The 57,671-nt window shown below is 52.2% G+C and carries 61 protein-coding genes (1 of these 61 running past the window's edge); 59 read left to right on the top strand and 2 right to left on the bottom strand.

Annotation, left to right across the window (positions count from 1 at the left end; translation table 11 throughout):
- The 16 genes from VFK44_01220 to VFK44_01295 form a co-directional block, all read left to right on the top strand.
- Window positions 1-798: methylmalonyl-CoA mutase family protein (locus VFK44_01220; protein HET7626982.1), on the top strand; the 798-nt coding region annotated here is incomplete at its 5' end.
- Window positions 799-922: 124 nt separating this feature from the next.
- Complete coding sequence (rpoE, locus tag VFK44_01225; protein HET7626983.1) at window positions 923-1,393, top strand: DNA-directed RNA polymerase subunit delta; 471 nt, start codon at window positions 923-925, stop codon at window positions 1,391-1,393.
- Between the two features lie 206 nt (window positions 1,394-1,599).
- Window positions 1,600-3,207 (top strand): CTP synthase, encoded by a 1,608-nt coding sequence (locus tag VFK44_01230; protein ID HET7626984.1) that lies wholly within the window; start codon window positions 1,600-1,602, stop codon window positions 3,205-3,207.
- A gap of 215 nt (window positions 3,208-3,422) precedes the next feature.
- Window positions 3,423-3,800: a response regulator gene (locus tag VFK44_01235; protein ID HET7626985.1), complete on the top strand. Its 378-nt coding sequence runs from the start codon at window positions 3,423-3,425 to the stop codon at window positions 3,798-3,800.
- A 197-nt stretch (window positions 3,801-3,997) separates the two neighbouring features.
- Window positions 3,998-4,855, top strand: a complete 858-nt coding sequence (gene fba, locus VFK44_01240; protein HET7626986.1) for a class II fructose-1,6-bisphosphate aldolase — start codon at window positions 3,998-4,000, stop codon at window positions 4,853-4,855.
- Between the two features lie 47 nt (window positions 4,856-4,902).
- Window positions 4,903-5,550, top strand: a complete 648-nt coding sequence (fsa, locus tag VFK44_01245; GenBank protein ID HET7626987.1) for a fructose-6-phosphate aldolase — start codon at window positions 4,903-4,905, stop codon at window positions 5,548-5,550.
- 119 nt (window positions 5,551-5,669) lie between these two features.
- Window positions 5,670-6,956: a UDP-N-acetylglucosamine 1-carboxyvinyltransferase gene (locus tag VFK44_01250; GenBank protein HET7626988.1), complete on the top strand. Its 1,287-nt coding sequence runs from the start codon at window positions 5,670-5,672 to the stop codon at window positions 6,954-6,956.
- A 103-nt stretch (window positions 6,957-7,059) separates the two neighbouring features.
- The gene (glpX, locus tag VFK44_01255) at window positions 7,060-8,031 is read left to right on the top strand and encodes a class II fructose-bisphosphatase (GenBank protein ID HET7626989.1); all 972 of its coding nucleotides are present in this window, start codon (window positions 7,060-7,062) and stop codon (window positions 8,029-8,031) included.
- Window positions 8,032-8,169: 138 nt separating this feature from the next.
- Window positions 8,170-9,456 carry a transcription termination factor Rho gene (gene rho / locus VFK44_01260; protein ID HET7626990.1) on the top strand — a complete coding sequence of 429 codons (1,287 nt, stop codon included), beginning with the start codon at window positions 8,170-8,172 and terminating at the stop codon, window positions 9,454-9,456.
- Between the two features lie 107 nt (window positions 9,457-9,563).
- Window positions 9,564-9,764, top strand: a complete 201-nt coding sequence (gene rpmE / locus VFK44_01265) for a 50S ribosomal protein L31 (protein HET7626991.1) — start codon at window positions 9,564-9,566, stop codon at window positions 9,762-9,764.
- A gap of 137 nt (window positions 9,765-9,901) precedes the next feature.
- Window positions 9,902-10,528 (top strand): thymidine kinase, encoded by a 627-nt coding sequence (locus VFK44_01270; GenBank protein ID HET7626992.1) that lies wholly within the window; start codon window positions 9,902-9,904, stop codon window positions 10,526-10,528.
- A 75-nt stretch (window positions 10,529-10,603) separates the two neighbouring features.
- Window positions 10,604-11,683, top strand: coding sequence for a peptide chain release factor 1 (gene prfA / locus VFK44_01275; protein HET7626993.1), 1,080 nt, complete (start codon window positions 10,604-10,606; stop codon window positions 11,681-11,683).
- Window positions 11,670-12,530 (top strand): peptide chain release factor N(5)-glutamine methyltransferase, encoded by an 861-nt coding sequence (gene prmC / locus VFK44_01280; protein HET7626994.1) that lies wholly within the window; start codon window positions 11,670-11,672, stop codon window positions 12,528-12,530. The genes prfA and prmC overlap by 14 nt, the downstream gene beginning before the upstream one ends.
- 80 nt (window positions 12,531-12,610) lie before the next feature.
- Window positions 12,611-13,252 (top strand): stage II sporulation protein R, encoded by a 642-nt coding sequence (gene spoIIR / locus VFK44_01285; protein HET7626995.1) that lies wholly within the window; start codon window positions 12,611-12,613, stop codon window positions 13,250-13,252.
- Between the two features lie 147 nt (window positions 13,253-13,399).
- On the top strand, window positions 13,400-13,825 hold the full coding sequence (locus VFK44_01290; protein ID HET7626996.1) for a hypothetical protein: 426 nt from the start codon (window positions 13,400-13,402) through the stop codon (window positions 13,823-13,825).
- A 92-nt stretch (window positions 13,826-13,917) separates the two neighbouring features.
- Complete coding sequence (locus VFK44_01295; protein ID HET7626997.1) at window positions 13,918-14,961, top strand: L-threonylcarbamoyladenylate synthase; 1,044 nt, start codon at window positions 13,918-13,920, stop codon at window positions 14,959-14,961.
- A gap of 4 nt (window positions 14,962-14,965) precedes the next feature.
- Here the strand turns inward: VFK44_01295 and VFK44_01300 are convergent, their stop codons facing one another.
- Window positions 14,966-15,097, bottom strand: a complete 132-nt coding sequence (locus tag VFK44_01300; protein ID HET7626998.1) for a hypothetical protein — start codon at window positions 15,095-15,097, stop codon at window positions 14,966-14,968.
- A gap of 121 nt (window positions 15,098-15,218) precedes the next feature.
- On the opposite strand from VFK44_01300, the gene VFK44_01305 reads away from it, so the two are divergent.
- From VFK44_01305 to VFK44_01375, 15 genes are all read left to right on the top strand, one after another.
- A complete protein-coding gene (locus VFK44_01305; GenBank protein ID HET7626999.1) occupies window positions 15,219-15,773 on the top strand; it encodes a manganese efflux pump in 555 nt (184 codons plus the stop codon).
- A 148-nt stretch (window positions 15,774-15,921) separates the two neighbouring features.
- The gene (locus VFK44_01310) at window positions 15,922-16,497 is read left to right on the top strand and encodes a low molecular weight protein arginine phosphatase (GenBank protein HET7627000.1); all 576 of its coding nucleotides are present in this window, start codon (window positions 15,922-15,924) and stop codon (window positions 16,495-16,497) included.
- A 71-nt stretch (window positions 16,498-16,568) separates the two neighbouring features.
- Entirely contained in the window at window positions 16,569-17,141 is a 573-nt protein-coding gene (locus VFK44_01315; GenBank protein HET7627001.1) for a TIGR01440 family protein, read from the top strand.
- Window positions 17,142-17,164: 23 nt separating this feature from the next.
- Complete coding sequence (gene glyA / locus VFK44_01320; protein HET7627002.1) at window positions 17,165-18,406, top strand: serine hydroxymethyltransferase; 1,242 nt, start codon at window positions 17,165-17,167, stop codon at window positions 18,404-18,406.
- 198 nt (window positions 18,407-18,604) lie between these two features.
- Complete coding sequence (gene upp / locus VFK44_01325) at window positions 18,605-19,234, top strand: uracil phosphoribosyltransferase (protein ID HET7627003.1); 630 nt, start codon at window positions 18,605-18,607, stop codon at window positions 19,232-19,234.
- Window positions 19,235-20,113: 879 nt separating this feature from the next.
- Window positions 20,114-20,329 carry an AtpZ/AtpI family protein gene (locus VFK44_01330; GenBank protein ID HET7627004.1) on the top strand — a complete coding sequence of 72 codons (216 nt, stop codon included), beginning with the start codon at window positions 20,114-20,116 and terminating at the stop codon, window positions 20,327-20,329.
- 4 nt (window positions 20,330-20,333) lie between these two features.
- Complete coding sequence (locus VFK44_01335) at window positions 20,334-20,726, top strand: ATP synthase subunit I (protein ID HET7627005.1); 393 nt, start codon at window positions 20,334-20,336, stop codon at window positions 20,724-20,726.
- Between the two features lie 22 nt (window positions 20,727-20,748).
- Window positions 20,749-21,513 (top strand): F0F1 ATP synthase subunit A, encoded by a 765-nt coding sequence (atpB, locus tag VFK44_01340; GenBank protein HET7627006.1) that lies wholly within the window; start codon window positions 20,749-20,751, stop codon window positions 21,511-21,513.
- 42 nt (window positions 21,514-21,555) lie between these two features.
- Window positions 21,556-21,774, top strand: coding sequence for a F0F1 ATP synthase subunit C (gene atpE, locus VFK44_01345; protein HET7627007.1), 219 nt, complete (start codon window positions 21,556-21,558; stop codon window positions 21,772-21,774).
- Window positions 21,775-21,868: 94 nt separating this feature from the next.
- Entirely contained in the window at window positions 21,869-22,372 is a 504-nt protein-coding gene (gene atpF, locus VFK44_01350; protein ID HET7627008.1) for a F0F1 ATP synthase subunit B, read from the top strand.
- Entirely contained in the window at window positions 22,369-22,902 is a 534-nt protein-coding gene (locus VFK44_01355; GenBank protein ID HET7627009.1) for a F0F1 ATP synthase subunit delta, read from the top strand. Before atpF ends, VFK44_01355 begins: the two co-directional genes overlap by 4 nt.
- 15 nt (window positions 22,903-22,917) lie before the next feature.
- The gene (gene atpA, locus VFK44_01360; GenBank protein ID HET7627010.1) at window positions 22,918-24,429 is read left to right on the top strand and encodes a F0F1 ATP synthase subunit alpha; all 1,512 of its coding nucleotides are present in this window, start codon (window positions 22,918-22,920) and stop codon (window positions 24,427-24,429) included.
- Between the two features lie 77 nt (window positions 24,430-24,506).
- Entirely contained in the window at window positions 24,507-25,370 is an 864-nt protein-coding gene (gene atpG, locus VFK44_01365; GenBank protein HET7627011.1) for an ATP synthase F1 subunit gamma, read from the top strand.
- A 28-nt stretch (window positions 25,371-25,398) separates the two neighbouring features.
- Entirely contained in the window at window positions 25,399-26,826 is a 1,428-nt protein-coding gene (gene atpD / locus VFK44_01370) for a F0F1 ATP synthase subunit beta (protein HET7627012.1), read from the top strand.
- Window positions 26,827-26,844: 18 nt separating this feature from the next.
- On the top strand, window positions 26,845-27,246 hold the full coding sequence (locus VFK44_01375; protein ID HET7627013.1) for a F0F1 ATP synthase subunit epsilon: 402 nt from the start codon (window positions 26,845-26,847) through the stop codon (window positions 27,244-27,246).
- 33 nt (window positions 27,247-27,279) lie between these two features.
- Here the strand turns inward: VFK44_01375 and VFK44_01380 are convergent, their stop codons facing one another.
- On the bottom strand, window positions 27,280-28,806 hold the full coding sequence (locus tag VFK44_01380) for a response regulator transcription factor (protein ID HET7627014.1): 1,527 nt from the start codon (window positions 28,804-28,806) through the stop codon (window positions 27,280-27,282).
- A gap of 249 nt (window positions 28,807-29,055) precedes the next feature.
- Here VFK44_01380 and VFK44_01385 point away from each other — a divergent pair, with 249 nt between their 5' ends.
- From VFK44_01385 to VFK44_01520, 28 genes are all read left to right on the top strand, one after another.
- On the top strand, window positions 29,056-29,661 hold the full coding sequence (locus VFK44_01385) for a DUF6230 family protein (GenBank protein HET7627015.1): 606 nt from the start codon (window positions 29,056-29,058) through the stop codon (window positions 29,659-29,661).
- A gap of 39 nt (window positions 29,662-29,700) precedes the next feature.
- Window positions 29,701-30,171 carry a DUF6114 domain-containing protein gene (locus VFK44_01390; GenBank protein HET7627016.1) on the top strand — a complete coding sequence of 157 codons (471 nt, stop codon included), beginning with the start codon at window positions 29,701-29,703 and terminating at the stop codon, window positions 30,169-30,171.
- A 2-nt stretch (window positions 30,172-30,173) separates the two neighbouring features.
- Window positions 30,174-31,637 carry a hypothetical protein gene (locus VFK44_01395; GenBank protein HET7627017.1) on the top strand — a complete coding sequence of 488 codons (1,464 nt, stop codon included), beginning with the start codon at window positions 30,174-30,176 and terminating at the stop codon, window positions 31,635-31,637.
- Between the two features lie 966 nt (window positions 31,638-32,603).
- Window positions 32,604-32,969: an NADH-quinone oxidoreductase subunit A gene (locus tag VFK44_01400; protein HET7627018.1), complete on the top strand. Its 366-nt coding sequence runs from the start codon at window positions 32,604-32,606 to the stop codon at window positions 32,967-32,969.
- Window positions 32,960-33,487: an NADH-quinone oxidoreductase subunit B family protein gene (locus tag VFK44_01405; protein ID HET7627019.1), complete on the top strand. Its 528-nt coding sequence runs from the start codon at window positions 32,960-32,962 to the stop codon at window positions 33,485-33,487. The genes VFK44_01400 and VFK44_01405 overlap by 10 nt, the downstream gene beginning before the upstream one ends.
- Window positions 33,474-34,754 carry an NADH-quinone oxidoreductase subunit C gene (locus tag VFK44_01410; GenBank protein ID HET7627020.1) on the top strand — a complete coding sequence of 427 codons (1,281 nt, stop codon included), beginning with the start codon at window positions 33,474-33,476 and terminating at the stop codon, window positions 34,752-34,754. Before VFK44_01405 ends, VFK44_01410 begins: the two co-directional genes overlap by 14 nt.
- A gap of 3 nt (window positions 34,755-34,757) precedes the next feature.
- Window positions 34,758-35,852: an NADH-quinone oxidoreductase subunit D gene (locus VFK44_01415; GenBank protein HET7627021.1), complete on the top strand. Its 1,095-nt coding sequence runs from the start codon at window positions 34,758-34,760 to the stop codon at window positions 35,850-35,852.
- Window positions 35,849-36,847, top strand: a complete 999-nt coding sequence (nuoH, locus tag VFK44_01420) for an NADH-quinone oxidoreductase subunit NuoH (protein ID HET7627022.1) — start codon at window positions 35,849-35,851, stop codon at window positions 36,845-36,847. The genes VFK44_01415 and nuoH overlap by 4 nt, the downstream gene beginning before the upstream one ends.
- 23 nt (window positions 36,848-36,870) lie before the next feature.
- Window positions 36,871-37,296, top strand: a complete 426-nt coding sequence (gene nuoI / locus VFK44_01425; GenBank protein HET7627023.1) for an NADH-quinone oxidoreductase subunit NuoI — start codon at window positions 36,871-36,873, stop codon at window positions 37,294-37,296.
- Complete coding sequence (locus tag VFK44_01430; GenBank protein HET7627024.1) at window positions 37,293-37,802, top strand: NADH-quinone oxidoreductase subunit J; 510 nt, start codon at window positions 37,293-37,295, stop codon at window positions 37,800-37,802. Before nuoI ends, VFK44_01430 begins: the two co-directional genes overlap by 4 nt.
- Window positions 37,795-38,109 (top strand): NADH-quinone oxidoreductase subunit NuoK, encoded by a 315-nt coding sequence (nuoK, locus tag VFK44_01435; protein HET7627025.1) that lies wholly within the window; start codon window positions 37,795-37,797, stop codon window positions 38,107-38,109. The genes VFK44_01430 and nuoK overlap by 8 nt, the downstream gene beginning before the upstream one ends.
- A gap of 12 nt (window positions 38,110-38,121) precedes the next feature.
- Entirely contained in the window at window positions 38,122-39,960 is a 1,839-nt protein-coding gene (gene nuoL, locus VFK44_01440) for an NADH-quinone oxidoreductase subunit L (protein HET7627026.1), read from the top strand.
- Window positions 39,957-41,471, top strand: a complete 1,515-nt coding sequence (locus VFK44_01445) for an NADH-quinone oxidoreductase subunit M (protein HET7627027.1) — start codon at window positions 39,957-39,959, stop codon at window positions 41,469-41,471. The genes nuoL and VFK44_01445 overlap by 4 nt, the downstream gene beginning before the upstream one ends.
- Window positions 41,471-43,003: an NADH-quinone oxidoreductase subunit NuoN gene (gene nuoN, locus VFK44_01450; GenBank protein HET7627028.1), complete on the top strand. Its 1,533-nt coding sequence runs from the start codon at window positions 41,471-41,473 to the stop codon at window positions 43,001-43,003. Before VFK44_01445 ends, nuoN begins: the two co-directional genes overlap by 1 nt.
- Window positions 43,004-43,406: 403 nt before the next feature.
- Window positions 43,407-43,655, top strand: coding sequence for a DUF1146 family protein (locus VFK44_01455; GenBank protein ID HET7627029.1), 249 nt, complete (start codon window positions 43,407-43,409; stop codon window positions 43,653-43,655).
- 110 nt (window positions 43,656-43,765) lie between these two features.
- Window positions 43,766-44,500, top strand: a complete 735-nt coding sequence (locus VFK44_01460; protein HET7627030.1) for a YwmB family TATA-box binding protein — start codon at window positions 43,766-43,768, stop codon at window positions 44,498-44,500.
- A gap of 31 nt (window positions 44,501-44,531) precedes the next feature.
- Window positions 44,532-45,869, top strand: coding sequence for a UDP-N-acetylglucosamine 1-carboxyvinyltransferase (gene murA, locus VFK44_01465; protein ID HET7627031.1), 1,338 nt, complete (start codon window positions 44,532-44,534; stop codon window positions 45,867-45,869).
- 145 nt (window positions 45,870-46,014) lie between these two features.
- Complete coding sequence (gene spoIID, locus VFK44_01470) at window positions 46,015-47,025, top strand: stage II sporulation protein D (GenBank protein ID HET7627032.1); 1,011 nt, start codon at window positions 46,015-46,017, stop codon at window positions 47,023-47,025.
- Between the two features lie 106 nt (window positions 47,026-47,131).
- Complete coding sequence (locus VFK44_01475; GenBank protein HET7627033.1) at window positions 47,132-47,980, top strand: M23 family metallopeptidase; 849 nt, start codon at window positions 47,132-47,134, stop codon at window positions 47,978-47,980.
- Between the two features lie 158 nt (window positions 47,981-48,138).
- Complete coding sequence (locus tag VFK44_01480) at window positions 48,139-49,029, top strand: DUF1028 domain-containing protein (GenBank protein HET7627034.1); 891 nt, start codon at window positions 48,139-48,141, stop codon at window positions 49,027-49,029.
- 202 nt (window positions 49,030-49,231) lie between these two features.
- A complete protein-coding gene (locus VFK44_01485) occupies window positions 49,232-49,681 on the top strand; it encodes an Lrp/AsnC family transcriptional regulator (protein ID HET7627035.1) in 450 nt (149 codons plus the stop codon).
- A gap of 305 nt (window positions 49,682-49,986) precedes the next feature.
- Window positions 49,987-51,528, top strand: a complete 1,542-nt coding sequence (locus tag VFK44_01490) for a gamma-glutamyltransferase family protein (GenBank protein HET7627036.1) — start codon at window positions 49,987-49,989, stop codon at window positions 51,526-51,528.
- 335 nt (window positions 51,529-51,863) lie between these two features.
- On the top strand, window positions 51,864-53,447 hold the full coding sequence (locus VFK44_01495; protein ID HET7627037.1) for an ABC transporter substrate-binding protein: 1,584 nt from the start codon (window positions 51,864-51,866) through the stop codon (window positions 53,445-53,447).
- A 68-nt stretch (window positions 53,448-53,515) separates the two neighbouring features.
- On the top strand, window positions 53,516-54,472 hold the full coding sequence (nikB, locus tag VFK44_01500) for a nickel ABC transporter permease (GenBank protein HET7627038.1): 957 nt from the start codon (window positions 53,516-53,518) through the stop codon (window positions 54,470-54,472).
- Window positions 54,472-55,368 carry an ABC transporter permease gene (locus VFK44_01505; protein ID HET7627039.1) on the top strand — a complete coding sequence of 299 codons (897 nt, stop codon included), beginning with the start codon at window positions 54,472-54,474 and terminating at the stop codon, window positions 55,366-55,368. Before nikB ends, VFK44_01505 begins: the two co-directional genes overlap by 1 nt.
- 13 nt (window positions 55,369-55,381) lie before the next feature.
- On the top strand, window positions 55,382-56,074 hold the full coding sequence (locus VFK44_01510; GenBank protein ID HET7627040.1) for a DUF1028 domain-containing protein: 693 nt from the start codon (window positions 55,382-55,384) through the stop codon (window positions 56,072-56,074).
- Window positions 56,071-57,099 (top strand): ABC transporter ATP-binding protein, encoded by a 1,029-nt coding sequence (locus VFK44_01515; GenBank protein ID HET7627041.1) that lies wholly within the window; start codon window positions 56,071-56,073, stop codon window positions 57,097-57,099. Before VFK44_01510 ends, VFK44_01515 begins: the two co-directional genes overlap by 4 nt.
- Window positions 57,059-57,671 carry the 5' portion of a dipeptide ABC transporter ATP-binding protein gene (locus VFK44_01520; protein ID HET7627042.1) on the top strand. 374 nt of this gene lie beyond the right edge of the window, so the window shows 613 of its 987 coding nt (coding positions 1-613); its start codon is at window positions 57,059-57,061; the stop codon falls past the right edge of the window. Before VFK44_01515 ends, VFK44_01520 begins: the two co-directional genes overlap by 41 nt.

A 57,671-nucleotide genomic window follows, 5' to 3' on the forward strand; every position in this document is an offset into this window, starting at 1 on the left:
GATCCGGAATACACGGTCATCGGCCGGGTCGCGAGAAGAATTTGGGCGGTTGCGATGAAAGAGCGTTACGGCGCTAACGAAAGAAGTCAGAAGCTGAAATATCACATTCAAACGTCCGGGCGTTCGCTGCATGCGCAGGAAATGGACTTCAACGACATTCGGACGACACTGCAGGCGCTGCTTGCGATTTATGACAACTGTAACTCGCTCCATACGAACGCCTACGACGAAGCGATCACAACGCCGACGGAAGAGTCGGTGCGGCGCGCAAGCGCGATCCAGCTTATCATCACGAAAGAGCTCGGTTTGGCGAAAAACGAAAATCCGCATCAAGGATCGTTCATCGTCGAAGAATTGACCGACCTCGTAGAAGAAGCGGTGCTGGCGGAATTTGAACGGATCAATCAGCGCGGCGGTGTGCTTGGTGCGATGGAAGTGCAATACCAACGCGGTAAAATTCAAGAGGAATCGTTGTTCTACGAAATGAAGAAGCATAACGGCGATTTGCCGATCATCGGCGTGAATTCGTTCATCAATCCGAACCCGCCGGAAGAGGAAGAAGAAGTGCAGCTCACGCGGGCGACGAAAGAGGAGAAAGACGGCCAAATCCGGAATTTGCGAAAGTTCCAGGACGCTCGCAAAGACCGCACGCAAGAGGTGCTCGACCGTTTGAAGCGGACAGCTCTTGAAAACGGCAATATTTTCGCGGAATTGATGGAAACCGTCAAATACGCGAGTCTCGGGCAAATCACAAATGCGCTTTATGAAGTCGGGGGGAAATACCGCCGGAATATGTAACTTGCAAACGGCGAACGTTCAGTATATTTTATGTGGAGAGGTTGAATGCGGCCTCTCCCTTATTTTTTTCATAAAATCGTTTATAATGGTGGATGGGTATGAAAACGAAAGGAAGGTGCTTCGCGTGGGGCTTAACGTTTCGAAGGAAATGAAGAAAGAATTGTCGATGGTCGACCTCGCTTTCGAAATTTTGAAGGCGGAGAAACAACCGCTGCCGTTTCAGGAGCTTGCCGATCAAATCAAAAAAGCGAAAGCTTTCTCTAAAGAGGACGCCGCTGAACACATCGCTCGCTTTTATACAAATATGAACGTGGACGGCCGTTTCAAATTCATCGGCGAGAATCATTGGGGATTGAAACAATGGTATCCGTTCGATCAAAACAAAGATGACATCGAAATTCCGAAACCGAAACGGAAAAGAAAGAAAAAGAAAGAGCCGAAAGTTCTCGAGGACGAAGACTACGATGACGATAATGACGTTGGCGCGGACGACGATTATGAGGACGAGATCGAAGATTATGAGGATTTTGATGAGGATCTTTACGACGATGAGGAAGACGAGACTTATCAGGATGACGAAGAAGAAAATGATTGATCCCGCTTGACTTTTTGTCCCTTGCTCGGTACAATCATTTTTGGGCTTAACAGGAATTCAATGAACGCCAATATAAGCGAAAGCGGCCCCGTGCGTGCGCGGAGTCGCTTTTGTTTTTTTTATATTTTTACCGTATCGAAAGCGGATTACTGTCGCAACTGCAGCACTTTTTTCTAATCATAGTTATTTGGGAAGGGGCGGTTTTCATGTCAACGAAATACATCTTCGTGACCGGCGGTGTTGTATCCTCGCTCGGCAAGGGCATTACGGCGGCATCACTCGGCCGGTTGTTGAAAAACCGGGGATTGAAGGTGACCATTCAAAAATTCGATCCTTACATTAACGTGGATCCGGGTACGATGAGTCCGTACCAGCACGGGGAAGTTTTCGTAACGGACGACGGCGCGGAAACCGACCTTGATCTCGGTCATTACGAACGGTTTATCGACATCAACTTGAGCCAGTACAGCAACGTTACGACAGGTAAAATTTACTCGGCAGTGATTCGCAAAGAACGGCGCGGCGATTACTTAGGCGGTACGGTTCAAGTCATTCCGCACGTGACGAATGAAATCAAAGAACGCGTGTTCAGGGCCGGGAAAGAGACGAATTCGGACGTCGTCATCACCGAGATCGGCGGAACCGTCGGCGACATTGAAAGCTTGCCGTTTTTGGAAGCGATTCGCCAGATCAAGAGCGACATCGGCGTGGACAATGTGATGTACATTCATTGTACGCTCGTGCCTTACTTAAAGGCGGCCGGGGAAATGAAAACGAAACCGACCCAACACAGTGTGAAGGAACTCCGCAGCATCGGGATTCAACCGAATGTCATTGTCGCCCGCACGGAAATGCCGATTTCCGAAGACATGAAAAACAAAATCGCTTTGTTTTGCGACATCGATCCGGCTGCGGTTATTGAAGCGCGCGATGCTGACACGTTGTATGAAGTTCCCTTGCACTTGCAAGCGCAACATTTGGATGACATCGTTTGCCGCCATTTGAAGTTGAATAACGGGGAAGCCGACATGGCGGAATGGAAAGCGCTCGTCAACAAAGTGATGAATTTGTCCGGCCGCAAGACGATTGCCATTGTCGGGAAATATGTGGCGCTTCAGGACGCTTACATTTCCATTGTGGAAGCGTTGCGTCATGCCGGATATGCTTTCGATACGGAAATCGACATCAAATGGATCGCTTCAGAAGACATTCACAGCGACAATGCCGGCGAATGGCTCGGGGACGTTGACGGCATTCTCGTTCCTTACGGTTTCGGGGATCGCGGAACGGACGGAAAAATCGAAGCGATCCATTACGCGCGTGTCAACAACATTCCGTTTTTCGGCATCTGCCTCGGCATGCAGCTGGCTTCGGTCGAGTTTGCGCGGAACGTTTTAAATTGGAAAGAGGCGCATTCGGCAGAAATCTGCCCGGAAACGCCTTTTCCGATCATCGATTTGCTCCCGGAGCAGAAGGAAATCGAAGATCTCGGCGGGACGCTTCGGCTCGGCCTTTATCCTTGCAAGCTGAAAGAAGGCTCAAAAGCATGGCAGGCCTATAACGAACCGGTGATTTACGAACGCCACCGCCACCGGTACGAATTCAATAATGAATTTCGCGATCGAATGGAAAACGCCGGATTCGTTATTTCCGGAACGAGTCCGGACGGACGGCTGGTCGAAATTGTCGAGTTGGAAAACCATCCGTGGTTTGTCGCTTCTCAGTTCCATCCCGAATTTGTTTCACGGCCGACGCGCCCGCACCCATTGTTCCGCGACTTCATCCAAGCGGCGATCGGCGGCGGCAACGTATAGACCAGACGATTCAAGCACGCGGAGGAACCCCTCAGTTCTTCCGCGTGTTTTTTTGCGGCGAATTTTTCAAAATCCACTTATTTTCGAGGCGAATCCGCTTCTATTCTCTCCTCTCCTTTTACAGAAATACGAAAAATTAGAGGAAAAAGGGCAGTTTTCACGAATTTAATAAAAAGGGGTCATGTGTAGAATGTGAAAGGAGACGGACTTCTACTATGGGTAATGAGAGCTGGAAGAACAGAAAAATTCTCATTGTGGACGATCAATACGGCATTCGTGTCTTGCTCAAGGAAATTTTACAGACGGAGGGGTTCCGAACCTTCCAGGCTTCAAACGGCATTCAAGCATTGTCGATGGTCGAGCGGCACCATCCGGATCTTATTTTGCTGGACATGAAGATTCCGAACATGGACGGGTTGGAGATTTTGAAACGCGTCAACGAACAAGATTTCCAAACGAAGGTCATCATCATGACTGCTTACGGGGAGCTGGACATGATTGAAGAAGCGATGAGGCGCGGAGCACTCACGTATTTCTCGAAACCGTTCGACATTGAAGAAGTGCTCAATCTGATCAAGAAAGAACTCGCTTGATTCGCTGTCGATGACGGAATGAAAACAGATTCTCTTCCCGAACGGACCGTGCAGGCTTGAGAGATGAAGAAGATTAAGATAGAATGGATGCGATAGACTTACATACAACTTATCGGCAAGAGATGATATAGAACGAGCAGGAAACGAACTGTTTGGGATGGGTCCACTGACCCGAGAGAAATGAAGGAGGAAGAGAGATGCCGTTGGTTTCAATGAAAAAAATGTTGGAGGACGCGAAAGCCGGGGGGTATGCGGTCGGTCAGTTTAATTTGAACAACTTGGAATTCACGCAAGCCATCCTGCAAGCAGCGGAAGCCGAGCAGTCACCAGTGATTTGCGGAGTTTCCGAAGGAGCCGCGCGTTACATGGGCGGTTTCAAGACGGTCGTGGATATGGTGAAAGCGTTGATGGAAGAATACGGAATTACGGTTCCGGCGGCGATTCACCTTGATCACGGATCGAGTTTCGAAAAATGCATACAAGCGATCAAAGCTGGATTTACTTCCGTAATGATCGACGGGTCCGCTTATCCGCTTGACGAAAATATTGCAGTGACGAAACAAGTCGTTGCCGCGGCTCATGCGGTCGGGGTATCCGTAGAAGCGGAACTCGGGCGCGTCGGCGGACAGGAAGACGATGTCATCGTTCCTGAAGAAGTGTATGCCGTGCCTGAAGAGTGCCGGCAGCTCGTCGAGGCCACCGGCGTCGATTGCTTGGCTCCCGCGCTCGGATCGGTACACGGACCGTACAAAGGCGAGCCGAATCTCGGGTTCAAAGAAATGGAGGAAGTGCAGAACATTACGAAACTCCCTCTCGTTTTGCACGGCGGCACGGGAATACCGACCGCCGATATCCAGCGGGCCATTTCCCTCGGAACGGCAAAGATCAACGTCAATACGGAAAGCCAAATCTCGTCGGCGAAACGGGTACGGGAAGTATTGGCCGAAAACCCCGATCTGTACGATCCGCGTAAATATATGGGACCCGCGCGCGAAGCCATCAAAGAAACGGTTATCAACAAGATGCGTGAGTTTGGATCTTCGGGAAAAGCTTAAATGATTGCCCGTCCTTATAAGAAAATGAGCTCAAGAGGTGAACAGCATTGAATTTTTTTATTGATACGGCGAACTTAGATGAAATTCGCGAGGCGAACGCGCTCGGCATTCTCGCCGGGGTAACGACAAACCCGAGCCTGGTGGCCAAAGAAGGCGCTGATTTTCATGAACGGCTGCGCGAGATTACGAGCATCGTTTCCGGCTCCGTCAGCGCGGAAGTCGTTTCTGAGAAAGCGGAGGACATGGTCGAAGAAGGAAAAGAACTGGCGGCAATTGCCCCAAACATTACTGTGAAAGTGCCGATGACGCTGGAAGGCTTGAAAGCGGTGAAGGCTTTTTCCGATCTCGACATCGATACGAACGTCACATTGATTTTTTCCGCCAATCAAGCGTTGCTGGCTGCGCGTGCCGGCGCCACATATGTGTCCCCGTTTTTGGGAAGACTGGATGATATCGGACATGACGGCTTAGCGCTGATCTCGCAAATCGCCGAAATTTTTGATTTGCACGAAATTCCGACGAATATCATCGCTGCGTCGATCCGGCATCCGGTTCATGTGACGGAAGCAGCCGCACGCGGCGCGCATATTGCAACTACTCCGTTTAAAGTGATTCAACAGCTCGTCAAACATCCTCTAACCGATCAAGGAATCGACAAATTTCTTGCAGACTGGGAGAAACATCAAGGAAAGTAAACGAACTTTCCGGGTTGGTCGACGCTTGCCGCAGGGTTTCCGGAAACCGCGGGAATCCCGCTTGTTCTCCAGCCGCGGGCAAGGGTACCAGCTTTCTTTCGAAGGGAGTCCGATTGATCATGGAGAAGTTACTGATCGAAGGCGGCCATCCGTTGAACGGGACCGTTCAGATCAGCGGAGCAAAAAACAGTGCCGTAGCTTTGATTCCGGCGGCGATATTGGCCCATTCACCCGTAACGATCGATTATTTGCCCGATATATCCGATGTACGCATTTTGTCGCAATTGCTTGAGGAAATCGGCGGCGAGGTCCGTTACGAAGACCAGACGCTGACCGTCAATCCGGAGCAAATGATATCGATGCCGCTGCCAAACGGCCGCGTAAAGAAGCTTCGGGCGTCTTACTATTTGATGGGGGCGATGCTCGGCCGCTTCAAGAAAGCCGTGATCGGATTGCCGGGCGGCTGTAATATCGGTCCGCGTCCCATCGATCAACATATTAAAGGGTTCGAAGCGCTCGGAGCGAAGGTGACGAACGAACAAGGAGCGATCTATTTGCGCGCCGAGGAACTGACGGGCGCTAGAATCTATCTTGACGTTGTCAGCGTTGGCGCGACGATCAATATTATGCTTGCCGCCGTCAAGGCAAAAGGACGAACCGTCATTGAAAATGCCGCAAAAGAGCCGGAAATCATTGATGTCGCCACCCTGCTTTCAAGCATGGGAGCAAGAATCAAGGGCGCTGGAACGGACGTCATCCGTATCGACGGTGTCGAAGAGCTGCACGGCTGCCGCCATTCGATCATTCCCGACCGAATAGAAGCTGGAACGTTCATGATTGCCGCGGCTGCGATGGGCGACGAAGTGTTGATTGACAACGTCATCCCTCAACACGTCGAGTCCTTAACCGCAAAGCTGCGTGAAATGGGTGTGAACATCGAATTCGGCGATGATCAAATCATGATCCGCCGAAACGACGATTTGAAACATATCGACATCAAGACGCTTGTGTATCCGGGATTTCCAACGGATTTGCAGCAGCCGCTGACATCGTTGTTAACGCGAGCAAAGGGAACAAGTCTCGTAACCGAGACGATTTATACGTCCCGTTTCAAGCATATCGACGAGTTGCGGCGGATGGGCGCCGATTTGAAAGTGGAAGGCAATTCGGCGATCATCAACGGTCCGTTGCGTTTGCAAGGAGCGAAAGTGAAGGCTACGGACTTGCGCGCCGGCGCTTCACTCGTCGTTGCCGGGTTGATGGCCGAAGGGGTGACCGAGATCTCCGGCCTCGAATATATCGACCGCGGCTACAGCGGACTTGTAGAAAAGCTGTCCGGTCTCGGGGCGAACATTTGGCGTGAAGATAAAGAATCTGAAGAGGAAGAACAGCTGTCGACTACATAGGCGGCCGGAAAACGGGCAGTCGTTTCGAATGGTACAATGGATGGCTGCCGTCATGTGGATCCATTGTGCCTGATCGTTATTAAACTGTTGAAGGGGAATGAACATGGAACGAAGCTTGTCAATGGAACTGGTCAGGGTTACGGAAGCTGCAGCCTTGGCATCGGCAAGGTGGATGGGTCTCGGTCAAAAGGAAGCGGCTGACGATGCGGCGACAACGGCGATGCGCAACGTGTTCGATACGATTCCGATGAAAGGTACGGTTGTCATCGGCGAAGGAGAACGCGATGAAGCGCCGATGCTCTATATCGGCGAAAAGCTCGGAACCGGTTACGGTCCGCGCGTAGATGTCGCGGTAGATCCCGTCGAAGGTACGGACATCGTAGCGGACGGAACGTGGAACGCGTTAACGGTGATCGCCATTGCCGATCACGGCTGTTTGCTGCATGCACCGGACATGTATATGCAAAAAATCGCCGTCGGACCCGAAGCGATCGGAAAAATTGACATTGATGCACCAATTCTCGATAATTTGAAGGCGGTTGCAAAAGCAAAAGGCAAAGACATCGAGGATCTCGTCGTAACTGTATTGAATCGTCCGCGTCATCAAGAGATCATTCGCGAAATTCGCGAAGCCGGAGCTCGAATCAAGCTCATTCCCGCCGGCGACGTTGCGGCTGCCATGAATACGGCATTCGAGAACACAGGCGTCGATCTGCTTCTTGGAACCGGCGGTGCTCCCGAAGGGGTGCTGGCTGCCGTTGCCTTGAAATGCCTCGGCGGAGAAATTCAAGGGAAATTGGCGCCGCGAAACGAACAAGAAATGGAACGCGCGCGTACAATGGGTTTGGAAGATGTGACGCAAGTATTGCGAATGGATGATCTCGTCAAAGGCGACGATGCTATTTTCGCCGCAAGCGGCGTCACGGACGGCGAATTGTTGCAAGGCGTTCGTTTCAAAGGGTCGACGGGAACAACGCAATCGCTCGTCATGCGCGCGAAATCGGGAACGGTCCGTTTTATTAACGGGAAACATAGTTTACAGAAGAAACCGGATTTGGTGATTAAACCGAATTGATGTGTAAATGAACGTCTTTTCGGGTAATCATGATAAAACCAACGCATTTTAATCGTCCTCCCATATGATTTCAACCCCATCCTAATACTTTCGGTTATTCAATTTGCACGATTATATTAATAAAAGTGTGGTGTCTATATGACAGTCAGTTTATCGGCGCTCGAAAATATGAAACTTCGGGATTTATACGAGCTTGCCCGCGAATACAAAGTGTCTTATTACAGCAAACTCACGAAACGTGAGTTGATGTTTTCGATCTTGAAGGCGCAAGCGGAAAAAGACGGTTTTTCTTTCATGGAAGGGGTTCTTGAAATCATACAGTCGGAGGGGTTCGGTTTTTTGCGGCCGATTAATTACTCTCCCAGTTCAGAAGACATTTACATTTCTGCTTCGCAAATTCGGAGATTCGATTTGCGAAACGGGGATAAAGTTTCCGGTAAGGTCCGTCCGCCGAAAGAAAACGAACGGTATTACGGGTTATTGCACGTGGAAGCGGTGAACGGGGAAGACCCGGACACGGCGAAAGAAAGAGTTCATTTCCCGGCGCTCACTCCGTTGTATCCGGAAAAGAAAATGAAAATGGAAGTCGACGGCAGACGGTTGTCGACGCGAATCATCGATTTGATTTCTCCCGTCGGATTTGGTCAACGCGGTTTGATTGTTTCCCCTCCAAAAGCAGGAAAGACGATGCTGCTTAAGGATGTCGCCAACAGTGTCTCCAACAACCATCCCGAAGCTGAATTGATCGTACTTTTGATCGACGAACGTCCTGAGGAAGTAACCGACATCGAACGTTCGGTGAAAGGCGAAGTCGTTAGTTCAACGTTTGACGAAGTCCCGGAAAATCATATAAAAGTGGCCGAACTCGTGCTTGAGCGGGCGATGCGCCTTGTTGAGCACAAGAAAGACGTCGTCATTCTCATGGACAGCATCACGCGGTTAGCGCGGGCTTACAATCTTGTTGTTCCGCCGAGCGGACGGACGTTGTCGGGGGGCATCGATCCGGCCTCTTTCCATCGCCCGAAACGTTTCTTCGGAGCGGCGAGAAACATCGAAGAAGGCGGCAGCTTGACGATTTTGGCAACGGCGCTTGTGGATACCGGCTCACGTATGGACGATGTGATTTATGAGGAGTTTAAAGGCACGGGGAACATGGAACTTCACCTTGACCGCAGCCTGGCGGAACGCCGGATTTTCCCTGCCATCGACATTCGCCGTTCCGGCACGAGAAAAGAAGAAATGCTTATGGATAAAGAACATCTCGATACGTTATGGGCGATTCGAAAAACGATGGACGACTCGCCGGAATTTGTGTCGCATTTCTTAAAGAGGCTTAAGACCACGAAATCCAACGAAGAGTTTTTCCAAATGTTCTCGAAAGACAAAGCCGGGAAAACGCGAACCGGAAGGTCGAAGATTGGCTGACAAATGTCTAACCGGCTTGAAATCCCGTAACCTCCCTGCTATAATGTACGTTGGCATGCAAAAATACTCTGGTTTGAAATACAATCAGGGCAAAGGAGTTGAACGTGATGAAAGTCGGTATTCATCCGGAATATCATAAAGCGAAAGTGAAATGTGCTTGCGGAAACGAATTCGAAACGGGTTCGGTGAAACAAGACTTGCGCGTGGAAATTTGTTCCGAGTGTCATCCTTTTTACACGGGTAAACAACGGTTCGCAGATTCTGGCGGACGCGTCGATCGCTTTAAGAAAAAATACAATCTTAAATAAAAGAAATGCGGGACGGGCAGAGGTCACCCTCTGCCTGTTTTTCGTTGCTTGATCTGAAAGGATGCAGCGTCGTGCAGCCGGCACAGCCGGTTTCATGCAGACGTTTTCTTTACATAAACCAATCGGGGGTATGGCGGATGCACGAACACGATCATGGCGGTCGGCTTGAGGTCATCTGCGGCAGCATGTTTTCCGGGAAATCGGAAGAATTGATCCGGAGGGTGCGGCGCGCGCAATACGGCAAGTTGAAGACGCAAGTGTTCAAGCCGGTGATCGACAACCGATACAGCGAAGCCGAGGTGGTTTCACATAACGGGATTGCCGTTGAGGCGATCCCGGTGAAACGGGCGAAAGACGTACTGACAAGCTTATCGACGGGTGTGAAGGTCGTTGCGGTCGATGAAATTCAGTTTTTCGATTCCACGATCGTGCCGGTCGTTCAGACGCTGGCGAACGACGGCATTCGCGTCATTGCCGCTGGACTGGACCAAGATTTTCGCGGTCAACCGTTCGGGGAAATGCCGGTGCTCCTGTCATTGGCTGAAAGCGTCACCAAATTGCAGGCGGTGTGCGTGAAATGCGGTGCATCTGCAAGCCGAACGCAAAGGCTGATTGATGGAAAACCGGCCGCTTACGACGATCCGACGATTTTGGTTGGCGCATCGGAGGCGTACGAAGCCCGTTGCCGCGGATGCCATCAAGTGCCGGGAGCTCCTTCCGGACGGTCGGAAGCGGCGGTATCGGTCGAACCGGCCCAGTTGTAAGGTCTTTGCCTTTGGGTGTGTACCGCATTGCCAACGCTATGCGTTTTCTCTATACTGAGGATGAGGTGACACAAAGTGATTGAACGATTAGATTCGATCGAACAGCGATATCGGCAATTGAACGATTGGCTGACGGATCCTGAAGTGATCAACGATCCGGAGAAACTTCGAAAATATTCGAAGGAACAAAGCGATTTAAGCGAAACGGTCCAACAGTACCGCGAGTATAAAGAAGTGAAACAGCAGCTGGGCGAGGCAAAAGCGATGCTCGAGGACGACGCCCTGGATGAAGAGATGGAAGAAATGGTGCGGGCGGAAATCGACGAATTGAGTGAACGCCTTGAGGGGCTTGAGGAAGAATTGAAGCGGCTGCTCATTCCGAAAGATCCGAACGACGACAAAAACGTCATCGTCGAAATTCGCGGAGCGGCCGGGGGAGACGAAGCGGCGTTGTTTGCTGCGGATTTATTCAAGATGTACAGCCGTTATGCGGAAGCCAATGGGTGGAAAACGGAAGTCATCGAGGCAAATGCGACGGAACTCGGCGGCTACAAGGAAATCGTCTTCATGGTCAACGGGAAAGGTGCGTTTTCGCGACTGAAATTCGAAAACGGTGCGCATCGCGTACAGCGCGTGCCTTCGACTGAGTCCGGCGGGCGGATTCATACGTCGACGTCGACGGTCGCGGTGTTGCCGGAGGCTGAAGAAGTCGAAGTGGATATCCAGGAGAAGGACATTCGCGTCGATACATTTGCGTCGAGCGGTCCCGGCGGGCAGAGCGTGAACACGACGATGTCGGCCGTCCGCCTGACACACGAGCCGACGGGAATCGTCGTATCATGCCAAGACGAGAAATCGCAGATCAAGAACAAAGAAAAGGCGATGAAAGTGCTGCGCGCGCGGATTTACGACAAATACCAGAAGGAAGCGGAAGCTGAATATGCGCAGACCCGTAAGTCGGCGGTCGGAACCGGGGACCGTTCCGAGCGGATCCGGACGTACAATTTTCCGCAAAGCCGTGTGACCGATCATCGCATTGGGTTGACGCTGCAAAAGCTCGACCAAATTTTGATGGGCAAACTCGATGAAATTATTGATCCGCTCATCTTGCAGTATCAAACGGAGCAAATGGAGAACAACCATGAAAGTGCATGAGGCCCTGCGAAGGGCTTCTTCCTTTTTGGCGGAAAGCGGCCGTGAAGCACGGGCGGCGGAGATTTTGTTAGGTCACGCTCTCGGCGCGAGCCGCACGCAACTGTTCATGCAAATGCAAGAGGAGATGCCGGAGGCGGCGGCAGCCGTATTTGGCGACTTGATCCGGGCGCACGCGGGAGGCATTCCCGTGCAGCATTTGACCGGGACGGAGCCGTTTTTCGGGCGTACGTTTCACGTGAGCCGTGACGTTTTGATCCCGCGGCCGGAGACGGAAGAACTTGTAGCGCACGTACTGGAGACCATTCCAGGCTTGTTCGGCGGACGGCAGCTGGCCGCCGTCGATGTCGGAACCGGGTCCGGGGTGATCGCGGCGACGTTGGCCATGGAATGTGAACAGATGCACGTGAGTGCGGTGGATGTGTCGCCGGAAGCGTTGGCTGTTGCCGTTCGAAATGCTGAGCGGCTTGGCGCACGTGTCGATTTTTACGAAGGTGATTTATTGGCTCCATTCATGAATGAAGGCAAGAAATTTGATCTCATCGTCTCCAATCTTCCGTACATTCCTGAGGAAGAAGCAGAGGCCTTGGATCCGCTCGTGAAAGATCACGAACCGTCGCTCGCATTGTATGGAGGCAAAGACGGACTCAGCCTATATCGGCAATTGATCGGCCAAATTCCGAAAGTCGAAACCGGCGGCCCATGCTTGATCGCTTTTGAAATTGGAATCGGACAGAGCGAAGCCGTTTCGGGTTTGATCCGCCGCCAATTCGGTGATCGTGCCCAAGTGTCGGTTTTGCGCGATATTAACGGTAAAGAAAGGATTGTATCGGCCGTCATCGGCAAGTAATGTCGAGGAACGGCGAACGATTTCCTGTATGATTTTCATCTTCCCCGTCCAAACTGTCGGATGAAAGGGCGGGGATGAAATTGAAACGGAAAGCTATGATTTTGTCATTTTCTTTATTTGCATTGCTTGTGTTTAACATGGATGTTCAGCCGCTGAAGGTGTTCGCGGCAGGGGAAGACGTGAAAATTCCGGAACAATCGATTCGTTTAAGGATTCTAGCCAACAGCAATTCTGCTCAAGACCAAGAGACGAAAAGAACGGTTCGCGACGCCGTTAACAAGCAGATCGCCGGATGGGTTGGAGACCTTGAAACGATCCAGCAGGCAAGAAAGGCGATTCGTTCGCATTTGCCGGAGATTCGAACGACGGTTGAAGAAGTGTTGAAGCAACGAAAGGAAAAGTACGGATTTTCGATAAAATTCGGGGATGTGCAGTTTCCGACGAAGCTATACGGAAACTATGTTTATCCGGCCGGAATTTATGAAGCGCTGCTGATCACGCTCGGCAGCGGCAAAGGCGCCAACTGGTGGTGCGTCCTGTTTCCTCCGCTTTGCTTTTTGGACTTTGAAAACGGCGACGCCGTGAAAAAGCAACCGGAGGCTGAACCGCAGAAGCCGACGGCGAAATCAACGGCTGGCGAACGACAAAACGAGATTCAGGTGAAATTTTTCGTCGTTGAATGGTTTTCGTCGTTGATTCACGCGATTGCTCAATGGTTTTAACTGGAGTCATAATCCTCTGTTTCTATCATAAAATGGTAGAGATGGCGAAGGCCCATACTTGTGTGGGCCTTTTTCATACGGAAAGTGGGAAGCTGTTCCGGCTGGCCGGTACAGCTCCAACCATTTCATTTCAGGGGGAATGATACAATGAGCAGCGCGATTCGCAGGGCGAAAGCGGAAGACCGCGAACCATTGGCCGATTTTGCTTCGGCCTCGGGCGTTCCGGCAGACGAAATTCGCGAGCAGTACGAAAAATTTTATATAATGGAAACGGAACAAGGACAATGGATGGCCACGGTGGCGATCGAGCAGCGGGGCGACAATGCGATGCTGCGCATGCTCGTGATCAATCCGACGAAATGCGGGATGGAGGAAATGGTTCGTTTTCTTCATGAAATCCTTGCGGTCGTACAGCAACGAAATTTTCGCAAGTTGTACTTGGTGACGCCTTCTCCGGAAATCTTTCGACCGTTCGGGTTTTCGCCTGTGCAAGATCAGCAAATTCCGGAACCGTTGCAGTCGGGAATTTCGGAATCGGGCGAGGATACCGTTCCGATGGCCCGTTCCTTTTAATTTGTCCACAAAAATGTCCACAGTGTGGAACATCTTATCCACAAACTGAGGACATTTTTGTGAAATCGTTGATGAAACGGCGGGGAGCACGTATGAATTGTAAACAAACGAAAGTATGGACTGTGGATAACCAAGTGAATCGGCGCATGCTCGATGAAGCGGCGGAGTTGTTGAAACGGAACGAAGTGGTCGCTTTTCCGACGGAAACAGTTTACGGGCTGGGAGGGAATGCGCGTTCAGACGAGGCGGTCAGGAAGATCTTTGCTGCCAAAGGCCGCCCTTCCGACAATCCGTTGATTGTGCACATTTCGGCTTTGCCGCAGTTGAACGACGTGGCGGGAACGGTTTCCGAACCGGCGAAACGGTTGATGGAGGCGTTTTGGCCGGGGCCGTTGACCCTTGTATTGCCGAAAGGGAGAGGCGTTTCTGAATTGGTGACTGCTGGATTATCGACGGTAGCTGTGCGAATGCCCAATCATCCGGCAGCGCTCGCACTCATTGAGAGCGCTCGGTTGCCGATTGCCGCGCCGAGTGCGAATCGTTCGGGACGGCCGAGTCCGACGAATGCGGCGCATGTGAAATTAGATCTCGACGGAAAAATTGCCGGCATTGTCGACGGAGGCGAAACCGGCATCGGACTCGAATCGACGGTCGTCGATTGCAGCGGCGATGACGTTGTCATTTTGCGCCCGGGAGGCGTGACAAGAAGGGAAATTGCAGCCGCGCTTGGCGCAAGGGCGCGGGTCGTTTCGGCGGTTGCAGCCAAGGATGGCGAAGCGCCGAAGTCGCCGGGGATGAAGTACCGGCATTACGCGCCGCATGCGGAGTTGACGTTGGTCGACGGGCCGCTTGCTGCATTGCAGGAACAAGTCGATCGCGCGCGCCGCACGGGAAAGAAGGTCGGTGTCATGACGACCTATGAACATGAACGATTTTTCGATGCCGACGTCGTGCTTCCTTGCGGGACAAGCAGTGATTTATCCACAGTTGCCCGCGGCTTGTATCGAACGCTGCGCGAATTTGACATGCATGATGTGGACGTCATTTATTCGGAAGTTTTTCCCGAAACGGGTGTCGGCGAAGCCATCATGAACCGCTTAAACAAATCGGCTGCCGGCCGAATCCGGAAACGGTAAAGGTTTAATCCTGCCTTCCTTTGGAAAGGCGGGATTTCTTTTTTTTCAAACCGAGTGTGTGCTGATATTTTTTCAAAATCGCTGCTTTCAATATCGCAACCACCAACACAGCGGCTAACGCGTACACCAATGCCACGCCTACATTCCTCCTTTTATTCTCATTGTACGTCGGCGGCGAAGAATCATGACGAGATGTCCTAATTGATTTTGGACACGCATAGGGTAGGGATAGAGGATGTGAGGGAGGAGAAAACGGCATGGATCCAGCGGTTTGGTTAAAAGAAGGCATCACGTTGTTCATCATGGCATTCGCGCTTGGAATGGATGCTTTTTCCGTCGGGCTCGGGATGGGCATGTTCCAGCTGCGGTTAAAACGCATTTTTAAAATCGGGATCGTGATCGGTCTCTTTCACGTTTTTATGCCGTTATGCGGGCTTTTAATCGGAGGTTACTTGTCGGAACACTTCGGAAAACTGGCGGCGATGGTCGGCGGGGTGTTGCTGCTCTTGTTAGGTATGCAAATGATTTTTTCGACGGTTGTTAATAATCGCGAAGTGCTCGTGGCTCCAATTGGATTCGGCCTTTTTCTGTTTGCCTTGAGCGTCAGTCTCGACAGTTTTTCCGTCGGCTTGAGCCTCGGCATCTACGGGGTTAAGATTTGGGTTACGCTCTTGCTGTTCGGAGTGGTCAGTACAGTGCTCACTTGGATCGGCTTGGTCATGGGCAGGAAATTTCAGCAATGGCTCGGCTTGTACAGCGAAATTCTCGGCGGCTGCATCTTATTTGTTTTCGGCTTGAGGTTATTGTTGTAAAATCAACTTGTGAAAACGGGGGGTTTTTTACTACAATAAGGGCAACGTAGTCCTATACGCGTATCCCCGATAAGGCTGGCAGCGAGCCATTGTGCAGGGCCCAGCTGATCATGAAAAAAGCCTGTGGATCGGGAAAAGGAAGAGATGAATGAAAAAAATCTTGTTCGTTTGTACCGGGAATACATGCAGAAGTCCGATGGCGGAAGCCTTATTGCGCGCGAAGGCTGGCGACCGTTTTGAAGCGGGTTCCGCCGGCGTGTTCGCCTCTGAGGGGATGCCTGCCGCGAAAGCGGCGCAAGAGGTGCTTGCTCGGCGCGGGATTGAGATGAACCATCAATCGCGCCCATTGGATGATCGGACGATGGAATGGGCAGATGTCGTGTTAACGATGACGCAGAGCCATAAAGGCGCAGTATTGCAGCGGTTTCCGGACAGCGTCGGGAAAGTGTATACGCTGAAAGAATTCGCGCAAGGAGACGAGGAAATTCGCAGGAAATGGGAAGCGATCGACGCGCTGGCGGTCGAGTTGGAAACCGAAAGGGCGCTGAACAACGTCGAGCGGGTGAACGAGTTGCAGGAGAAGATCGAAGCATTGGAAAGAGCGCTGCCTTCGCTTGATATTTCCGATCCGTTCGGCGGGACGAGTGACGATTACGAGGCGATCTTTCGGGAAATTGAAGAAGCGATCGAGCAATTCCTGCACAAGGAACGGAATGAAGATTGAAACCTTGGACCATTCATCTTACAATGAGGATACATTCGAACTTTTCAACATGATGAGAAAGAAGGGTAAAGATGAGCGAAGCTTTGGCGACGATTCGCGACCAAGTCCAACAAGTGCTTGCCGATTTGAACGAGGTGATGCCGCTTACGTCGGAACATTTGCTGGTCATCGGAACGAGCACGAGCGAAGTCATCGGCAAGAGCATCGGAACTTCAGGAACGACGGAGGTAGCGACGTCCATTTACGAGGCGCTTCGTGATTTCAGCAGAGAGACGGGGGTACATCTCGCGTTTCAATGCTGCGAACATTTGAATCGCGCCGTTGTCGTTGAAAGACAGACGGCGGCGAAATACGGCTACGAAATCGTATCCGCCGTTCCCATTCGTTCCGCAGGAGGGGCGATGGCGACATACGCCTATCACAAAATGAAAGATCCGGTGCTTGTGGAATCCGTTCGCGGCGACGCCGGCATCGACATTGGAGATACGTTCATCGGGATGCATTTGAAATCGGTCGTCGTACCTGTGAGAAGCAAGATTGATACGATTGGGAAAGCCCACGTCACGCTTGCGAAAACACGGCCGAAGTTGATCGGCGGGGCCCGCGCCGTCTACAAGGAAGAAGAGAAGATCGAACGATTTTAAGAAGAGGAGAGGGATCGGGGAGAATGAGCATTCTTGAGAAGCAAGATCCAAAACTGTTCGCGGCCGTTCAACAAGAATTGAATCGGCAAAGGGACAAAATTGAATTGATCGCATCGGAGAATTTCGTCAGCGAGGCGGTCATGGAAGCGCAAGGCTCGGTATTGACGAACAAATATGCGGAAGGCTATCCCGGCCGCCGTTATTACGGCGGATGCGAACATGTCGACGTCGCCGAGGACTTGGCGCGCGAGCGTGCCAAGCAATTATTTGGGGCGGAACATGTGAACGTGCAGCCGCATTCGGGGGCGCAAGCGAACATGGCCGTGTACACCGCGCTGCTCGAACACGGAGATACGGTGCTCGGCATGAATTTGTCGCACGGCGGCCATTTGACGCACGGCAGTCCAGTCAATTTCAGCGGCAAGTGGTACAACATCGTCGAGTACGGCGTGGATCGTGAAACGCACCGCATTGATTACGAAGATGTGCGGGCGAAAGCGGTTGAGCATCAACCGAAGATGATTATCGCCGGGGCGAGTGCCTATCCGCGCGAGATTGACTTTAAAAAGTTCCGCGAGATCGCGGATGAAGTGGGCGCTTACTTGATGGTTGATATGGCTCATATCGCAGGTCTCGTTGCTGCGGGCTTGCATCAAAATCCGGTACCGTACGCGCACGTCGTTACGACGACGACGCACAAAACGCTTCGCGGCCCGCGCGGCGGCATGATTTTGTGCAAAGAGGAGTTCAAGAAGGCGATTGACAAGACGATCTTCCCCGGTTTGCAGGGCGGTCCGCTCATGCACGTCATCGCCGCGAAAGCCGTTGCTTTCGGTGAAGCGCTGAAGGATGATTTCAAAGCCTATGCCCAACAAATTATCGATAACGCGAAACGGTTAGGCGAAAAGCTGGAAGCGGAAGGCATCGATTTGGTTTCCGGCGGAACGGACAACCATTTGTTGTGCCTCGATGTCAGAAGCTTGTACATGACAGGAAAAGTTGCCGAGGAAGCGCTCGACGCCATCGGCATTACGACGAACAAGAACACAATTCCGTTCGATCCGGAAAAGCCGTTCGTCACGAGCGGTCTCCGCATCGGAACGGCAGCGGTTACGTCACGCGGTTTCGGGCTTGAAGAAATGGACGAGATCGCCGCGGTGATGGCGCTCACGTTGAAACACATCGACGATGAAGAAAAACAAACGGAAGCTGCAAAACGCGTGCAGGCGCTTACAGGGAAGTTTGCGTTGTACGCTGACCGTTAAGGAATTTTTCTACAAAGAATTTTGCACGGCAGACCTCTAGTGCGGAGGTCTGTTTTTTTCTTCTTATATGTGCCAATGCTAATATGTATCTCTTGAATAGGTGCCAGCGCGCAGCGTTCAAATTTTTCAATCACTTGAAGTCTCAGCGGTTTTTCTGTAAACTTTTCCGAGGACAAGCCATCGAAAGGAAGGATTCGAATGGGGAAAGTTTACGTGTTTGACCATCCGCTTATCCAGCATAAATTAACGTACATACGGAAAAAGGATACCGGAACGAAAGAATTTCGCGAACTTGTTGACGAAGTTTCCAAATTAATGGCGTTTGAGATTACGAGGGAGCTGCGTTTGCAAGAAGTCACGATCGACACGCCCGTGGCGACAGCCAAATCGCACGTGCTGGCCGGTAAGAACATCGGCATCATTCCCATTTTGCGCGCCGGGCTTGGTATGGTAGACGGCATCTTGAGTCTTGTGCCGACGGCAAAAGTCGGCCATGTCGGGTTGTACCGCGATCCAGACACGCTTCAGCCGGTGGAATATTACGTGAAATTGCCCTCCGACGTGGGAGAACGGGAATTGATCGTCGTCGATCCGATGCTGGCGACCGGAGGGTCGGCTGTCGCCGCGATCACGTCCTTGAAAAACCGCGGTGCGAGAACCATTAAGCTGATGAATTTGATCGCGGCGCCGGAAGGGGTAGAGAAGGTGCAGCAAGTACATCCCGACGTTGACATTTATACGGCGGCGCTTGACGACCAACTAAACGAAAAAGGGTACATCATTCCTGGTCTCGGTGACGCCGGCGACCGATTGTTCGGCACGAAGTAAGGCGAACGCCGAAAGCGATCTGAGAACCTCCTGTTTCTTCGCCCGCGAAAATCGATCCGATTTTCGCGGAATTATTCCAATCCAACAAACGCGCTAGCGTTTTTCCGGCGAGAGGCAAGCCAAGTGTTCTTTCGCATATTTTGAACGAAAGCTTGATTTGAAAACGATGCGTCATCTTTACGTCGGCGGCGCCGAAAAAGAATTTGTACCGAACGGAAAACAGCACTTTGGCGCATTTGTTTCGAACGAATGTACCACTGAAACCATAAGGGGGTCCCAAAAGCTTGAGTTTTTGGGAACGTTTTCCTTTCCGGCAGCTGCCGATTCGATCAAGATTGCCATTATCGCTCACTCATGTTCTTATTTCCTTCGAAATTCGTATTTTCAGATGAAATCGCTCATCAGAAACGCTATTTTCCGAATTTAGGCCAATAGGGGCTGTATTTTAACCATAAAAGGGAAATAGCGATCTCAGTGAACGATTTGATAAGATATCCGCTCATTTTCGCAAAATAGCGTCTCTCATACGCGTTTCCGACTGAAACGTCAGCAGGCTGACTCGCCGAGTCGTTTTTCAACGACTTTTTGAAGTCAGCCTCGTTTTTTTTAGATTTATTTGCTTGCTAAGGGCTTTCCTGCCGGCAACGGGACCCAGTGCATTCGGTCACAATACTGACACATTTCACTGCGAACGGCTGTAGGAATCACGGAAAAAAACAAGTATGATAGAAAGGGAAAGAAAGGGTTTTCATGCGACCGATTCATTGAGTGCGAAAGCACATAACTATCAGTTGACAAGAGGGTTGTGCTTTCGTTAAGATGTACAGGGATAAAACGCATGAGTATTCCTGTTTTGGAAATGCTGAAAAGGAGAGACGCATGTCGAAAAACGAGAATCCATGGAAAGCTTACATGCTGATCGGAGCGATCGGGACGAACATGGCCGTGTCGACATTTGTCGGATTTTGGCTGGGGAAGCTGATGGATGATCATTTCGACACGAGTCCATTTTTTTTGCTTGTTGGCGTGCTCTTGGGGTTGACCGCCGGCATCTACGGGGTTTACCGATTGGTCAAACCTTTTTTGGGAGACTGAGTTCATGCAGGAGTTTGCCGTTTACGCAAAGAAAGTGTTTCTTTCAACATTATGGGCCATGCTAGCCGTTGTCCCTCTGTGGGTCATCCTCCCATACCGGACGTTTCTGCAAGGTTTGCTGCTCGGAATGATTACGAGCCTCCTCAACGGCTTGATCACTTGGCGGAAAACGAAGCAAATCACGGCAGCCGCTTCCGGCCAAGGCCGAAGACCTCTCGGAGCCGGAATGTTGTCTCGAATGGCTCTTGCTGTTTTCGCCGTCTACTTAACTTACAGGTTTCCGGACATCTTTTCTTTTGCGGGCGTCCTCTCAGGACTGTTCGTCTTGCAATTATTTTCCTTACTCCATGCTTTTATCGGTTGGTGGCAAAGACAATTTCATAAGAAACGAGCTTGAGGTTGGAAAGGGGTGAATCACGATGGATGAATTTATACCGACGTTTACGATCGGCGGACTTGTCTTCAGCATTCCGATGATGTTCATGACGGTCATCACCGCTTTGCTCGTCTTGCTTTTTACGTGGATGGGTACGAGAAAGATGACTCCCGGAGTCCCAAAAGGGATGCAAAACTTGTTCGAGTGGATCGTCGATTTCATTCGCGGCTTTGCCGATCAGTTCATGGGCAAGAAAGTTGGACACCAGTTTGTCACGTTAACATTGACGCTGTTTCTCTACATTTTGATTTCTAATTTATTAGAGTTGTTCTTCATGGGCATGACGCACTATGTCGAACCGGTTAAGGCGCTCGGCATTACGGAAGATCTCATTCAAGAACATGAAGGACACGTGGGCGTCACATGGTGGAAGTCGCCGACGGCGACGGCCAGCGTTACCTTTTCGCTCGCATTAGTGGTTTTATTATACTCCCACTATCTCGGTTTGAAAAGGGGCGTCAAGAAGTACTTGAAGCGTTACACTCACCCGAACCCTTTCCTTGGGCCGCCGCTTGCGATCATGGAAGAGTTTTTAATTAAACCGTTGACGCTGCCTTTGCGGCTTTTCGGCAACATCTTTGCCGGGGAAGTGTTAATTTTATTCTTGTTGAATCTTGGTTTTGTCGCTGCCGCGCTGCCGCTATTGGCATGGCTCGGATATTCGGTGTTTATCGCCGGCATTCAGGCCTTTATTTTCACGGCGCTCAGCATGGTTTACATTTCTGATCACATCAGTGATGAACATTAATTTTTTCAAAGGGCTTTTATATTACGAGGAGGGAATACACACATGGATTTTGCAGTAGCTGTAGGTATCGTATTTGGACTGGCCGCCATTGGTGCGGGAATCGGAAACGGTCTCGTTATCAGCCGTACGATCGAAGGAACGGCTCGCCAGCCGGAAGCACGCGGAAGCTTGATGGGCTTGATGTTCTTGGGCATCGGACTTGTTGAGGCTCTTCCGATCATTGCCGTTGTGTTCGGGTTTATCTTATTCACGAACATCTAATTCGCGCTGACATTGCAACCGGGCGGGGGACGTCATCTGAACCTCCCGCCTTCCTTTTCGAACACACAACCCCCTGAAGGGAGTGACCGGGAACATGATAGATTTCGGAGCGGTACGGCTCGAATTCGGAACGATGATTTTCCAGGCAGCCGTCTTTATCGTGCTTTTGCTGCTCGTCAGCAAATTCGCGATGAAACCGGTGCGCGAAATGTTCAAGCAACGCCAGGAGCATATCGAAAACGAAATCAAAGCGGCCGAGTTGGCGCGCGAACGTGCCGAAGAATCGATGGAAAAACAAAAGAAAGCACTTGAAGCCGCACGCGACGAGGCTTATCAAATCGTGGCGAACGCGAAGAAACAAGCGGAATTGCAAGGCGACAAGGTTTTGAAAAATGCCGAGGAACAAGCGAACCGTTCACTGCAGGAAGCGCGCGCGGAAATTGAGCGTGAGCGTGAGAAAGCGGTGGCCGCATTGCGGGAACAAACGGCGGAATTGTCCGTCATGCTTGCTTCCAAGATTATTGAGAAGGAACTCGACAAGAAAGAGCAGCAAGCCGAGATTGACGAGTTCTTGAAACAGGTAGGCGATCGCATATGAGCGATGCCGTGACGAAACGTTACGCACGCGCCTTGTTCGAAATTGCCGAAGAACACGGAAAAGTTAAAGCAATCGATGAAGACTTGCGGGCGGTTCTCGAAGCTTTTCAGGACAAAGACGCAGGCAAAATCTTCATGCATCCGCGGCTGGATGCCGAAGAGAAGAAAAAATTGATCGATGCATTCGCCGGCAAAGTGGAAAGCGAAGTGGCGAATTTCTTGAAAGTGCTTGTCGATGGCCACAGGGAAATGGAATTGCCCGGCATCGTCAAAGCGTTTGAAAAAATGGCGAACGAGGCGCAAGGCATCGTTGATGCTGTTGTGACGACCGCCTTGCCGTTAACGAAGAAAGAAAAAAAACAGCTGGCTGATAAGTTCGGCGCGGCGTTGAATAAAGAAATACGGATCGAAGAACGTGTTGACCGTGAAGTGATCGGCGGGATGATGGTCCGCATCGGGAACCGCGTTTACGACGGAACGGTCGCAGGCAAATTGGCACGGTTCAAACAAAGTCTGACCCAAGTACGGTAGACAGGGGTGAAAATGATGAGCATCAAAGCTGAAGAGATCAGTTCGCTGATCAAAGATCAAATTAAAGATTACGAATCGAAGATCGAAGTAAGCGACGTCGGCACCGTTGTAGAAGTCGGTGACGGAATTGCTCGCGCTCACGGTCTCGACAACGCAATGGCCGGTGAACTCGTCGAATTCTCCAACGGCGTGATGGGGATGGCGCAAAACCTCGAGGAAAACAACGTCGGGATTATCATCATGGGACCTTACGAGGATATCCATGAAGGCGACGAAGTGAAGCGCACGGGCCGCATCATGGAAGTTCCCGTTGGGGAACAAATGCTCGGCCGCGTCGTGAACCCGCTCGGCCAACCGATTGACGGCAAAGGGCCGATCGAAACGACGAAAACGCGTCCAATCGAAAGCCCGGCACCAGGCGTCATGGCTCGGAAATCGGTTCATGAGCCGATGCAAACCGGTTTGAAAGTCATCGATTCAATGATTCCGATTGGCCGCGGCCAACGTGAATTGATTATCGGCGACCGGAAAACGGGAAAAACGTCGATTGCGATCGATACGATCATTAACCAGAAAGACCAAAACATGATTTGTATTTATGTCGCCATCGGGCAAAAAGAATCAACAGTAGCGGAAGTCGTGGAAACGCTTCGCGCCAACGGTGCGCTGGATTACACGATTGTCGTTTCCGCAGGTGCGTCTGAACCTGCACCGTTGTTGTTCCTTGCCCCGTACGCAGGTTGTACGATGGGTGAAGAATTCATGTACAACGGCAAACACGTCCTCGCGATTTACGACGACTTGTCGAAGCAAGCGGCCGCTTACCGTGAGCTCTCCTTGCTGCTTCGTCGTCCGCCGGGCCGTGAAGCGTTCCCGGGTGACGTCTTCTACTTGCATTCGCGTCTTTTGGAACGTGCTGCAAAATTGAACGACGATCTCGGCGGCGGTTCGTTGACGGCGCTGCCGGTCATCGAAACGCAAGCGGGCGACATTTCCGCTTACATTCCGACGAACGTCATCTCCATTACCGACGGACAAATCTTCCTTGAATCCGATTTGTTCAACTCGGGCGTGCGTCCGGCGGTAGATGCCGGTTCTTCCGTATCCCGTGTCGGCGGTGATGCACAAATTAAAGCGATGAGTAAAGTTGCCGGTACGTTGCGGCTTGACCTTGCTTCTTACCGCGAACTTGAAGCGTTCTCGCAATTCGGGTCTGACCTCGATAAAGCGACGCAAGCGAAGCTGAACCGCGGACAACGGTCGGTGGAAGTGTTGAAACAAGGGTTGCACGAAACGCTTGACGTTGAAAAGCAAGTCGTGATCTTGTTCGCGCTTTCCCGCGGATTCCTTGACAGCATTCCGGTGGAAGACATCCGCCGTTTTGAACAAGAATTGTACGATTACATGGACCAGAAGCATGACGACTTGCTCAAGCAAATTCGAGACACGGGCAAATTGCCGGACGAAGAAGAATTCAAGAACGCCATTAAAGGCTTCAAGAAAAACTTCGTGACTTCCGGGTCCTAAGAAAGTCCGGGCCGGTTCGTTCCGTCCCGGTCTTTTCCGGCGAACGACGAGCCTGAGACAAAAGGTGGTGAAGCGAAGTGGCATCCCTGCGGGATATCAAAACAAGAATTTCATCCACGAAGAAAACGCAGCAAATCACGCGCGCGCTCGAAATGGTGTCGGCGGCGAAATTCAGCCGCGCCGAGGAAAATGCGAAGAAGTATATTCCGTATACGGAAAAGATTCGCAGCGTCGTGGCGTCGATTGCGGCGGGCAACAAAGGAGCGCTCCGGCATCCGATGCTGCAGGAGCGGGAAGTGAAGAAAACCGGCTATCTCGTCATTACGGCCGATATTGGCAAAGCGGGCGGATACAACAACAATGTGCTCCGCGAAGTGCACGAAATGATCGATCGCAACCATCGTTCGAAAGACGAATACACGGTGATCGCGATCGGGAAAATGGGCTTGAATTACTTCAAGAAACGCAACATGCCCGTCGCCTTCGAGAAAATAGGCTTGCCTGACCAACCGCTCTACGACGATATTAAGAAATTGGCGAAACAAACCGTCGATTTATTTCTCGACGAGGAAATTGACGCATTGCACATGACTTACAATCATTTTGAAAGCGCAATTTCGCAAAAAGTTTACAATAAAAAATTGCTGCCGTTGACCGATTTGGACGTCGAGCATGCCGAAACGCATTCTTACGAATACGAGCCGTCCGCCGAAGAAGTGCTCGAGGGCTTGCTCCCGCAGTATATCGAAGGCTTGATCTACGGAGCCTTGCTCGATGCGAAAGCGGCGGAACATGCGGCGCGGATGACGGCGATGCGCAATGCAACTGACAATGCGAACGACCTCATTGATGAATTGACTCTGTCCTATAACCGTGCGCGTCAAGCGGCGATTACGAAAGAAATCAGCGAAATCGTCGGCGGCGCAGCGGCACTCGAATAGAACGTGTAACGATGAAGGAGGGAACAGGATGATTAAAGGACGCGTAGAACAAGTAATGGGCCCGGTTGTCGACGTCATTTTCACAGACGGCAAGCTTCCGGATTTGAACAATGCCCTCAAGCTTGAATACAAAGCCCAGTCTTCAAGTGAAGTCGACATCGACTTGACGCTTGAAGTCGCCCGTCACATGGGGGATGACACCGTTCGCACGATCGCGATGTCATCCACGGACGGCGTGGTTCGCGGGATGGAAGTCGTCGATACCGGCGAACCGATTACGATGCCTGTCGGCGAAGTTACGTTAAGCCGGGTGTTTAACGTGCTCGGGGAACCGATCGATTTGAAGGAAGAGCTTCCGAAAGATACGAAACGGCTTCCGATTCACCGTCCGGCTCCAAACTTTGACGAGTTGACGACGTCAACGGAAATTTTGGAAACCGGTATCAAAGTCGTTGATCTGCTTGCCCCTTACGTTAAAGGCGGTAAGATCGGCCTGTTTGGCGGTGCAGGTGTAGGGAAAACGGTATTGATTCAGGAATTGATCAATAACGTCGCTCAAGAGCACGGCGGGATTTCCGTTTTTGCCGGTGTTGGTGAACGGACGCGTGAAGGAAACGACTTGTTCCATGAAATGAGCGATTCCGGCGTTATCAACAAAACGGCGATGGTCTTCGGACAAATGAACGAGCCGCCGGGAGCGCGTTTGCGCGTGGCCTTGTCTGGTTTGACAATGGCTGAATTCTTCCGTGATGAACAAGGCCAAGACGTCCTGTTGTTCATCGACAACATTTTCCGTTTCACACAAGCGGGTTCCGAAGTATCCGCTTTGCTCGGCCGTATGCCGTCTGCGGTTGGTTACCAGCCGACGCTCGCGACGGAAATGGGTCAATTGCAAGAACGGATCACTTCGACAAAGAAAGGTTCGATCACGTCGATCCAGGCTGTCTACGTGCCTGCGGATGACTATACTGACCCGGCTCCGGCGACGGTGTTTGCTCACCTTGATGCGACGACGAACTTGGAAAGAAAGCTGCAGCAACAAGGGATCTACCCTGCGGTGGATCCGCTGGCTTCGACTTCTCGCGCCCTTGCGCCGGAAGTTGTCGGCGAAGAACATTATCAAGTCGCTCGCCAAGTGCAGGAAACGCTGCAACGTTATAAAGACTTGCAAGACATTATTGCGATTCTCGGCATGGATGAATTGTCCGATGAAGATAAGCTGATCGTGTCGCGCGCGCGCCGCATTCAGTTCTTCTTGTCGCAAAACTTCCACGTTGCCGAACAGTTTACTGGACTTCCAGGTTCGTATGTGCCGGTTAAAGAAACGGTACGCGGATTTAAAGAGATCTTGGAAGGCAAATACGATGATCTTCCGGAAGATGCTTTCCGTCTTGTCGGACGCATTGAGGAAGTCGTTGAAAAAGCGAAAAAAATGCAAGCCGCGACGGAATCTTAATCCCGGGGGTGAATGCCGATGAGCACAACGCAAGTGGATATCGTCACACCGGACGGAAAGGTGTACGAAGGCGAAGTCAATATGGTAAGTGCCAGAGCGGTGAGCGGTGAGCTCGGAATTTTGCCGAGACACATGCCGCTGGTAGCCCCTTTAAAAATCGGTGTCGTTCGTTTGAAACACGAAACGAACACCGAACATGTTGCCGTCGCAGGTGGCTTTATCGAAGTAACTCCGGATCACGTAACGATATTGGCGGAAGCGGCCGAACTGAAAGAGCATATCGATCTCGATCGCGCCTTGCGCGCCAAGGAACGTGCCGAGAAACATCTGCGTGAGATGGACAAAGACCATAAACATTACGAACGCGTTCGACTCGACCTCGAACGCGCCGTCAACCGCATCGACATCGCGGAAGATTGAGGAAACAGCCCTTTGCGGGGCTGTTTTTTGTTTTTAAATAAGGCCGTTTCTCACTGCCCGAACCGCTGCTTCCGTGCGGTTGCGGGCGTTCATTTTTTGCATGATTGTCGAAACGTAATCTCTCACCGTATATTCGCTTAAATGCAGGTGTTCCGCCGCCTCGGTCGTCGTGGCGCCGTCGGCCATCAGTTTTAAGACGTCGAGCTCTCGCTGTGAGAGCTGATAAGAGAAACTGGTCCGGGTTCGCTCCGGTTCGTCTCCTCCGTATTTTGTCAGCAATTCGCCGGCGCTTTGACCGAAGTGCATGAGCGCCATGAATGTTTCGCGCGGCATTTTGAACGACTTTTCCGGTCCTTGGTCCAAGACGACGGCCCCAATCAGCTTGTTTTCGGACGGTACGTACACGGGAGCGACCACGACCGTTTTCAGCTGAAACTTGCGAACGTATTGCAATGGAAACGCTTCTTCCGCTGAAGGAATGTAGATCGGCTGCCAAAGTCTCATGTGATGGTCGTGCGGCAGGAGGTTTTTCAAGTTCTTTTCCAGCAACGGTACGTGTTCGATGGGGAGCTTGATGCGGCGAATTTCATCGGCATTGAGCTCGCAGCCGAACAAGCCGGATCCGGTACGGTCGTCGTCGGAATAGGCAAACAGCGCACACCTTTCAAACGGCAAGTAGTTGACAAACCCTTGCGTCACTTTTTCCAACGCTTCTCTCAGCGTTCCCGCCGGCATGATCCAATTGTTGAACAAGCGCACGGCGTCTTTCCATTGTTGCTTTTGCTGTGTAAACTGCCGCATCGACTCGCCGGCAGCGTGAATTTGCAACACGAACGTCAGAAAAGGAAGGAGAGATGCTGCATCTTGACCGGATGTGCCGATCAACAACGTTTCCTCTCTCCAGGGGACCGGCAAGACGTGTCTTTCTTTAGTTGACGAAGACGGGAACGCCGCTAAGAGCTTCTCGGACAACAAGAAAACCGACTCGGCTGCCAATGGGGTTTCCCGTCGGCACAACCCGTCCGGTCCGATGATCGCCGTCACTTCATAGCGGGAATGGCGTTGCTTTGCACGGGCCACCCAGTCGACGGGCAATTGCCGGGAGGAAACGAGCTGTTCCACTAGTCGGGTGATGTTCACTTGTTCGTGAAACGGGGTCGACAGAAGGAGTTCGCCGATTTGCCCAAATAAAAATTGCACTGCTTGGTGATTGCGGCGGGAGTCGGCGCCGGTATCGCCGGAAACCGCGCGGTGAACAGCATTTTCTAACATCGTGACGACAAAGATGACGTGATTCGGATGGAACCGGGCGTCAACGGTGCAGGCGCTTTCTTCCAATTTTATAAAAAAAACGTTTGCGTCTTCCGCAGGCTCGCTGAAAAAATGGTTCGCAAAAAAATCGATGCCCGTTTCCATCGCCGCCGCTGTTTTTCCTCCATGTTCCCGGACTTGCGCACGCATGGCTGCCCATTCATCCTCGATGAAATTTCGGTGGCTTCTGACCAAATCCAATCCGGTTTGCAAAACCGCTTTCAGCTGCCGATCCAAGGAAAGCGCCATGATCGAGCCGACTCCTTTCGTTTTTCCGATTTCTTCCTATTCAACAAATTTCGGACACAATGGTTCCTTTTACAGGGGTACGCCGCGAATTGCGGAAGCTCTTTTTCATCCGAACCAACCCTTCATTCGTCGGGAGGCGTCTGGCAAATCCCCACACGTCTCGGAATTGTCGGAGGGCAAGACTGTGCATACAATTAAAATTGTAAGCGTTTTCCTATTCAAATTCGAACAATGCGGAGGGAGAAGAACATGAATGCAGTGCTCCGTCATGAACCTACGGAAGAAGCGTCTTGCATCGTTGCGGGACGTATCGTGAAAAAGAAGTTTTTCGCGGCGCTCCTTGCGGGATTTCTCATGCTCGGCGGCTTGGCGGCGGCTTTTGGTATTTCCGGAGTCGCTTTTGCGATGCCGATCGGTGGAATCGGCAACTTTCACGTCGAATTCGATAAGCTTGTCGGCACGAATTTTAAATTTTTTCCGAAACTCGGCGAAACCGGCAACAAAGACAAAGCGCCGATGGTCCGCAACAAAATCGACGAAGCGACCGTTTACGGCTTGCACATTTACAAAAACATCACGTTGCCGGGCGGGAACGATATCCGCCTGAACATCACCGCCGACAAACCGGTGAAAATCAAAGGCCTCATTCAGGACGCCAGATTCATCGAAGGGAATTTCCAGTTCAACGATTTGGCGATCGCCGAGCATAACACAGACGATTTCACGAAAGAGTTTACCCAGGAAGCGAGTCATCTCGTGATCAAAAACGCGAGCATCGTGACCGACTATTTGTTTCAAAGCATGGTTACGTTGAATGGAACGAAAATATACGTCGAAGACATTCCCGACAAGTAAACGCGAACGGTTCGGCAACCGGAACAAAGAGGTGAGAAGATGGCGAAAATCGAGCAAAATGCCGCCAAAAAGACGGAAAAACAGCGAAAGCGGCGGGAGGATGTAATCCAGGCGGGTCCGTTCAAACGGTGGCGAAGCGAGCGGCCGTTTTGGGGAGCGACGTTAACGCTGCTTTCCGGGATCATGATTTTATACATTCCCGTACAATTGTACGCGATCGCTTTTGCTCCCGGGAGTTTTGCCTTTGTCGGATTGTTGTTCGGGGGATTGATCGTGATCATCGGCAGCATGGCTTATAGGTACCCGCCGTTTTCGACGGTGTTCGGCGTAGTGACGATTTTTCTTTCCGTGTTGTCGATCATGGGTGCGCTCGGCGGATTCGTCATTGGCACCATCATTGGCATCATCGGCGGCGCGTTGTGCATTGCTTGGCAGCCGGAAATGGTTTCGAGCGAAACAGAAATCAGCGCCGTACAAGAACAGCTTGAGGAACCCGGATTAGGAGAATAAAAATGAAGCCGTTCACACGGACGATCAGACAACCGCATATGTGGCTGGCCGTTGTCGTCATGGCGTTTCTCGCCGTACCGATAGGCGGGCAAGATGCGGCAGCCGCGGGCGAATCGCCGCATGGATTCGTCATCCATGCCAACCGGATTTCCGGCGACATGCTGCCCCCGACGATCGTCGTCAAAAACGGACGACCGTTGCTGCGGTTCCGTTATCGGTCGGCGGTCATCAGAGGGTTGTCGATGACGAAGCAATTGGCGACGCCGGAAGGGCCGATGACGGTAAAAGTGCACGCCGCTTCGGCAGAAGCGAAAAACATGAAGGTCGATGCTTCGGCGTTCACGTTCGGCGGGGCTTGCTTAACACTCGGCGAAGCGCGGCCGCAACTCGTGCTAAAGAACGTGACGATGGTTGCCCATTATCAATCGGCGAGCCGCCTCCGGCTCGAGCAAGCAAAGATTGGCGCGGTTCCGGGAAGGCACGGGCTCGACCGGCCGTCCGCGCCTGACTGGTTGCAACAGTTGCAACAAACCAGTGCCGCTTCGTTGCGAGAGGCGATTGAAAAGCTGATGAACGGAAACGTGCCTTTGTTGCCGTGCAGCAGCGGGAAAGATGACGGGCAGAACAAGCAGACGTCGGTTGTTGGTAAGGGGATGCACGGCGATGAGGTCGATAAAGTCGAACAAACCGCGAAAACGATCGAACAAGCGGCTGCCGGAACTGTCAATGGCGCGGTCGATGGTATCGTTGGCGGACAAACCGGAAAAGCTGTTGGCGGTTTGCTCGATGAGGCGGAAGCAGGGGAGTTGCCATCCTTGCCGGAAGACCTCGAGCAAACCGTATGCGACGGTGTCGAAGCGCTGAAGAAACGTTTGGGCGAACTCGAGAGTGCAATCGATGAGCTCGAAAAAACCGTCACCGCCGCGACGGCGAAAACGAATGACGAATTAACAGCGGTTGATCAATTAAAGAAGCGGTTGCAAGAAATTCATGGTGAAATCGAACCGCTTGTCGCCGCCGAGCCGGACCGGGAAAATTTTACACGGTTAAAGGAACAAGCGGAGGACTTGAAACGGCAAGAAGAAGAGCTGCGTCAGTTAAAGGGAGCGGCCAACGACCGACGGCTGAAGCTGGAACAGCTTCAGGCGCGATTGAACAGCTTGCAACAGCAAGCCGCCGGCATCGACGTGCCGCCGGGCTGCTCGTCAGTTTCTGCGGACGAGGCAACGGATGCGCTCCGCCGTCTTCGCCAACAAACTGAAACGGGACGTGAGCTGCTCGATCGCCTTGGCCATCAAATCGAAACGAGCGAAGCGATCGTCAAGACGATCGTCCGTGAAGCAGAAACGTACCTGAAAGAAGCGCAGCAAGCATGGGAAAGCCGATTGCTCAGCGGAATAACGGACGCGCTTAGGAACTTGGCGAACGAAGTGGAAGATGTACTGACCGACATAAAGAAAGAATGAAACGCCTAGAACTAGAAGGCGTCTCAAAAGCGAATCTTTCTGATGCTCGGAAAGCGATGCCGCTCGTTAGCGGCATATCTACGCTTCTCATGTACGATTCACCCATTTGTCGGTGGCACCGACAATTTCCGATTGGTCGAACTGCTGGAATCGCTCATGAGAGACGCTATTTGGATGGATATCGCGATTTTTTACCGATTATCGCTCATAGAGAACGCTATTTTTTTAGAAACCCCGGAAATCGCATTGATTTCCGGGTGGTTTTTAGAAATAGCGCTTCTCATGAGCGTTTCTATTTAAAAACCGGGCATATTAGGAAAATAGCGAATCTGATGCACGTTTTTTAATATAGCATGAGATTTTCGGTAAACCGAAAATTTCCGATTGGTAGAACTGCTGAAATCGCTCATGAGGAACGCTATTTGGATGGAAATCGCGATTTTTACCGATTATCGCTCATAGAGAACGCTATTTTTTAAGAAACCCCGGAAATCGCATCGATTTCCGTAAGGTTTTTGGAAATAGCGCTTCTCATGAGCGTTTCCATTTAAAAACCGGGCATATTAAGAAAATAGCGAATCTGATGCACGTTTTTTAATATAACATGAGATTTTCGGTCAACCGAAAATTTCCGATTGATCGAACTGCTGAAATCGCTCATGAGAGACGCTATTTGGATCGAATTCGCGATTTTTACCGATTATCGCTCATAGAGAACGCTATTTTTTAAGAAACCCCGGAAATCGCATCGATTTCCGGGTGGTTTTTGGAAATAGCGAATCTGATGCACGATTTTAACAAAGCATGAGATTTTCGGAACCGAGCCGTGTCACCGGCATCAATTTTATCTGTCGAAATCAAACGTTCCGCCACGATTTTCCTCAATAAGGGTGTCGTCGACATAAAATCTGACTTTTGCTATAATAAGAAAGATTCAACATAAAGATGAAGGCGGGAGGTATGGCGATGAATCTGTATGAAAACAGCTACTTGATGATCGCCGTATTTTTTGTTTTAGGCGTGTTGCTGCCGGTGGTTGCGCTGACGGCTGGGAAAATTTTGCGACCGAATAAACCATCAGCTGAAAAAGCGATCACTTACGAAAGCGGCATCGACCCGTTCCAGGACAGTTGGGTTCAATTCAATGTTCGCTATTACCTTTTTGCTTTGTTGTTCGTGATTTTTGACGTGGAAACCGTCTTTTTGTATCCGTGGGCCGTTGCGTACGACCAATTAGGCATCTTCGCCCTCGTCGAGATGTTTATTTTTATGGTCATGCTGTTGATCGGCCTCCTTTACGCCTGGAAAAAGAAGGTGTTGAAATGGAATTAGATTTGAGCGGTATTACGCCTCAAGAACAGGAAGAGCTGAAAAGAAACGTGTTTCTCGTCACGCTCGAGCAAATGAAAGCTTGGGCGCGAAGCAATTCGTTATGGCCGATGACATTCGGGCTCGCTTGCTGCGCGATTGAAATGATGGGCACTGGTGCATCCCACTATGATCTCGATCGGTTCGGTTCGATTTTTCGCACGTCTCCGCGGCAGTCGGACGTCATGATTGTGTCAGGAACGGTTACGAAAAAAATGGCCCCGGTCATTCGCCGGTTGTACGATCAAATGCCGGATCCGAAGTGGGTGATCGCGATGGGCTCGTGTGCAACCGCAGGCGGTCCATATGTGTATTCTTACGCGGTCGTGAAGGGCGTCGATCAAGTCGTTCCGGTTGATGTGTACATCCCGGGGTGCCCGCCGAATCCCGCGGCTCTCATTTACGGCATTCATAAATTGCAAGAAAAAATTCGCCAAGAAGCGAAAACCGGAAAGCGGGTGAAGCGCGTTGGCGAACGATGATCGTCGGGACGAAAAGAAAGCGCTTACGGAGCAAGACGAAAAGACTTCAGGAAAGAAAAGCGCGGAAGAACGTGTAAGAGAGATTAAGAGGCGGAAGGAAGAAGCGAAGCGTGCGGCTGAAGGCGATGCGGAAGTGAAAAGCGAGGCGAAGCTTTCGGCTGAAGAGCGCGTACGGGAGATTAAAAGAAAAAAAGCAGCCGCCGCTGATTCGGCGAAGGCGAACGCTGATAAGAAGTCGGCCGCGGAAGCGCGTGTGGCGGAGATTAAGCGGCGGAAGGAAGCGGCGCAGGCCGGGTCAGCGGAGGAAACGAGTTCCGCGGGCAGTGCGAAGAAAGGCGCTGAAGAGCGCGTGCGCGAAATCAAAAGGAAAAAAGAAGCGGCAGCCGGCGGTTCGCCGGAGCCGAACGCTGATAAGAAGTCGGCCGCGGAAGCGCGAGTCGCGGAGATTAAGCGGCGGAAGGCGGAAGCCGCGGCAAAGAAAGCCGGTGGCGATGAAGCTGGGAAGAAGCTTTCGGCCGAAGAGCGCGTAGCGGAGATCAAGCGAAAGAAGGAAGCGGCGAAGCGGAAAGCGGGCGAAGGCGAGCCCGCGGCGGACGCGAAGTCCGCTGCGCAGCAGCGCGTAGCGGAGATCAAGCGGAAGAAGGCGCTCGCGGCGCAGAAGAAGCAAGCGGACGGCGAAGCCGGCGACAAGAGCGATCGCGAGAAGAAGATCGCGGCGATGAAGGCGAAGGCGGCGGCGAAGAAAGCGGCAGCGAAGCGCGAAGCGCAGGCGGAGCCGGAGGCGCCGTCGGTGAATGAGCCGCTGCTGGCGAAGTACGTCGCGGTGATCAAGGAGCGGCTCGGGGACGAGGCGCTGGAGGCGGCGTACATCAACAGGCTGGCGAAGGAAGTGCCGACGTTGGTGGCGAAGCCGGAGGCGTACCGGGCGGTCGCTGAGTTGTTGAAGAGCGACGAGCGGCTGCATTTTGAGTATTTGGCGGAGATTCACGGGACGGATTTTGAGACGCACATGGAAATGTATTTGCATTTATATTCTTATAAAAATCGTCAGGCGGTGGCCCTGAAGGTGAAAGTGGACCGCGACGCGCCGGAGATTGATTCGGTGACGCCGGTCTGGAAAGGGGCGGACTGGCCGGAGCGGGAAGCGTATGATTTGCTCGGGATCCGCTTTAAAGGGCATCCGAACTTGACGCGCATCATGATGCCGGACGATTGGGTCGGGCATCCGCTCCGAAAAGATTATGAGCCGCACGACGCGGAGGTGTAGCCGTTGATTCGCACCGAGGAAATGCTTTTGAACGTAGGACCGCAGCATCCGAGCACGCACGGGGTGTTTCGGATTGTGATAAAAATTGACGGCGAGACGATCGTCGAAGCAAAGCCGGTGATTGGTTATTTGCACCGGGGCACGGAAAAGCTGGCGGAGAATCTTGAGTATACGCAAATCATTCCGTACACCGACCGCATGGATTATTTGGCGGCGATGACGAACAACTATGTCATTTGCCACGCGGTCGAGACGATGATGGGGCTGGAGCTGCCGGAGCGAGCCGAGTTTTTGCGGGTGATCGTCATGGAGCTTGGCCGCATCGCCAGTCATCTTGTTTGGTTTGGCACGTATTTGCTTGATATTGGGGCGATGAGCCCGTTTTTGTATGCGTTTCGCGAACGCGAAGTCATTATTAATCTGTTAAACGAGATTTCCGGGGCGCGCTTGACGTTCAACTACATGCGCATCGGCGGCGTCAAATGGGATGCGCCGGAAGGCTGGATCGATAAGGTAAGAGAATTTGTTCCGTATATGCGCGAGCAGTTGGCCGGCTATCACGAGCTTGTGAGCGGAAACGAAATTTTCACGACCCGTGTAAAAAATGTCGGGACGTACACGGCGGCCGATGCGCTCGAGTATTCGCTCAGCGGCGCGAACTTGCGCTGTACCGGGGTGAAGTGGGATCTGCGAAAAGACGAACCGTACTCGATTTACGACCGGTTCGACTTTGAAGTTCCGGTTCGTGAAGACGGGGATGCATGGTCGCGATACCAATGCCGGATGGCGGAAATCGAGCAATCGCTCAACATTTTAGAACAGGCGGTCGAACAAATTCCGGAAGGCAAGTTCACGAATGAACCGCGTGTCATCAAGCCGCCGAAAGGCGAGACGTACGTGCGAATCGAGTCGCCGCGCGGCGAAATCGGCTGCTACATTGCTTCCGAAGGCAAGAAAGAGCCGTACCGGCTCAAATTCCGGCGGCCGTCTTTCTACAACTTGCAAATCTTGCCGAAGCTGCTGAAAGGCGCAAACATGTCGAACCTCGTCGCGATTCTCGGCGCGATCGACATTGTACTCGGGGAGGTGGACGGCTGATGCACGAGCTTCTCACATCACCGCCGAGTTGGCTGAACGCCCTCATCTTTTTCATCGCCGGTGCTGCGCTGCTCGCCGTCGTTCTCGGCTTCGTCACATATGCGATCCTCGCGGATCGCAAGGTGATCGGCTTCATGCAGCTGCGCATCGGCCCGAACAAAGTCGGCGGCCGCTTCGGCTTGCTGCAAACCGTCGCCGACGTCGTCAAGCTGCTCATCAAGGAAGACACGATCCCGGCGAAAGCCGACCGCGCGCTCTACATTCTCGCGCCGGTCATCGCATTCGTGCCGGCCTTTGCGGTCCTGGCGGTGCTGCCTTTTTCCGCCCACCTGCAATTCGCCGATGTCGGGGTCGGCCTCCTTTATTACATGTCGGTGTCCGGCATTACGATCATCGGCGTGCTGACCGGCAGCTGGGCTTCCAATAACAAATACGCGCTCATCGGCGGCATGCGCGCCGTCGCGCAAATGATTTCTTACGAAATTCCGCTCGTGCTTTCCGTCGTCGGCGTCATTCTGCTCGCCGGCAGCTTGAACTTGGCGGACATCGTCGGTGCGCAATCGCATGTCGCTTTTATCTTCGTTCAACCGCTCGGCTTCATCATTTTCATGATTGCCGCGATCGCGGAGCTGAGCCGGACGCCGTTCGACTTGCCGGAAGCCGAATCTGAACTTGTTGCCGGCTACCATACGGAATATTCCGGGTTTCGCTGGGCGTTTTTCATGTTGAGCGAGTACGCCTACATGTTTGGCATGGCGGCGCTCACGACCGTCCTGTTCCTTGGCGGCTGGCATCCGATTCCGGGACTGGCGTTCATTCCCGGCATCCTCTGGTTTTCATTGAAATTCATGCTCGTCATCTTTTTCCTCGTCTGGCTGCGCGCGACGTTTCCGCGTCTCCGGGCCGACCAGCTGATGACGTTTGCTTGGAAAGTTTTATTGCCGGCGGCGTTGTTGAACTTGTTCGTGACCGCGCTCGTCAAGTCGTTGCTCTAAAGAAATCGAAAGGATGGGATTCGATGTTCGGAAAAGGGCTTGCCAAAGGATTGAAGTACACGCTGAAAAGCTTGAGCCAGCAAAAAGTCACCTACAATTACCCGGACGACACGCTGAAAATGCCGGACCGCTTCCGGGGGATTCAAAAATTTTATCCGGAAAAGTGCATCGTTTGCAACAAATGCGTCAATGTTTGCCCAACCGATTGCATTTCGCTCACCGGTAAACCGAATCCCGATCCAGAAAAACGCGGGAAAATCATCGAGACGTACAACATCAATTTTGAGATTTGCATTTTGTGCGATCTTTGCACGGAAGTTTGTCCGACCGAAGCGATCGTGATGACGAACAATTTCGAGCTTGCCGAGTACAGCCGCGATGAATTGTACAAAGACTTGCAATGGCTTGATGAGAACGATACGAACGTCAGGAAGGAGAACAAGACGTGAGCGGGGAACTGATTGCGTTTTTCATCTTGGCGTTAACCTCGATTGTAGGCGGCGTCCTGATGTTGAATTTAAAAAAAGTGATCCATATGGTCGTGGCGCTCGTGTTTACGTTTCTCGGACTGGCCGGCATTTACATCATGCTTTCGGCGGAGTTCGTCGCTGTCGTGCAAATATTGATTTATTCCGGGGCCGTCTCGATTATCATGCTTTTCGGAATCATGTTGACGAAGCATAACGACCGGGCCAAAGAAGTGGTCAGCAAATGGCGGCATTTCACGGTTGCCGCCGGAGTGCTCGTATTTTTCGGGATCATGTTTTACGGCATCCGCGATTTGGATTTCGGCCGCGCGGCGAAATCGCTGCAAGACGACAATACACAGCAAATCGGGATCGAATTGTACACGCACTACTTGCTTCCGTTCGAGATTGCCTCGCTGTTGCTGTTGGTGGCGCTTGTCGGGGCAGTCTTGATGGCACGCAACGAGGAGGAAAATGATCGTGAATGAGCTTCCCTTACCGAGCTATCTCATTCTTGCTTTGATCTTGTTTTGCATCGGGTTGTATGGAGCGCTTACAAAAAGAAACGCGGTGATTGTGCTCATTTGCATCGAGCTCATGCTGAACGCGGTGAACTTGAACTTCGTCGCGTTCGCGAAATACGGCATGACGCCGGGCATCGACGGCCAAGTGTTCGCGTTGTTCATCATCACCGTCGCCGCTGCCGAAGCCGCCGTCGGGCTGGCGATTCTGTTTGCGCTGTACCGCAACAAATCCACGGTTGACGTGGATGAAATGAATCGCCTGAAACGTTAAGGAGGGGTGTCCATGGTTCACTTCGCATGGATCGTTCCGCTGTTTCCGCTCGTGTCCTTCGCAGTGCTGCTGCTGTTCGGGCAACGTTGGAAAGCCGGAGCGGCTTACACAGGAATCATCTTCACTTTTTGTTCATTCGTGCTTTCGCTTCTAGTGCTTTTCGACGGAAACACGATTGCCGCCAACTTCGATTGGTTAAAAATTGGCGCCGTCACACTGACGATGGGGTATCAAGTCGAGCCGCTCAACGCGCTGATGCTTGCGCTTGTTGCGTTCGTCAGCTTTCTCGTACACGTTTACTCGAAGGGGTACATGGCGGAGGACCCGCGCATCGGCATCTTTTTCGCGTATCTTGGACTTTTCACGTTTTCGATGCTCGGGCTCGTGCTTGCGCCGAATTTGCTCGAATTTTACATCCTTTGGGAGCTCGTCGGCGTTTGCTCGTTCCTGTTGATCGGCTTTTATTTCGATCAACCTGCCGCGAAAGCGGCAGCGAAAAAGGCGTTCATCGTGACCCGGATCGGCGACGTCGCGCTGTTCATCGGCATGATCCTTTTATTCTGGCAAACCGGCAGTTTCGCTTTTGATGCGATTTTCGATGCCGTGACTGCCGGCCAAATCGCCCCGGGCATGATCACGCTCACCGCGATACTCATTTTCATCGGAGCGATGGGCAAATCCGGGCAGTTTCCGCTCCATACGTGGCTGCCTGACGCGATGGAAGGCCCGACGCCTGTTTCCGCGCTCATTCACGCGGCAACGATGGTCGCCGCCGGCGTCTACCTTGTCGCCGTCATGTATCCGCTCTTTCTCGCTTCACCGGCTGCGATGCTCGTCGTCGCGATTGTCGGCGGCTTCACCGCCATTTTCGCCGCCTCGATCGGTCTCGTGCAGCGCGACATCAAGCGCGTACTCGCCTATTCAACGGTGAGCCAGCTCGGCTACATGATGCTGGCACTCGGCGTCGGCGGCTATGTCGCCGCAATGTTTCACCTCATGACCCACGCTTTTTTCAAAGCGTTGTTGTTTTTGGCGGCCGGCAGTGTCATTCATGCCGTCCATAAGCAAGACATCGAGAAGATGGGCGGTCTGTGGAAGTCGATGCGTGTGACGGCGCCGCTGTTTCTTATCGGAGCGCTTGCGCTGTCCGGCTTTCCGCTTTTGTCCGGCTTTTTCAGCAAAGAAGAAATTTTCGCTTCGACGCTCGGGGCCGGGCGCTGGCTGTTGTTCATCGTCGCGATCGCCGCCGCCTTTTTTACCGCCTTTTACATGTTCCGTCTCTTCTTCCTCGTCTTTTTCGGGGAATCACGGGCGGCGGACGTCAAAGAATCGCCGAAATCGATGCTCGTACCGATGGCCGTACTCGGTTTTTGCGCCGTCTTTGCCGGCTACTTGAACACGCCATGGTTCGGCACGTTTCTCGGTGACTGGCTGGCGCCGAATCTCGAAACGGCGGAGTCCCCGTGGTGGGTCAGCTTGCTTGCGATCGCCGTCGCCCTGGCGGGCATGTATTTGGCTTGGCTCATGTACGGCCAGCGCAGCCTCACTCGTGATTGGCTGTCCGCCCGCGTCCCGCATCTGTACCGGCTGCTCGAACGCAAATATTACATCGATGAAGGCTACCGCCATACGATCGTGGCATTCACGTCAGGTCTCGGCGACTTTTTCGCAGTTTTGGACCGTATTATCATCGGCGGACTCGTTGAAGCTTGCGCCGCATCCGTCCGTCTGATCGGCAGCGCTGCGCGCCGGTTGCAATCCGGTCAAGTGCAGACGTACGGAACGGTCGTTTTGTTCGGCTTCGTCGTCATCATCGTCATTTTGGCCGTGTCGGGAGGGTATTTCCAATGATCGAACCTTATTTTCTCTCCATCTTGATTTTTTCGCCGCTCGTCGGCATGCTCATCGTGGCGATTACGCCGAAAACGTTGACGTCTACCGTCAAATGGGTCGGGTTTCTGGCGACGCTCCTGCCGCTCGCGCTCGCTGCCATCGCTTACGCGCGATTCGACAGGTCCGTCGACTTTCTGCAATACGTAACCTCGGTGCCGTGGATCCAAATCGCCGTCGATCCGCTCACCGGCCAGCGGCTCGAAATCGACTATGCGCTCGGCATCGACGGCCTTTCGCTGACGCTCATTTTGCTGACGACCGTCATTTCGACGCTCGCCGCCGCGGCTTCCGTGAACATCGACAAAGCTGTCAAAGGCTACTTCTTGCTGTTTTTGCTGCTGGAAGTCGGCATGCTCGGCGTTTTTTGCGCACAAAACTTGATCTTGTTTTTTGCCTTTTTCGAAATGACGCTCGTTCCGACGTATTTCCTAATTGCCAAATGGGGGCTCGCGAAACGCGAAAACGCCGCGTTCACGTTCCTCCTCTACAACGGCGCCGGCTCGGCCGTCATGCTCATCGCTTTCATCATCCTTTTCTCGACGACCGGCACGCTCAACATCGCCGAGCTCCAAGCGCTCGACCTCGCTTCGCTCGGCAGCGGCAACCCGCTCGCGCAACCAGGCTTCCGCATGGCGCTCGTCGCCGCCATAATTGCCGCTTTCGCCGTCAAGCTGCCGATCTTTCCGCTTCACAGCTGGATGCTGCGCGTCCATGCCGAAGCGCCCGTGCCGACCGTCATGATCCATTCCGGCATCCTGCTGAAGATCGGCGCCTACGGCCTTATCCGCTTCGCGCTCGGGCTCTTCCCGCATGAGTTCGCTGAACTCAGCGTCGCGCTCGCCGTCTTCGGGCTCATCAATCTGCTTTACGGCGCTCTCATCGCCTTCAAGCAGACCGATTTCCGAATGGTGCTGGCCTACTCGAGCGTTTCGCACATGGGCATCGTCCTGCTCGGCCTCGCCGCGCTCAACGCCGCCGGCGTGCAAGGCGCCGTGTTCCAAGTTATTTCCCACGGCTTAATCTCGGCCTTGCTGTTTTTCCTCGTCGGCGCGATCTACGCTCGCACCGGAACGACGGAAATCCGCTACATTTCCGGTCTTTCCAGTTCAGCGCCCCGCATCGGCGGCTTCCTGCTGGCCGGCGGGCTCGCTTCGCTCGGTTTGCCGGGGATGTCCGGATTCATCAGCGAATTCACGGCGTTTCTCGGCTTGTTCGAACAAAAGCCGCTGTTGGCGGCGATCGGCACGATCGGCATCATTCTTACTGCTGTCTATATGTTGCGGGCAGTTATGAACATGACGTTCGGCAAAGCTTCCTTTAAAAACATCGGCGATTTGCGCCCGGTCGAATGGGGGCCGTCGGTGGTCCTGCTGGCGTTTATTTTATGGATCGGGGTCAATCCGGCCGTCATCAGTGAGCCGTTGCATGCCGTGGTTGATTCTGTCCTTGTTGCATTGGGAGGGTCATGATGAACTTGCAATCGTTTCTACAAGTGCCATGGGGGATTATGGCTCCGGAAATCACGATTTTCACAACGGCGGTTTTATTACTCATCGCCGATCTCGTCATCGATAAGGCTTTGCCAAGACGCACGTTTGTCTGGCCAGCACTCGCCGGCATCGCGGTGGCGTTCGTCATTTGCCTCGCGCAAATCGGAACGCCGGTCACTTCGATATGGTTCGGCGCCTATCGTGTCGATGCGTTTGCGCTAGCCTTTAAATTGCTGCTGCTCGTCGGAACCGGATTCGTTCTGCTCTTGTCCTGCCGGGACGAACGCCCCGGCGAACTTTCCGAACGCGCGGAATTTTATTTCTTGCTGTTGTCCGCCTTAACCGGAGCGATGATGCTCACTTCGAGCGCCGATTTAATTACGTTGTTCGTCTCGCTCGAATTGTTGTCGCTTTCGTCGTACTTGTTGGCTGGGCTTCATAAAAGCGACCGCTCGTCGAACGAAGCCGCCTTTAAATATATAGTCAACGGCGGAATTGCCACCGCGGTCATTTTGTTCGGGATGAGCTACTTGTACGGTTTCTCCGGCTCGACCAATTTATACGCAATCAGTGAAGTTTTCAATGCGGACGCCCATCATCCGGTCGTTTTCGATGAACGGTTCCTGCTGGTTTTCGCCTTTATTCTCTTGTTTGCCGGTTTGTCCTTCAAGCTGGCGACCGTTCCGTTTCACATGTGGGCTCCCGACGTGTACGAAGGAGCGCCGACTTCGGTGACCGCCTTCTTAAGCGTCGTTTCCAAGACCGCCGGCTTCGCCTTGCTCTTTCGTCTGATGCTCGTCGCCTTCTTGCATGCCCCCGGCGCCGCGGTCTCGTCTTCAGCGGGTCCGGAGTCCATTTTTACAACGGTTCAACCGTATTTGGCCGTTCTTGCAGCTGCCGCGATGATTTACGGAAACACCGCCGCATTGAAACAAACGAACATTAAACGATTATTCGCGTACTCCGGCATTGCTCAGGCCGGCTACGTACTCGTTCCGTTCGTCTGTCTTACGCAACTAACCTTGACGAACGTCTGGTTTTACTTGGCCGCCTACTTATTCACGAACCTTGGGGCTTTCGCCGTCATCCAGGCCGTCTCAAGCCGCGAAAACAGCAGCCAACTCAAGACGTACGACGGGCTTTACAGCCGCTCCCCTTTCGCTGCGGTCGCTCTCGCCGTTTTTCTCGTATCGCTGGCCGGCATTCCGTTCACCTCCGGTTTTGTCGCCAAATTCGACGTGTTCGTCGAAGCGCTGTTTTCCGACCATTACGCTCTCGCGTCAATCATGATCGCCACGACCGTCATCGCCTATTTTTACTATTTCGTCGTCATGGCGAAAATGTTCCTGCGCCCATCCGCTTCCTCCGGCAGATGGATGCTGCCTCCTGCGGCCGGTATCGTCGCTGTCATCTGCCTCATCGCGACGATCGGCATCGGGATTTTTCCGAGCACCGTCCTCGGCTTCCTGCACGACCATTTCCCGCTCGCCGAGCTTTTCAAAAAGGGCTGACCGGTGCGCTGGCATGTCAGCGGACACACAGCAACGCTTATTAGCGGCGGAAATCGCAATGATTTCCGCCTCCATTTTTTTGCGATACGCACCGCCGCCCGCCGACCCGGTCAGATTTTCCATTTCACCCCCCGTTAACGCGAGCGGTTGCCGAAAGGTTTGATTGTGTGTTTTTTGGCCTCCAATTCCATCCGTCATTCTCGCGGATTTATCCCAATCCAACCTCACACCTCTAACTTCTAGAAAGACGCGCCAGCGTTTTTCAAAGCATTAGGTGCATATTCCCATAAAAATTCGGCGTCATTTCCCGGGAAATTATGCTATAATGTAGACAATTGTGTTGGATTTTGACGGTTTTGATAGAACCGTGGCAGCTTTTACTAGGACTGGAGGTTGATAAAGCATGCTTGGAATCAGTCCTTTAACACAACTGGGCGTGCAAGCGGTCCTGTATCTTGTCGTTCACTTGGTTTTTTTGGCGGTGACTTGGTGGGCGCTGCAAAGTTTTCGCTTGGACGTATTTTTAAAGGATCCGAACAGCCCCCGAGCGAAAGTGCTGCTTATTTTATTGACAGTAGCAATCGGAACGTTGGCAGGGAACTTTTTTTACAATTATTTCATCCAGTCGCTGCGCATTCCTTACCTTTTTTAACGGACGATCTTTTTTGTCGATGGATGTCTACATATTCCATGTATGCGCATTCTCTCCCAGGTAACAATGGTGAATAGAAGGGAGAATCGCACATGGGGAACACGAAATGGATGTCGGCGGCTTTTCTTTTGGTTTTGTTTTTTGCTTCTTATGCCCATACGGAAGCGGCAACGGAGCGGATAACGGAACCACTCGGTGAAATTGTTCAAGTTATGAAAGAACGAAACATAGACATAAACCACTGGCATTTGTACACAAAAAAAAATGGTGGTTTAACCATGGGGCGCAAAGGGTACGTACGCATGGTAGAGGGACTAAAGCATCACTTGAACAAGTTTCGCTGGGATGAAATGCACGAGGATTATGACGGCAATCTTAAGATTACGGGCACTCATACCGATAATAAGGCTGGGTTCCACGAACGGCTGACAGTGCTTGCTTATCCGAAAGACGGCAAATTCGGCATTTATATCGTGTACGAAATGGAAGGAGACCACTGGTCCGGGAACCATCAAGAAAAAATCGTTTCGGTCGTTTCGAACAGAATTCGACAAATTCATGTAAAAAATCCTACCATTTTCACTTGTGTAAGCGGAAATGCGGGTGCTACAATGGATTTTGTTTTAATGAATGGTGCACGACAATTGGTCCGGGACTTTGGTGCCGTTTCCGTGGAGAAACTCGAAGAAAAAACGTTTGTTGCACTCTCTGCATATACTAGCCAGTGGAAGCAATCCATCCCAACCAGAAATCACCGCATGAATTTGCAGGTAGCCTTACGCAAGACGAAGGATGGCAACATTGCGGTTACCATCGGAACACCAATCATTACCACTGAATATTAATATAGAAAAATTGGACGCGGAGGGGAATACTTTGGAACAAATCATTGTCCGCGGCGGAAGGCGGTTGAGCGGAACGGTAAAAGCCGAAGGCGCGAAAAACGCCGTACTGCCTGTTTTGGCCGCAACATTGTTAGCACGCAGCGGCACCAGCATCATTCATGATGTGCCCGCCCTTGCTGATGTATATACAATCCAAGAAGTGATCCGTCATTTGAACGCCGATGTAGATTTCAATGATCATACGGTTACGATCAACGCGGAAAAATTGCTGAAAACGGACGCTCCTTTTGAATATGTTCGAAAAATGCGCGCTTCGTTTCTCGTGATGGGTTCGCTGCTCGCGCGGTCGGGACGCGCCCGCATCGCTTTGCCGGGCGGATGTGCGATCGGCTCGAGGCCGATCGACCAACATTTGAAAGGCTTCGAAGCGATGGGCGCGAAAGTGAAGATCGGAAACGGCTATATCGAAGCGACCGTGAAGGAGAAGCTTCAAGGCGCGAAAATTTATCTCGATTTTCCGAGTGTTGGGGCAACGGAGAACATCATGATGGCAGCTACACTCGCCGAAGGAACAACGACGATCGAAAATGCGGCCGAAGAGCCGGAAATCGTTTGCCTTGCCGACTATTTGAATCGAATGGGAGCGAAAGTGACCGGCGCAGGAACCGGAACGATTTTCGTTGAAGGCGTGAACGAACTGGAAGGTGCCGAACACCGAATCATTCCGGATCGTATTGAAGCCGGTACGTTCATGACTGCTGCAGCGATCACGGGAGGAAACGTGTTCGTCGAAGGAGCGACTTCGTCCCATTTGCGTCCGCTCATCGCCAAAATGGAAGAAATGGGCGTCGTCATACAAGAAGAAAGCCATGGATTGCGAGTGATCGCGCCGGAGCAGTTAAAGGCCGTCGACATCAAGACGATGCCGCATCCCGGTTTCCCTACGGACATGCAACCGCAAATGATGGCGCTGCTGCTCAAGGCGCACGGAACCGGAGTGATTACGGAGACGGTATTTGAAAATCGGTTTATGCACGTCGAGGAATTCCGGCGGATGAACGGAGATATCAAAATTGAAGGCCGGTCGGCCATCATCAACGGGCCGAATCCTCTACAAGGCGCGGAAGTAACGGCAACAGATTTGAGAGCCGGCGCGGCATTGACGATCGCTGGGCTCGCGGCCGACGGGATTACGAGAATCAGCGGACTCGAGCACATCGATCGCGGCTACGTAAATTTTACCGAAAAGCTGTGTTCGCTCGGTGCCATCGTGGAACGCATCCAAGTCGAAGAAACGATAGCCGCCGTGGAAACACAAACCGAAAAGAGCAAAGCGGCATTCAAAGCCGTCAACGCCAAATTCGCATAAGACCGGGAAACCGGTCTTTTTTTCGTTCACCGGCTTGCGGTGCAAGTCGGTTTTTTTCATTTTTCGGTCTTCGACCGCTTTGTTCTAAAGGCTTGTCCACCCCCATACACTAGAAGGAACAAGCAAAAAAACGGGGGAGTTGCCAGTGAAGCCGTATTTCATCGCAGCCTGTTTAATTCTCGGATTCGTTCTCGTCGTGCCGGCGGCGATCGTCGTGCCGTTTTCAAACGACGGCACCGCAGTTGCCACTCCGCCAGAGTTGGAGGCAAACGTTCCGGAACCACAAGCGCCGATATCGCCGTTCTCGATTTCGGTTTACCGCACATCGGAAAATGAGGTGGAGACGGTTCCGCTCGAAAAGTATGTCGTCGGTGTGGTCGCTTCAGAAATGCCGGCGAATTTTGAATTGGAAGCGCTGAAGGCGCAAGCGCTTGCGGCGCGCACGTACATCGTCCACTACTTGCTCAATCCGCCGGACTTGAATTTGCCGGACGGCGCGCAAGTGACGGATACGCCGATGAACCAGGTGTACAACGATCCGCAGCAATTAAAGGAGATTTGGGGAGCGGACTACGATTGGAAGATCGCGAAAATCCGCAAGGCGGTCGACGAAACGAGAGGGCAAATCATCACTTACAACGGGAAGCCGATCACGGTTGCCTTTTTTTCCACGAGCAATGGCTATACGGAAAGTGCCGATGCGTATTGGCAAAACGCGCTTCCGTATTTGCAAAGCGTTCCAAGTCCGTGGGACCGCCAGTCGCCGAAGTTTGCTTCAACCGAAACGATCCCGACCGCGGAAGTAGAAGCAAAACTTGGAGTCTCTTTAACTGAAGACGGAAAAATTGGCGAGGTCCTCAAAACGACGCCCGGTCACCGGGTCGGCGAGATCAAAATCGACGGGACCGTCTTTTCCGGCCGGGAAGTGAGGGAAACATTGAACCTTCGTTCCACTGATTTCTCAATGACGCGGCAAGGCGATGAGGTGATCGTCCGTACGAAAGGCTGGGGACACGGCGTCGGGATGAGCCAATACGGCGCCAACGGGCTCGCCGGGGAAGGCAAAACGTACAAACAAATTGTAAAATATTACTACCGGGGCGTATCGATTTCTGACTTGAAGCCGTACACGGCGAAGCTGACCGCTGTAAAATAAGGAACAAGTGAAAAAGTCAGTCTTGTCGAAAAATGGCGACAAGAAAATGGAATTTCAGGTATAGAATCTCAGGAATGTGATCAGAATGGTTCCTGAGGTGATAATCATGAAAAAAGACGAAAAGCAATCGACGCGTCAGGAAAACATGCCAAAATGGCGCAAGTTTGCTAGAAAACGTTGGGTTTACCCGGCGGTGTATCTCGGACTCGCGGCGATTGTCATCGCTTCCGTGCTCTGGATGCAAACGGGTCCGAACGAAGGCGATTATTCGATCGATCCGTCGAAAAACGGTTCGGGAGAAAAAGAGACTTCGCTTTACAATCAAAACAAGGACGCCGTCCCGGTAAACACGATGAAAGAACAGTTCCAATGGCCGGTGAAAGACCGGAATGCCGTGACCGTGCAGAAACCGTTTTACGACTACAATGCCTCTTTGGAAGACCAACAAGCTGCTCTCGTCCTTAACGATCATACTTACCGTCCAAACACGGGGATCAATTTGTCTACCGAGAGCGGAAAAAGTTTTGCGGTTACGGCGTCGCTGAGCGGGACCGTTTTGAAAGCGGAGGAAGACCCGGAACTCGGCTATGTCGTCAAAGTTGACAACGGCGATGGTGTAACGACCATTTATTCGAGTCTGAAAAGCACAGCTGTCGAAAAAGGCGACAAAGTCGAGCAAGGCGATAAGATCGGCATGGCTGGTCAAAGCGACTATTTTGAAAAAGCGGGCGTAATCGTCCACTTCGAAATTCGCAAAGACGGCAAGCCGGTCAATCCGGTCAGCTATTTCGGCCAAAGCAAAGCGGAACTGCTGAAATCGATGAGCGACGACACGAACAAGGACAAGAAGCAAGACGATTCGTCTTCGGCAACCGATGAGCCCAAGCAACAGAAAAAGCAGGACGAGGCACCGAAGAACGACGAAACGAGCAATGAAACGTCCAACAACGCATAGGACTTCATTGCCACGACAAGCTCCGCGGGAACGCTCGCGGGGCTTTTTTTTTATAAAATACCGAACCTTACCGAAGCTCATTTTCCCCGCTCAAGAAGGAATTGCGGGCGGTTGTGGCGAATTTTTTTTCATAACCCAATACAGAGAGGACCGGAAACATGAATCGAGATGCGAAAGGAACGCAAGCTGTGGTCGCAACGTTTTCCATTGCTGCCTATGATCCCGAGGCGGAAGAATGGGGAATCGCGGTTCAATCGAAGTTTCTTGCCGTCGGTTCCGTTGTGCCTTGGCTGAAAGCGGGGGCGGGCGCCGTGGCTACCCAGTCGTATGCCAACACGTCGTACGGGCCGGAAGGGCTGAAATTGCTGGAAAGCGGCATGAGCGCCGAAGAGGTCGTGAAACGGTTGACCGACGCGGATGAGGACCGGGATCTCCGCCAAGTGGGGATTGTTGATAAAAGTGGAGCCGCAGCCACGTTCACGGGGAAAGACTGCTTTGAGTGGGCCGGGGGGAGAATCGGCAACCATTACGCGGCGCAAGGGAACATTTTGGTGAATGAGGAAACGGTGAATGCGATGGCGGAAACGTTCGAGCGCGTGGACGGCTCGCTGGCATCGCGTTTATTGGCTGCGCTCGAAGCCGGCCAGCTGGCTGGCGGCGACCGGCGCGGAAGGCAGTCGGCTGCGCTTGCCGTCGTGCGGGAAGGCGGCGGGTACGGAGGATTCAACGACCGGGTCGTCGACCTTCGCGTCGACGACCACGAAAAGCCGATCAAAGAGCTGGCGCGCATTTATCAGCTGCACGAGCTGTACTTCTCGGAAACGAAACCAGAAAACGTCGCCGAAATTGAAGGCGACCTTCGCGAAGAAATGGAAGGCGAATTGGTCCGCCTCAATTACTTGGCACCCGGCGAGGCATCCGACGACGACCGCTTCTACGAAGCGTTGACCTCGTTTCTGCATACAGAAAACTTCGAGGAACGCGAACAGCCGCAGGGCAAAGTCGACCTGGCCGTCGTCGCGTTCATGAAAGGTTTGAGTCCTCGTTGAGGGCTGGTTTGGATGGGGGTATAGAGGGACAGCGTTTCTGTTGATTGCGACTTTCGAAGGAATTGAAAGCAAGTTCCAAGTTTCGTACCCCACGAACTATCGGATACAGTACATGGGTAAGTTCGGCAAAAGTCAAACAGCTTGAAATGGACGTTGTCTTCTCAGGAATCCGGAATGAAATATGTCAACAGTAGGTGAGTTTATGAAAATCGACGAAACAGATAAGAAAATATTGGATTTGTTAGCCGAGAATGGCCGAATGTCTTATGTCGATATCGGCAAACAATTGAACTTATCGCGCGTTTCAATTCGCGAACGCGTCCACCAAATGAAAGAAAGCGGTATCATCGAGAAATTCAGTGTCGTTGTTAATTCTGAAATGGCCGGAAAAAAGGTATCCGCATTTTTCGAGGTTGATTGTGAACCGGCATATCTCGTGGAAGTAGCGGAAACGCTCGTGAACAATCCAAGTGTCGCCAGCTGTTACCAAATGACGGGTCCGAGCACGCTGCACATGCACGTGCTTGTTGAAGACTTCCGGCGGCTGGAGCAATTTATCAACGAAGAATTGTACAGCTTGGAAGGCATTACGCGTGTCAGCAGTCATATTTTATTGCGCCGATTCAAGAGTCGCACCGGGCTGAAACTATGATTGCTCGTCTGAAGCAGAAAGTCGAAATCATTTTATAAAAAAAAATAACGAGCCGCCGTCCTGGAGTGAGTCTTCCCGCTTTCGGACGGCCTTTGTTGTTGTCACAATTATCGGTTGCCTTACCGATGGATAATGTTCTATAATCATCTACAAATGTTAGTCTCAATTGCGAATATTCATTAACATTTGGAAGTAAATGATGGATTTTGCATAAATGTTGTAAAGGGGAGATTGTCTTGCACTTGAATCAACCGCTTTATCATCCGTACGGCTCGTCACGAAAGCCGGTATTTGCGCGAAACGGCATGGTTGCCACCTCGCAGCCGCTCGCCGCTCAGGCCGGACTCGACATCTTGAAGAAAGGCGGGAACGCCGTTGATGCAGCGATTGCCACCGCCGCCTGCCTAACTGTCGTTGAACCGACATCGAACGGAATCGGCGGGGACGCCTTTGCCCTTGTATGGATGAAAGGGAAGCTGCACGGTTTGAATGCGAGCGGACCGGCGCCGCGAGCGATGTCAATCGACCGATTGAAAGCGGACGGGCATGAGGAAATTCCGGAGACTGGCTGGGTGCCGGTGACGGTGCCGGGGACGCCTGCGGCTTGGGCGGCGCTGTCGAAACGGTTTGGGAAATTGCCGCTGGCGGAAACACTGCGGCCGGCGATTGAGTACGCGGAGAATGGCTACCCGGTTTCGCCGACGCTCGGCAGGTTTTGGAAGAAAGGGTATGAGAAATTTTCAAAGCTGGAAGGCGATGCGTTTTCGGGGTGGTTTGAGACGTTTGCGCCGAACGGCAAAGCCCCTGAAATCGGAGAGATGTGGGCATCGCCGGGACATGCGGCCACGCTTAAAGCGATCGCCAAATCCGATGCGGAATGGTTTTACCGCGGCGAAGGCGCGGAAAAAATCGACGCATGTGCTCGGAAACATGGGGGCTATCTCACGTCTGAAGATCTAGCGGACTACGAGCCGGATTGGGTAGACCCGATTCGCGTAAACTATCGAGGCTACGACGTTTGGGAAATTCCGCCGAACGGGCAAGGGCTCATTGCCTTGCAGGCGCTCAATTTGGTGAAAGGGTGGACGTTTGCCGCGAAGGACTCGGTCGACACGTATCATAAACAAATGGAAGCGTTGAAACTCGCTTTTGCCGACGGGAAAACCTATATCGCCGATCCGCGGGACATGTCGGTAAGCACGGAGGCGCTGTTGTCAGATGCCTATGCTGAAGAGCGCCGCAAGTTGATTACGAATGAGGCGCTGGAACCGGAACCGGGCGAACCGCCGAAAGGCGGCACGGTTTATTTGGCAACCGCCGACGGGGAAGGAAACATGGTATCCCTTATTCAAAGCAACTATATGGGATTCGGGTCGGGAATCGTCGTCCCGGGAACGGGAATTGCGTTGCATAACCGAGGACATAATTTCTCGCTGGATCCGGCTTCCGACAATGCGCTGCGTCCCGGGAAACGGCCGTATCATACGATCATCCCCGGCTTTTTGACGAAAGACGGCGAAGCCGTCGGACCGTTCGGCGTTATGGGCGGATTCATGCAGCCGCAAGGTCACCTGCAAGTGATTATGAACACGATCGATTTCCATTTGAACCCGCAGGCGGCGCTGGACGCGCCGCGCTGGCAATGGCGGAAAGGGAAAATCGTCGAAGTCGAACATACCTTTCCGCATCATATCGCATCAGCATTGGCTGATCGCGGGCATGACATCCGAATCGCGCTTGAGCCGAACAGCTTCGGCCGCGGGCAAATCATTTGGCGCAACCCGGAAAACGGGGTGTTGACCGGAGGAACGGAGCCGAGGACCGACGGCATGGTTGCCGCTTGGTAAGAGGTCATTTGCACAAGTGTAGAAGAATCTAAGTTTTGATGAATCGTTATTTAAGAAGGTGTTTCCAAAAAAGTTTTTTGGGAACGCCTTTCGTCTTTTTTTTATAAATCTTCGAAAAACGGGTTGTCTTCTCCATTTATATGCTTTATAATCCTACTTAACCAAAAATGCCGTTTGTAAGGTGTATTTGTAAATTAGGTTAACAAACGAAAGTTAAATGGCAATGTTTGTTGCTTAATGCCAATTTTTACATAAAGAAAGGGTGTTCTTGTCGAAAAAAGTATTTTTCTATGTTCTAAATTGTTAAACTATTTTGTCAAATGGGGAGGTCCATTATGTTGAAAGTCGTTTGTAATCGTTCGATGGTGATGTTGCTTGCGCTCGTGATTGTATTAGCTGGTTGTGGTTCGCAATCTGGGAACAACAATGCTTCCGGAAAGTCAGACAACACAAATGGTTCAAAAGCTGGTCAGGCAGCGACGAAAAAAGAAAATCGTGACACGCTTGTTATTGGATTGGACGATGATCCGCCGCAGCTTGATCCGCATAAATCGACGGCAGCTGTCGATCGCCAAGTGTTTCAAAGTTTATACAACACACTTGTCGACCTTGATGAAAACTTGGAGTTCGTGCCGGAACTCGCAAAAAGTTGGGAAATCACGAATGGAGGGAAAACGTATGTTTTCAACCTTCAGGAAGGTGTAAAATTCCATGACGGAACACCGTTCAACGCCGAAGCGGTCAAATTCAACTTTGAACGCATGCTGGATCCGAAACTCGGTTCGCCCCGGAAATCGGAAATCAATCTTGTCGAGGCTGTCAAAGTTGTCGATGAATACAAAATAGAAATTGATTTGAAACAGCCGTATTCACCATTTTTGGCAGTGTTGTCCGACCGTGCCGGTATGATGGTATCGCCGACAGCGGTGAAAGAAAAAGGCAAAGATTTCTCGAACGCACCAGTAGGTACAGGTCCCTATAAGTTTGTCGAACGCGTGCAACAAGACCATGTGAAACTGACGCGTTTCGACGGTTACTGGCGCGAGAAACCGGCGATCAAAAACGTCGTCTACAAACCGTTTCCAGACGGAAATACACGGGTAACCAACATCATTTCCGGAAACTTGGACATGCTCAACCGGATTCCAACGAATAAGCTGGAAAAGTTAAAGAGCAGTCCGAACATTAAAGTCTCGGAAAAAGCGGGCCTCGGATTTCAAGGGCTCATGCTCAATATGAACAAAGCGCCGTTCGATAACAAAAAAGTACGTAAAGCGGTTAATATTGCTCTTGATCGCGAAGCCATTGCCAAAGTCGTCTTCGCTGGAGGCGTGACCCCGGCGGTAAGCCCGTTCCCGCCTTCGAGTTGGGCAAATCCGGAAGCGCTCGAAATTCCGAAAGCTGATCCGGCGAAAGCGAAGCAGCTGCTTCAGGAAGCAGGCGTCAGCAACGTGAACTTTACGTTGAAAATTACGCCGAAACCGCTGGAGAAAAAGATTGGTCAGATGATCCAATCGATGCTGGGAGCCGCTGGCATTCAAGTGAAAATCGAGATGGTCGAATTCGGAACAATGCTTGAGCAAATGCGCAACGGAGATTACCAGGCGCTCAGAATCGGGTGGAGCGGCCGTGCGGATCCGGACGGCAACTCGTATGTATGGTTCTCAACCAACGGCTCATTGAATGAGATGGGATATTCCAATGAAAACGTTGACCAATGGCTGAGTGAAGCGAGAACGACTTCCGACCAAGAAAAACGCGCTGAATTGTATGGGAAAGTTTCGCAAGCCCTATGGGAAGATGTACCTTACGTATTCTTGTATCATCCAAAGAACTTCATCACAATGAAAAAGTATGTTGAAGGATTTCATCACGTGCCGGACGGCATGATCCGGACGGAGACGATTTCGTTTAAATAATCTTTCCTAAGGTGTTGCGGGAAACTGCAACACCTTATGACTTCCTTTTTTTGAAAGGAGTTGGAGGCATGACCTTCTTTTTGCTTCGCCGGTTTGGTCTGATGCTAATCGTGCTGTTTCTCGTCAGCATCATCGTGTTTTCGCTCATTAGTCTGCTGCCCGGTGATCCTGCGCTGATTATGCTCGGTCAAGAAGCGACACCAGAAGCATTGGCCGCATTGCGTGAACAAATGGGGCTGAATGATCCGATTTACATTCAATATCTCCATTGGGCGACCGGAGTGCTGCAAGGCGACCTCGGTCATTCAATTCAAGACCACACACCGGTACTTGAAATTTTGTTGAACAAGATCCCTGTCACTCTCGAACTCACGATTATTTCATTTATCATTGCCATTCTCATCGCTTTGCCGATCGGCATTTTGAGTGCGGTCCGAAAAGGAACCCTTCTTGATTATTCCGGTACCTTCTTTGCACTCTCCGGTGTATCGCTGCCTTCTTTTTGGCTCGGCATTTTATTGATTTACGCGTTTGCCGTCCAACTAGACTGGTTTGCCCCGTCCGGATACGTGCCGTTCAGCGAAGACGTTTGGAGAAACCTGCTTCTCATGCTTCTTCCTGCAGTGACGCTCGGATCACGGTTGGCCGCAGAATTGATGCGAATGATTCGTTCCAGTCTGCTTGAGGTGCTTGAATCTGATTTTATACGAACCGGTTACGCGAAAGGATTGCTCGAACGCTCGGTGGTTTTTGGACACGCCTTGAAAAACGCTCTTATTCCGGTCATCACTGTTAGCGGACTACAGCTGACGACATTTTTCGGCGGTGCGGTGATTGTCGAAACGATTTTTGCCGTTCCCGGCCTCGGACGCCTTATATATGACTCGATCTTATCGAGAGACTATCCGGTCGTTCAAGGCGTCGTGCTGTTCATGGCTTTTGCCGTTGTCGTGACGAATTTCCTAATCGATATCGTCTATTCAATCATCGATCCGCGTATTAAGTTGAGCGGGGGGAGTAAATGATGGAGAATGCGAAACCAGTGGCGGGGCCAGCGCCCGTCGTGAAAAAAAATCCAAAGATCCGCCGGCTGCGCGAAATGTGGCAGCGGCTTTGGCTCAATAAATTAGCTGTCGCCGGCGGCTTTTTCATGCTGCTGTTAATCATCATGGCACTCTTTGCCGGCGTATTGTCGCCGTATGATCCGACATTGCAAAACTATTCGGTTGTTTTGCAGCCGCCGAGTGCCGAGCATTGGTTCGGTACCGACGGCTTAGGCCGCGACATTCTTACCCGCGTCATGCACGGTGCGCAAGTTTCCTTGAAAGCCGGCCTCATTTCCGTCGGCATTGCGCTCGCCATCGGGCTGCCGATCGGCTTGTTTTCCGGCTATTACCGCGGCTTGTGGGACGAGCTGCTCATCATGCGATTCACCGACGCGATGCTCGCTTTCCCGCCGCTTGTCCTCGCCTTGACGCTCGCCGCCGTGCTCGGTGCCGGCTTGGAAAACGCAATGATTGCGATCGGCCTCGTCTTCACACCGAACTACATTCGCTTGATGAGAGGCGAGGTGCTCGCCAAACGCGAAAGCGAATACGTCGCCGCCGCCAAGTCTTCCGGCATTAAAGATTGGCGCATCATGATGTTTCACATCTTTCCGAACGCATTCGGACCAATACTCGTTCAAGCGACGTTGAACGTCGCCGGGGCGATTCTCGCCGAAGCTTCGCTAAGCTTCCTCGGTCTCGGCACACAGCCGCCGACCCCGAGCTGGGGCGCGATGCTTGCCGACGGTCAAGGCTATTTGCAACAAGCACCGTGGATCGTCATCTTCCCGGGGTTGTTCATTTTCCTCGCCGTCATGTCGATCAATTTATTCGGTGACGGGATCCGGGACATGCTCGATCCGAAAACGAAATAAAGGGGCAACGTAAATGAACGGACTAACGCTCAATACTTTTTCGATAACGGCGAAATGCCGCCATACCGGCATGTTCGGCGTCGCGGTCAGCACCGCCCGGCCGGCCGTCGGCGGGTTGGTGCCTTACGCGAAAGCGGGGGTCGGTGCAATTGCAACGCAAGCGCTCGTCAATCCGTTCGTCGGCATTGACGGCATGCGTCATTTATCCGCCGGCCTTTCGGCCGCGGAAGTGAAGGAAAGGCTGCTTGGCGAAGACGACCCGGAGCATGTGGAGCGGCGCCAATTCGCGATCGTCGACGCCGCCGGCCGAACGGCCGGCTACACCGGCGGCGACACGGTGCCGTGGGCCGGGCATAAGGCCGGCGACGGCTTTGTCGTCGCCGGGAACATGCTCGTCGGCGCGGAGACGATCGAGGCGATGGCCGAGAGCTTCGCGGGCAGCGGCGAGCGGCCGCTCGCCGAGCGGCTGCTGGATGCGCTGGCCTGCGGCCAGCGTGCGGGGGGAGACAAGCGAGGGAAGCAGTCGGCAGCGCTGTATGTCGTGCACGAGGAAGAATATCCGCTCGTGGATATTCGGGTGGATGAGCACGCGGCTCCGGTCGATGAGCTGAAGCGCGTGTATGAAGTGTGTCAGACTGACTTGTTTCCGTATATGGCGAAAGCGCCGCGAAGAGCGAAGCGAAAGGCAGGGGGTGATGCCGGATGAACGAGAATCAACTGGAAGTGAAAGCGTTGAACGTTCGGTTCCGGGATCGGAAACGCTCAGTGTCGATTTTGCAGGACGTTTCGTTTTCGGTGAAAAAAGGCGAAACGCTATGCATCGTAGGCGAATCTGGATGCGGGAAAAGCATTACGTCGCTTGCGGTCATGGGATTGCTTCCGAAAAATGGGGAAGTGGCGTCTGGGGAGATTTTATTTGAAGGGGAAAATCTCGTTGGCAAGCGTATGAAGGAAATGAGCCGCATTCGCGGCAATGACATTTCGATTATCTTTCAAGAGCCGATGACGTCGTTGAATCCGGTGCATACGGTCGGCCGCCAAATCGCCGAAGTTGTTCAGCTTCATCAGAAAAAAGGGAAGCGGGAAGCGATGCGGCAAGCGATCGAAATGTTGAAGCTTGTCGGGATTCCTTCACCGGAGAAGCGCGTACGCGATTATCCGCACCAGTTGAGCGGGGGGATGCGCCAGCGGGTGATGATTGCGATGGCGCTGGCCTGCAATCCGAAGCTGTTGATCGCAGATGAACCGACAACGGCGCTCGACGTGACGATTCAAGCACAAATCCTTGAGCTCATGAACGACTTGAAAGACCGGCTTGGGATGTCAATTATCATGATAACGCATGATCTCGGTGTCGTTTCTGAAATGGCAGACCGCGTGCTTGTCATGTACGCGGGGAAAGTCGTTGAATACAGCGAAGTGGATAAACTGTTTGACTATCCGCGGCATCCATACACGCAAGGGCTGATCGAAGCCATTCCGAAGCTCGATGAAGAGCAAGAAGCGCTTGCAATTATCGAAGGAACCGTACCGACGCCGGAAAATATGCCGGCCGGCTGCAGGTTCGCGACGCGCTGTCCGTTTGCCAAGAATATTTGCCACAGTGAAGCACCGGGATTATACGGAGAGTCCGATCACCTTGTCAGTTGTTGGATGTACACCGAACGTTGGGAAAAGGAGGGAAACGAAAATGATCGAGGTGAAACAAAAGCCGCGGGAAAAAATGCTTGAAGTTCACGGGTTGAAAAAATATTTCACGAGCGGCGGCGGAATGCTGCAATCGAAACAAAAAGCCATAAAAGCCGTTGACGACCTGTCTTTCTTCATTTATACAGGGGAGACACTCGGTGTCGTTGGTGAATCCGGCTGCGGGAAATCGACGATGGGCCGCACGCTTCTGCGCTTGCAAGAGCCGACGTCAGGCGAGACGATCTTCGACGGACAAAACATCAACCGGCTCGGCAAGAAGAAAATGCGTTCGCTGCGCAAGGAAATGCAAATGATTTTTCAAGATCCTTACGGCTCATTGAACCCGCGAATGACGGTCGGGGCGATGCTTGGCGAAATCATTCATACCCATCAAATTGTCCCGAAAAAAGACACTGTGCCTTACATCCACCGGTTGCTCGAAGACGTGGGCTTGCGGGCCGAACATTATTGGCGCTATCCACATGAATTCAGCGGCGGTCAACGGCAAAGAATCAGCATTGCACGTGCGCTCGCCGTGAAACCGAAACTGATTGTCTGCGATGAGGCGGTTTCCGCACTCGACGTATCCGTTCAGGCACAGGTGCTTAATTTGC

It is taken from the genome of Bacillales bacterium (assembly GCA_035700025.1).
Classification (GTDB): Bacteria; Bacillota; Bacilli; order Bacillales; family DASSOY01; genus DASSOY01.

Bases quoted from the DNA above. Each gene is read 5' to 3' on its own strand.
- VFK44_01230 (HET7626984.1), top strand. From the start codon at position 1,600: ATGTCAACGAAATACATCTTCGTGACCGGCGGTGTTGTATCCTCGCTC.
- VFK44_01235 (HET7626985.1), top strand. From the start codon at position 3,423: ATGGGTAATGAGAGCTGGAAGAACAGAAAAATTCTCATTGTGGACGAT.
- fba (HET7626986.1), top strand. From the start codon at position 3,998: ATGCCGTTGGTTTCAATGAAAAAAATGTTGGAGGACGCGAAAGCCGGG.
- VFK44_01250 (HET7626988.1), top strand. From the start codon at position 5,670: ATGGAGAAGTTACTGATCGAAGGCGGCCATCCGTTGAACGGGACCGTT.
- glpX (HET7626989.1), top strand. From the start codon at position 7,060: ATGGAACGAAGCTTGTCAATGGAACTGGTCAGGGTTACGGAAGCTGCA.
- rho (HET7626990.1), top strand. From the start codon at position 8,170: ATGACAGTCAGTTTATCGGCGCTCGAAAATATGAAACTTCGGGATTTA.
- rpmE (HET7626991.1), top strand. From the start codon at position 9,564: ATGAAAGTCGGTATTCATCCGGAATATCATAAAGCGAAAGTGAAATGT.
- VFK44_01270 (HET7626992.1), top strand. From the start codon at position 9,902: ATGCACGAACACGATCATGGCGGTCGGCTTGAGGTCATCTGCGGCAGC.
- prmC (HET7626994.1), top strand. From the start codon at position 11,670: ATGAAAGTGCATGAGGCCCTGCGAAGGGCTTCTTCCTTTTTGGCGGAA.
- VFK44_01290 (HET7626996.1), top strand. From the start codon at position 13,400: ATGAGCAGCGCGATTCGCAGGGCGAAAGCGGAAGACCGCGAACCATTG.
- VFK44_01295 (HET7626997.1), top strand. From the start codon at position 13,918: ATGAATTGTAAACAAACGAAAGTATGGACTGTGGATAACCAAGTGAAT.
- VFK44_01305 (HET7626999.1), top strand. From the start codon at position 15,219: ATGGATCCAGCGGTTTGGTTAAAAGAAGGCATCACGTTGTTCATCATG.
- VFK44_01310 (HET7627000.1), top strand. From the start codon at position 15,922: ATGAAAAAAATCTTGTTCGTTTGTACCGGGAATACATGCAGAAGTCCG.
- VFK44_01315 (HET7627001.1), top strand. From the start codon at position 16,569: ATGAGCGAAGCTTTGGCGACGATTCGCGACCAAGTCCAACAAGTGCTT.
- glyA (HET7627002.1), top strand. From the start codon at position 17,165: ATGAGCATTCTTGAGAAGCAAGATCCAAAACTGTTCGCGGCCGTTCAA.
- upp (HET7627003.1), top strand. From the start codon at position 18,605: ATGGGGAAAGTTTACGTGTTTGACCATCCGCTTATCCAGCATAAATTA.
- VFK44_01330 (HET7627004.1), top strand. From the start codon at position 20,114: ATGTCGAAAAACGAGAATCCATGGAAAGCTTACATGCTGATCGGAGCG.
- VFK44_01335 (HET7627005.1), top strand. From the start codon at position 20,334: ATGCAGGAGTTTGCCGTTTACGCAAAGAAAGTGTTTCTTTCAACATTA.
- atpB (HET7627006.1), top strand. From the start codon at position 20,749: ATGGATGAATTTATACCGACGTTTACGATCGGCGGACTTGTCTTCAGC.
- atpE (HET7627007.1), top strand. From the start codon at position 21,556: ATGGATTTTGCAGTAGCTGTAGGTATCGTATTTGGACTGGCCGCCATT.
- atpF (HET7627008.1), top strand. From the start codon at position 21,869: ATGATAGATTTCGGAGCGGTACGGCTCGAATTCGGAACGATGATTTTC.
- VFK44_01355 (HET7627009.1), top strand. From the start codon at position 22,369: ATGAGCGATGCCGTGACGAAACGTTACGCACGCGCCTTGTTCGAAATT.
- atpA (HET7627010.1), top strand. From the start codon at position 22,918: ATGAGCATCAAAGCTGAAGAGATCAGTTCGCTGATCAAAGATCAAATT.
- atpD (HET7627012.1), top strand. From the start codon at position 25,399: ATGATTAAAGGACGCGTAGAACAAGTAATGGGCCCGGTTGTCGACGTC.
- VFK44_01375 (HET7627013.1), top strand. From the start codon at position 26,845: ATGAGCACAACGCAAGTGGATATCGTCACACCGGACGGAAAGGTGTAC.
- VFK44_01380 (HET7627014.1), bottom strand. From the start codon at position 28,806: ATGGCGCTTTCCTTGGATCGGCAGCTGAAAGCGGTTTTGCAAACCGGA.
- VFK44_01385 (HET7627015.1), top strand. From the start codon at position 29,056: ATGAATGCAGTGCTCCGTCATGAACCTACGGAAGAAGCGTCTTGCATC.
- VFK44_01390 (HET7627016.1), top strand. From the start codon at position 29,701: ATGGCGAAAATCGAGCAAAATGCCGCCAAAAAGACGGAAAAACAGCGA.
- VFK44_01395 (HET7627017.1), top strand. From the start codon at position 30,174: ATGAAGCCGTTCACACGGACGATCAGACAACCGCATATGTGGCTGGCC.
- VFK44_01400 (HET7627018.1), top strand. From the start codon at position 32,604: ATGAATCTGTATGAAAACAGCTACTTGATGATCGCCGTATTTTTTGTT.
- VFK44_01405 (HET7627019.1), top strand. From the start codon at position 32,960: ATGGAATTAGATTTGAGCGGTATTACGCCTCAAGAACAGGAAGAGCTG.
- nuoI (HET7627023.1), top strand. From the start codon at position 36,871: ATGTTCGGAAAAGGGCTTGCCAAAGGATTGAAGTACACGCTGAAAAGC.
- nuoL (HET7627026.1), top strand. From the start codon at position 38,122: ATGGTTCACTTCGCATGGATCGTTCCGCTGTTTCCGCTCGTGTCCTTC.
- VFK44_01445 (HET7627027.1), top strand. From the start codon at position 39,957: ATGATCGAACCTTATTTTCTCTCCATCTTGATTTTTTCGCCGCTCGTC.
- nuoN (HET7627028.1), top strand. From the start codon at position 41,471: ATGAACTTGCAATCGTTTCTACAAGTGCCATGGGGGATTATGGCTCCG.
- VFK44_01455 (HET7627029.1), top strand. From the start codon at position 43,407: ATGCTTGGAATCAGTCCTTTAACACAACTGGGCGTGCAAGCGGTCCTG.
- VFK44_01460 (HET7627030.1), top strand. From the start codon at position 43,766: ATGTCGGCGGCTTTTCTTTTGGTTTTGTTTTTTGCTTCTTATGCCCAT.
- VFK44_01475 (HET7627033.1), top strand. From the start codon at position 47,132: ATGAAAAAAGACGAAAAGCAATCGACGCGTCAGGAAAACATGCCAAAA.
- VFK44_01480 (HET7627034.1), top strand. From the start codon at position 48,139: ATGAATCGAGATGCGAAAGGAACGCAAGCTGTGGTCGCAACGTTTTCC.
- VFK44_01485 (HET7627035.1), top strand. From the start codon at position 49,232: ATGAAAATCGACGAAACAGATAAGAAAATATTGGATTTGTTAGCCGAG.
- VFK44_01490 (HET7627036.1), top strand. From the start codon at position 49,987: ATGGTTGCCACCTCGCAGCCGCTCGCCGCTCAGGCCGGACTCGACATC.
- VFK44_01495 (HET7627037.1), top strand. From the start codon at position 51,864: ATGTTGAAAGTCGTTTGTAATCGTTCGATGGTGATGTTGCTTGCGCTC.
- nikB (HET7627038.1), top strand. From the start codon at position 53,516: ATGACCTTCTTTTTGCTTCGCCGGTTTGGTCTGATGCTAATCGTGCTG.
- VFK44_01505 (HET7627039.1), top strand. From the start codon at position 54,472: ATGGAGAATGCGAAACCAGTGGCGGGGCCAGCGCCCGTCGTGAAAAAA.
- VFK44_01510 (HET7627040.1), top strand. From the start codon at position 55,382: ATGAACGGACTAACGCTCAATACTTTTTCGATAACGGCGAAATGCCGC.
- VFK44_01515 (HET7627041.1), top strand. From the start codon at position 56,071: ATGAACGAGAATCAACTGGAAGTGAAAGCGTTGAACGTTCGGTTCCGG.